Source organism: Agrobacterium larrymoorei, from assembly GCF_013322225.1.
Classification (GTDB): domain Bacteria; phylum Pseudomonadota; class Alphaproteobacteria; order Rhizobiales; family Rhizobiaceae; genus Agrobacterium; species Agrobacterium larrymoorei_A.
This window is the reverse complement of the sequence record NZ_JAAMFB010000006.1, coordinates 1-57,671: the sequence shown is the minus strand read 5'-3', so window position 1 is coordinate 57,671 and position 57,671 is coordinate 1. Positions and strand designations below refer to the sequence as shown.

Annotated in this window: 51 protein-coding genes and 1 pseudogene (1 of these 52 running past the window's edge); 22 read left to right on the top strand and 30 right to left on the bottom strand. The window is 57.5% G+C overall.

Annotated features, from left to right (window positions below; translation table 11 throughout):
• Nucleotides 1-131, bottom strand: the 5' portion of a protein-coding gene (locus G6L28_RS02790; protein WP_174062263.1) for a crotonase/enoyl-CoA hydratase family protein. Its footprint begins 628 nt before the window's first position; 131 of the gene's 759 nt are visible here — the first part of the coding sequence; its start codon is at nt 129-131; its stop codon lies off the left edge, out of view.
• Between the two features lie 10 nt (nt 132-141).
• Nucleotides 142-1,923 (bottom strand): acyl-CoA dehydrogenase, encoded by a 1,782-nt coding sequence (locus G6L28_RS02785; RefSeq protein WP_174062262.1) that lies wholly within the window; start codon nt 1,921-1,923, stop codon nt 142-144.
• Nucleotides 1,924-2,125: 202 nt separating this feature from the next.
• Between G6L28_RS02785 and G6L28_RS02780 the strand changes: the two genes are divergently transcribed.
• Nucleotides 2,126-3,121 (top strand): transporter, encoded by a 996-nt coding sequence (locus G6L28_RS02780; RefSeq protein WP_174062261.1) that lies wholly within the window; start codon nt 2,126-2,128, stop codon nt 3,119-3,121.
• Between the two features lie 60 nt (nt 3,122-3,181).
• On the opposite strand, the gene G6L28_RS02775 is transcribed toward G6L28_RS02780, so the two are convergent.
• The 4 genes from G6L28_RS02775 to G6L28_RS02760 form a co-directional block, all read right to left on the bottom strand.
• On the bottom strand, nt 3,182-3,670 hold the full coding sequence (locus tag G6L28_RS02775) for a BA14K family protein (protein WP_174062260.1): 489 nt from the start codon (nt 3,668-3,670) through the stop codon (nt 3,182-3,184).
• A 222-nt stretch (nt 3,671-3,892) separates the two neighbouring features.
• The gene (locus G6L28_RS02770) at nt 3,893-4,384 is read right to left on the bottom strand and encodes a BA14K family protein (protein ID WP_174062259.1); all 492 of its coding nucleotides are present in this window, start codon (nt 4,382-4,384) and stop codon (nt 3,893-3,895) included.
• 209 nt (nt 4,385-4,593) lie between these two features.
• Entirely contained in the window at nt 4,594-5,673 is a 1,080-nt protein-coding gene (locus G6L28_RS02765) for a hybrid-cluster NAD(P)-dependent oxidoreductase (RefSeq protein WP_174062258.1), read from the bottom strand.
• 5 nt (nt 5,674-5,678) lie between these two features.
• Complete coding sequence (locus tag G6L28_RS02760; protein WP_174062329.1) at nt 5,679-6,923, bottom strand: aromatic ring-hydroxylating oxygenase subunit alpha; 1,245 nt, start codon at nt 6,921-6,923, stop codon at nt 5,679-5,681.
• Between the two features lie 323 nt (nt 6,924-7,246).
• Between G6L28_RS02760 and G6L28_RS02755 the strand changes: the two genes are divergently transcribed.
• The 4 genes from G6L28_RS02755 (at nt 7,247) to G6L28_RS02740 (ending at nt 11,286) form a co-directional block, all read left to right on the top strand.
• The gene (locus G6L28_RS02755; protein ID WP_174062257.1) at nt 7,247-7,855 is read left to right on the top strand and encodes a DUF6656 family protein; all 609 of its coding nucleotides are present in this window, start codon (nt 7,247-7,249) and stop codon (nt 7,853-7,855) included.
• A gap of 63 nt (nt 7,856-7,918) precedes the next feature.
• Complete coding sequence (locus G6L28_RS02750) at nt 7,919-8,896, top strand: L-threonylcarbamoyladenylate synthase (RefSeq protein ID WP_174062256.1); 978 nt, start codon at nt 7,919-7,921, stop codon at nt 8,894-8,896.
• A 27-nt stretch (nt 8,897-8,923) separates the two neighbouring features.
• On the top strand, nt 8,924-10,351 hold the full coding sequence (locus G6L28_RS02745) for an FAD-binding oxidoreductase (protein ID WP_174062255.1): 1,428 nt from the start codon (nt 8,924-8,926) through the stop codon (nt 10,349-10,351).
• A gap of 368 nt (nt 10,352-10,719) precedes the next feature.
• On the top strand, nt 10,720-11,286 hold the full coding sequence (locus tag G6L28_RS02740; RefSeq protein ID WP_174062254.1) for a DUF6101 family protein: 567 nt from the start codon (nt 10,720-10,722) through the stop codon (nt 11,284-11,286).
• A 128-nt stretch (nt 11,287-11,414) separates the two neighbouring features.
• On the opposite strand, the gene ubiA is transcribed toward G6L28_RS02740, so the two are convergent.
• The 3 genes from ubiA to G6L28_RS02725 all read right to left on the bottom strand — a co-directional run bounded on the left by ubiA (nt 11,415) and on the right by G6L28_RS02725 (nt 16,614).
• Entirely contained in the window at nt 11,415-12,368 is a 954-nt protein-coding gene (gene ubiA / locus G6L28_RS02735) for a 4-hydroxybenzoate octaprenyltransferase (RefSeq protein WP_174062253.1), read from the bottom strand.
• A 296-nt stretch (nt 12,369-12,664) separates the two neighbouring features.
• Nucleotides 12,665-13,921 (bottom strand): SAM-dependent methyltransferase, encoded by a 1,257-nt coding sequence (locus tag G6L28_RS02730; RefSeq protein ID WP_174062252.1) that lies wholly within the window; start codon nt 13,919-13,921, stop codon nt 12,665-12,667.
• Nucleotides 13,922-14,301: 380 nt separating this feature from the next.
• Nucleotides 14,302-16,614 (bottom strand): Tex family protein, encoded by a 2,313-nt coding sequence (locus tag G6L28_RS02725; protein ID WP_174062251.1) that lies wholly within the window; start codon nt 16,612-16,614, stop codon nt 14,302-14,304.
• Between the two features lie 335 nt (nt 16,615-16,949).
• Between G6L28_RS02725 and purD the strand changes: the two genes are divergently transcribed.
• The 3 genes from purD to G6L28_RS02710 all read left to right on the top strand — a co-directional run bounded on the left by purD (nt 16,950) and on the right by G6L28_RS02710 (nt 20,900).
• On the top strand, nt 16,950-18,224 hold the full coding sequence (gene purD, locus G6L28_RS02720; RefSeq protein ID WP_174062250.1) for a phosphoribosylamine--glycine ligase: 1,275 nt from the start codon (nt 16,950-16,952) through the stop codon (nt 18,222-18,224).
• Nucleotides 18,225-18,338: 114 nt separating this feature from the next.
• Nucleotides 18,339-18,794, top strand: a complete 456-nt coding sequence (locus G6L28_RS02715) for a plant virulence effector HPE1-like domain-containing protein (protein ID WP_174062249.1) — start codon at nt 18,339-18,341, stop codon at nt 18,792-18,794.
• Between the two features lie 276 nt (nt 18,795-19,070).
• On the top strand, nt 19,071-20,900 hold the full coding sequence (locus tag G6L28_RS02710; RefSeq protein ID WP_174062248.1) for a methyl-accepting chemotaxis protein: 1,830 nt from the start codon (nt 19,071-19,073) through the stop codon (nt 20,898-20,900).
• A 64-nt stretch (nt 20,901-20,964) separates the two neighbouring features.
• Here the strand turns inward: G6L28_RS02710 and G6L28_RS02705 are convergent, their stop codons facing one another.
• From G6L28_RS02705 to glyS, 3 genes and pseudogenes are all read right to left on the bottom strand, one after another.
• Complete coding sequence (locus G6L28_RS02705; protein ID WP_174062247.1) at nt 20,965-21,279, bottom strand: transcriptional regulator; 315 nt, start codon at nt 21,277-21,279, stop codon at nt 20,965-20,967.
• Between the two features lies 1 nt (nt 21,280).
• Nucleotides 21,281-21,606: pseudogene (locus G6L28_RS02700) on the bottom strand (type II toxin-antitoxin system RelE/ParE family toxin).
• Nucleotides 21,607-21,649: 43 nt separating this feature from the next.
• Nucleotides 21,650-24,013, bottom strand: a complete 2,364-nt coding sequence (gene glyS, locus G6L28_RS02695) for a glycine--tRNA ligase subunit beta (RefSeq protein WP_174062246.1) — start codon at nt 24,011-24,013, stop codon at nt 21,650-21,652.
• 364 nt (nt 24,014-24,377) lie between these two features.
• Here glyS and G6L28_RS02690 point away from each other — a divergent pair, with 364 nt between their 5' ends.
• The 4 genes from G6L28_RS02690 to G6L28_RS02675 all read left to right on the top strand — a co-directional run bounded on the left by G6L28_RS02690 (nt 24,378) and on the right by G6L28_RS02675 (nt 29,479).
• Nucleotides 24,378-25,334 carry a glycine--tRNA ligase subunit alpha gene (locus G6L28_RS02690; RefSeq protein ID WP_174062245.1) on the top strand — a complete coding sequence of 319 codons (957 nt, stop codon included), beginning with the start codon at nt 24,378-24,380 and terminating at the stop codon, nt 25,332-25,334.
• Nucleotides 25,335-25,409: 75 nt separating this feature from the next.
• A complete protein-coding gene (locus tag G6L28_RS02685) occupies nt 25,410-25,961 on the top strand; it encodes a LemA family protein (protein WP_174062244.1) in 552 nt (183 codons plus the stop codon).
• Between the two features lie 42 nt (nt 25,962-26,003).
• Nucleotides 26,004-27,263 carry a 3-phosphoshikimate 1-carboxyvinyltransferase gene (locus G6L28_RS02680; protein ID WP_174062243.1) on the top strand — a complete coding sequence of 420 codons (1,260 nt, stop codon included), beginning with the start codon at nt 26,004-26,006 and terminating at the stop codon, nt 27,261-27,263.
• A 284-nt stretch (nt 27,264-27,547) separates the two neighbouring features.
• Entirely contained in the window at nt 27,548-29,479 is a 1,932-nt protein-coding gene (locus tag G6L28_RS02675; protein ID WP_174062242.1) for a DUF2207 family protein, read from the top strand.
• Between the two features lie 121 nt (nt 29,480-29,600).
• Here the strand turns inward: G6L28_RS02675 and G6L28_RS02670 are convergent, their stop codons facing one another.
• From G6L28_RS02670 to G6L28_RS02655, 4 genes are all read right to left on the bottom strand, one after another.
• Nucleotides 29,601-29,795: a hypothetical protein gene (locus G6L28_RS02670; protein ID WP_174062241.1), complete on the bottom strand. Its 195-nt coding sequence runs from the start codon at nt 29,793-29,795 to the stop codon at nt 29,601-29,603.
• A gap of 14 nt (nt 29,796-29,809) precedes the next feature.
• Nucleotides 29,810-30,667, bottom strand: a complete 858-nt coding sequence (locus G6L28_RS02665) for a S49 family peptidase (protein WP_174062240.1) — start codon at nt 30,665-30,667, stop codon at nt 29,810-29,812.
• An 85-nt stretch (nt 30,668-30,752) separates the two neighbouring features.
• The gene (locus G6L28_RS02660; protein ID WP_174062239.1) at nt 30,753-31,544 is read right to left on the bottom strand and encodes a tRNA1(Val) (adenine(37)-N6)-methyltransferase; all 792 of its coding nucleotides are present in this window, start codon (nt 31,542-31,544) and stop codon (nt 30,753-30,755) included.
• 6 nt (nt 31,545-31,550) lie between these two features.
• Nucleotides 31,551-31,781, bottom strand: coding sequence for a DUF2007 domain-containing protein (locus G6L28_RS02655; protein ID WP_174062238.1), 231 nt, complete (start codon nt 31,779-31,781; stop codon nt 31,551-31,553).
• A gap of 116 nt (nt 31,782-31,897) precedes the next feature.
• Between G6L28_RS02655 and G6L28_RS02650 the strand changes: the two genes are divergently transcribed.
• The 4 genes from G6L28_RS02650 to moaB all read left to right on the top strand — a co-directional run bounded on the left by G6L28_RS02650 (nt 31,898) and on the right by moaB (nt 36,481).
• Nucleotides 31,898-32,914 (top strand): polyprenyl synthetase family protein, encoded by a 1,017-nt coding sequence (locus G6L28_RS02650; protein WP_174062328.1) that lies wholly within the window; start codon nt 31,898-31,900, stop codon nt 32,912-32,914.
• Between the two features lie 265 nt (nt 32,915-33,179).
• Nucleotides 33,180-35,021: a tetratricopeptide repeat protein gene (locus G6L28_RS02645; RefSeq protein ID WP_174062237.1), complete on the top strand. Its 1,842-nt coding sequence runs from the start codon at nt 33,180-33,182 to the stop codon at nt 35,019-35,021.
• A gap of 6 nt (nt 35,022-35,027) precedes the next feature.
• A complete protein-coding gene (locus G6L28_RS02640) occupies nt 35,028-35,939 on the top strand; it encodes a 4-(cytidine 5'-diphospho)-2-C-methyl-D-erythritol kinase (RefSeq protein ID WP_174062236.1) in 912 nt (303 codons plus the stop codon).
• On the top strand, nt 35,936-36,481 hold the full coding sequence (gene moaB / locus G6L28_RS02635; RefSeq protein WP_174062235.1) for a molybdenum cofactor biosynthesis protein B: 546 nt from the start codon (nt 35,936-35,938) through the stop codon (nt 36,479-36,481). The genes G6L28_RS02640 and moaB overlap by 4 nt, the downstream gene beginning before the upstream one ends.
• A gap of 10 nt (nt 36,482-36,491) precedes the next feature.
• Here moaB and G6L28_RS02630 read toward each other — a convergent pair whose 3' ends face one another.
• Nucleotides 36,492-37,004 (bottom strand): glycosyl transferase, encoded by a 513-nt coding sequence (locus G6L28_RS02630; protein ID WP_174062234.1) that lies wholly within the window; start codon nt 37,002-37,004, stop codon nt 36,492-36,494.
• A 251-nt stretch (nt 37,005-37,255) separates the two neighbouring features.
• On the opposite strand from G6L28_RS02630, the gene G6L28_RS02625 reads away from it, so the two are divergent.
• Both G6L28_RS02625 and G6L28_RS02620 read left to right on the top strand, forming a co-directional pair.
• Nucleotides 37,256-38,413, top strand: coding sequence for a PA0069 family radical SAM protein (locus tag G6L28_RS02625; RefSeq protein ID WP_174062233.1), 1,158 nt, complete (start codon nt 37,256-37,258; stop codon nt 38,411-38,413).
• 430 nt (nt 38,414-38,843) lie between these two features.
• Nucleotides 38,844-39,503, top strand: coding sequence for a ribonuclease HII (locus tag G6L28_RS02620; RefSeq protein ID WP_174062232.1), 660 nt, complete (start codon nt 38,844-38,846; stop codon nt 39,501-39,503).
• Between the two features lie 465 nt (nt 39,504-39,968).
• On the opposite strand, the gene G6L28_RS02615 is transcribed toward G6L28_RS02620, so the two are convergent.
• The 13 genes from G6L28_RS02615 to G6L28_RS02555 form a co-directional block, all read right to left on the bottom strand.
• Nucleotides 39,969-41,792 (bottom strand): methyl-accepting chemotaxis protein, encoded by a 1,824-nt coding sequence (locus G6L28_RS02615; RefSeq protein WP_174062231.1) that lies wholly within the window; start codon nt 41,790-41,792, stop codon nt 39,969-39,971.
• A gap of 440 nt (nt 41,793-42,232) precedes the next feature.
• The gene (locus G6L28_RS02610; protein ID WP_174062230.1) at nt 42,233-42,718 is read right to left on the bottom strand and encodes a F0F1 ATP synthase subunit B; all 486 of its coding nucleotides are present in this window, start codon (nt 42,716-42,718) and stop codon (nt 42,233-42,235) included.
• Nucleotide 42,719: 1 nt separating this feature from the next.
• Nucleotides 42,720-43,358 carry a F0F1 ATP synthase subunit B gene (locus G6L28_RS02605; RefSeq protein ID WP_174062229.1) on the bottom strand — a complete coding sequence of 213 codons (639 nt, stop codon included), beginning with the start codon at nt 43,356-43,358 and terminating at the stop codon, nt 42,720-42,722.
• A 78-nt stretch (nt 43,359-43,436) separates the two neighbouring features.
• Nucleotides 43,437-43,664 (bottom strand): F0F1 ATP synthase subunit C, encoded by a 228-nt coding sequence (locus tag G6L28_RS02600; RefSeq protein WP_027673924.1) that lies wholly within the window; start codon nt 43,662-43,664, stop codon nt 43,437-43,439.
• Nucleotides 43,665-43,734: 70 nt separating this feature from the next.
• Entirely contained in the window at nt 43,735-44,484 is a 750-nt protein-coding gene (locus tag G6L28_RS02595) for a F0F1 ATP synthase subunit A (RefSeq protein WP_174062228.1), read from the bottom strand.
• Nucleotides 44,485-44,547: 63 nt separating this feature from the next.
• Nucleotides 44,548-44,913 carry an AtpZ/AtpI family protein gene (locus G6L28_RS02590; protein ID WP_174062227.1) on the bottom strand — a complete coding sequence of 122 codons (366 nt, stop codon included), beginning with the start codon at nt 44,911-44,913 and terminating at the stop codon, nt 44,548-44,550.
• A gap of 270 nt (nt 44,914-45,183) precedes the next feature.
• Nucleotides 45,184-46,353, bottom strand: coding sequence for a cell wall hydrolase (locus G6L28_RS02585; protein WP_174062226.1), 1,170 nt, complete (start codon nt 46,351-46,353; stop codon nt 45,184-45,186).
• 242 nt (nt 46,354-46,595) lie between these two features.
• Complete coding sequence (locus G6L28_RS02580) at nt 46,596-48,434, bottom strand: potassium transporter Kup (protein WP_234902452.1); 1,839 nt, start codon at nt 48,432-48,434, stop codon at nt 46,596-46,598.
• Nucleotides 48,435-48,530: 96 nt separating this feature from the next.
• The gene (gene corA, locus G6L28_RS02575) at nt 48,531-49,508 is read right to left on the bottom strand and encodes a magnesium/cobalt transporter CorA (RefSeq protein ID WP_174062224.1); all 978 of its coding nucleotides are present in this window, start codon (nt 49,506-49,508) and stop codon (nt 48,531-48,533) included.
• Nucleotides 49,509-49,831: 323 nt separating this feature from the next.
• Nucleotides 49,832-50,965, bottom strand: a complete 1,134-nt coding sequence (locus tag G6L28_RS02570) for an Mrp/NBP35 family ATP-binding protein (protein ID WP_174062223.1) — start codon at nt 50,963-50,965, stop codon at nt 49,832-49,834.
• A gap of 93 nt (nt 50,966-51,058) precedes the next feature.
• Nucleotides 51,059-52,282: an ABC transporter substrate-binding protein gene (locus tag G6L28_RS02565; protein WP_174062222.1), complete on the bottom strand. Its 1,224-nt coding sequence runs from the start codon at nt 52,280-52,282 to the stop codon at nt 51,059-51,061.
• A 76-nt stretch (nt 52,283-52,358) separates the two neighbouring features.
• Entirely contained in the window at nt 52,359-53,099 is a 741-nt protein-coding gene (locus tag G6L28_RS02560; RefSeq protein ID WP_174062221.1) for a helix-turn-helix transcriptional regulator, read from the bottom strand.
• A 171-nt stretch (nt 53,100-53,270) separates the two neighbouring features.
• A complete protein-coding gene (locus G6L28_RS02555; RefSeq protein WP_234902448.1) occupies nt 53,271-54,062 on the bottom strand; it encodes an IclR family transcriptional regulator in 792 nt (263 codons plus the stop codon).
• 87 nt (nt 54,063-54,149) lie between these two features.
• Between G6L28_RS02555 and G6L28_RS02550 the strand changes: the two genes are divergently transcribed.
• From G6L28_RS02550 to G6L28_RS02535, 4 genes are read left to right on the top strand one after another with little or no spacing between them, the layout of a single operon-like run.
• Nucleotides 54,150-54,947 carry an SDR family NAD(P)-dependent oxidoreductase gene (locus tag G6L28_RS02550; RefSeq protein ID WP_425292645.1) on the top strand — a complete coding sequence of 266 codons (798 nt, stop codon included), beginning with the start codon at nt 54,150-54,152 and terminating at the stop codon, nt 54,945-54,947.
• The gene (locus tag G6L28_RS02545) at nt 54,947-55,864 is read left to right on the top strand and encodes a 2-dehydro-3-deoxygalactonokinase (RefSeq protein WP_174062220.1); all 918 of its coding nucleotides are present in this window, start codon (nt 54,947-54,949) and stop codon (nt 55,862-55,864) included. Before G6L28_RS02550 ends, G6L28_RS02545 begins: the two co-directional genes overlap by 1 nt.
• A 15-nt stretch (nt 55,865-55,879) precedes the next feature.
• The gene (locus G6L28_RS02540; protein ID WP_174062219.1) at nt 55,880-56,509 is read left to right on the top strand and encodes a 2-dehydro-3-deoxy-6-phosphogalactonate aldolase; all 630 of its coding nucleotides are present in this window, start codon (nt 55,880-55,882) and stop codon (nt 56,507-56,509) included.
• 2 nt (nt 56,510-56,511) lie between these two features.
• Nucleotides 56,512-57,399 carry an SMP-30/gluconolactonase/LRE family protein gene (locus G6L28_RS02535; protein ID WP_174062218.1) on the top strand — a complete coding sequence of 296 codons (888 nt, stop codon included), beginning with the start codon at nt 56,512-56,514 and terminating at the stop codon, nt 57,397-57,399.
• Nucleotides 57,400-57,671: the final 272 nt, after the last annotated feature.

The following is a 57,671-nucleotide window of genomic DNA, read 5'->3' as shown; positions in this document are numbered from 1 at the left end:
TGCAAGGCCTCGATCATGGCGCGGTACATTGCGTCTGTGATCGCGTTTTTCTTGTCCGGGCGGTTGAAACGGATGACCTGAACGCCGGGGGCAGATTGGGGACGTTCAACGAGAATGTGGTCTGCGGACATCGATTGCTCCTCAATCCAGAACGCTACGGGCAGCCTGAAGGCTTGCCGCGCCGGTCATAACACGGTCTTTTAGCGCGATTGTTTCAGCCAGCAGATTTTCTGCCGCGAAACGGCAAAGCGCGTTCCGCTTTCCGCCCTTGCCATCATCGACGGCAGCCAGTGCGCCCTTTGCCAGATAAATGCCGGTCAGCGTCAGCCCGAAAAGGCGCTGGTAAGGCGTTGCGCCCGCAAGGGCAGCAGACGCATCGCTCTTTGCGGTCTCCAGCAGCCATTCGGTGGCGGCATCGAGATCGGCAATGCTCTGGTCGAGATAACGAGCGGCCTCGCCAAGCTCGAGCTTGTTGGAGTTGCGTACCGCATCTGCGACCTTCCTCAACTCGCCAATAAAGCCGCGAACATGCGCGCCGTCCGATTGCGGCAGCTTGCGCATGACGAGATCGATGGCCTGAATGCCGTTGGTACCTTCGTAGATCGGAGCTATGCGAGCATCGCGCAGATAGCGTGCTGCACCGGTTTCCTCGATAAAGCCCATACCGCCATGCACCTGAATCCCAAGCGAGGCGACATCCACCCCTGCATCGGTGGAGAAGGATTTCGCTATCGGTGTCAGAAGAGCGGCGCGTTCCTGCCAGAACTTTTTGTCAGCCGGATCGGTGCTGGCGTGGCTCATGTCGATGGCGTGGGCGCAGGCGAAGCTGATGGCGCGGGACCCTTGCGTCAGCGCCTTCATGGTCAACAGCGTGCGGGCGATATCGGGGTGTTCGATGATCGGGCTCATGCCCGTTGCTTGCGTGCCGGGGGCTTTGCCCTGTGTGCGATCCTTCGCGTATTCGATGGCCTTCTGGGTCGCTGCCTCACAGATGGCGACGCCCTGCATCCCGACGGCCAGACGCGCATTGTTCATCATGGTGAACATGCAGGCCAGCCCCTTGTTCTCTTCGCCGACCAGCCAGCCGATCGCGCCCTTCTCCACGCCGAACCGACCGTCACCAAAGATCATCGTGCAGGTGGGAGAGCCGTGAATGCCGAGCTTGTGTTCCAGCGCGTGGCAGAACAGGTCGTTGTGCTCTCCGGGATTTCCTTTGTCGTCGGGCAGGAATTTCGGCACGAGGAAGAGCGAAATGCCGCGCGTTCCCGCGGGCGCATCCGGCAGGCGGGCAAGAACGAGGTGGATGATGTTGTCCGCCGCATCATGCTCGCCCCAGGTGATGAAAATCTTCTGCCCGAAAATGCGGTAGGTGCCGTCGCTCGTACGTTCCGCACGCGTCTTCAGCGCCGCCAGATCGGAACCGGCCTGCGGCTCCGTGAGGTTCATCGTGCCGGTCCATTTGCCGGACACGAGATTTTCGAGATAGGTCTTCTTGAGGTGGTTGCTGCCGTGCGCGGTGATGGCCTCGACCGCCCCCATCGTCAGCGTCGGGCAAAGCGCGAAAGCCATGGAACCGGAGTTCCACATTTCAAGCGCCGCAACGTTTAGCATATGCGGCAGGCCCTGCCCGCCAAACTCTTCCGGTGCAGTCAGCCCGTTCCAGCCGCCTTCGGCCCAACGACGATAAAGGTCGGCCCAGCCATCCGGTGTCTGCACCTTGCCGTCGATCAGCTTCGAGCCTTGCCTGTCACCGACCTCTGCCAGCGGCGCGACCTGATCCGTGGCGAAACGTCCGGCTTCATGGAGGATGGCGTCAACAAGATCTTCGCCGAGATCGCCGAGTACACCGCTTTCGAGTGCTGGTCCAAGACCGGCCACATGTTTCAGCGTAAAAGCGATTTCGTCTACCGGTGCGGTATACATCCTGCCTCCTCCAAAGCGTCTGCCTACAATGCGATGCCTTCGGGGCTAAATGATTTTTACGTAAACGTCAATTTGAAAATTCCCGGCCTCGAGCTGCGTGATTGTTATGAAACTGTCATAAAACTCTGTTCAGCATGACGCGCCGGTTGTCGACTGCAAACTTCTTATGACAGTCCGGTATCCGCCTCCCAGGACCATGCTCATGGACATCCAGAATCCCCGCATTCCCGGCCTCGTATGGGCCTATCGTTTCCGCCCCGGCACGGAGCCATGCACCCGCCTGTCCTCGACCTGCGATCTCAATGAAATGCAGGTGGATGACGGTTTTTTCTGGCTGCACCTCAATCTGGCCGATACGCGGGTGGCCTCGTTCCTGGACACATTACCGGGTCTGGACGAAAACATGAGGGCAAGCCTCACCGCCCATGAAACCCATCCTTCCATTACCGTGGACGAAGGCGCGCTTTTTGGAACGCTGGTCGATTTCCAGCGGGAGTTCGATCAGGAGACGCGCGATCTTGGCTGGCTGCATTTTGCCGTAACCGACCGGTTCATCATTACCACGCGGCTGCAACCGTTACGCTCGGTAGACCGTCTTCGCGCCGCCATAGACAAGAACCCGAAGCGGTATGTCACGCCATCGCATATTTTCGAGGCGCTGGTGGCGGAGTTTCAGCGCAGTCTCATCAACCTGGTGATGGAGACCACGGAAGAACTCAACGCCATCGAGGATTTCGTTTATGACACCGCTCCTAGAGATGAGCGCCGAAGGCTTGCGCCGGTGCGGCGAACGGTGGTGCGCCTGCATCGGCACCTGCGCACTGTGCTGACGCTGATGCGCCGTGCCTCGGCGGCAGACGAAGACGAAATGCCCGCTGGTTTCGAGGAAATCGCCAGCAGGCTGACGAGCAGGCTGGAAGCCGTCGATTACGATGTCTATGCACTTCAGGAAAGGGCGAGACTGCTGCATGAGGAAATCGATTCCAAGCTTTCGTCCGAAACCAACCGTCACCTGTATATCCTGTCGATCATGACGGCGTTTCTTCTGCCGCCCACGCTGGTGACCGGTTTCTTCGGCATGAACACCAGCGCCCTTCCCTTTATGGAGGGAACGAGCGGAACGTTTTATGCGGCTGGCTTCATCATCGCGTCGATAGCCTTGGCCTGGGTGTTGCTGTGGCGTGTCGGGATCATCTGAAACTGAAAAGCCGCCCGGATTGCTCCGAGCGGCTTTCAGGTCATCGATGCCCCAGCATAATCAGCCGTAGGGTGAATAGCAGGTGCGGCGTGGCCCATTGTAGGGCTGGAACGTGTTGCTATAGGCATCGTATGAACGATAGCGGCCATAGCACCAGTTCACATGGCTCTGGCTGACACCACCACGAACGACCGGGCGATATTCGCGGTAGACCGGACGGGGACGGTAGACCTCACGCGGTTGCGAGAGCGCACCGCCAACGATGGCACCAGTCGCAAAGGCCGCGAGTGGGAACCAATAGCCGTTGTTGTGGCGGCGATAGCCTGGACGATAATCACGGTAGCCGCGATGACCTCTGTACCAGCCTCCGCCATAGTCGCGGCCGTAATAACCACGATCACGCCAGTATTGCACGTTCACAACGCCATTATCGGCCTGCGGAACAGCGGGCGCAACCGTGACCGGCATGGCCTGCGCCGGTAGGATGGCTCCAACGCCGATAATGGCAGAGAGACCGGCTGCCAGAATTGTTTTCATGTAGGTTTTCATCTGGTTTCCTCCATTCACACCCGGCAGCGCCGGACGGCGTGAATTACGACGATTATTCTCCATCACGTCCCGCTTTGGGCGGGTATTTTATATATTTGAAGGATATGAACTGGTGTCTGAACCCAGGATTAACAATGCAATCACAGATACTTGAACGGACGCATCATTTCGCAAACGAAAGAAAGCCCGATCAGAGACCGGGCTATCAAAGGCAATCCTACCTTATCGATAGGGCGAAACGCACTGCTGGCGCGGCCCGTTATAGGGCTGATAGCTGTTGTCGTAAGCGCGGTACGAGCGCCAGCGGTTTGCACACCATTGCGCGTGGCTGCTGCCATAGGATGGGCGAGCCTGCGAAGATGCAGCGCCGCTGATGATGGCACCGGCTGCGAATGCGGCGAGCGGGAACCAATAGCCGTTGTGATAACGGTATCCCGAACGGCGCTCACGGTAGCCGCGGTGGCCGTTGTACCAGCCATAACGATCGCCACGACGCCAGTCGCGGTCGCGTCGGAAATCCCGGCCACGGTCACGACGCCATTCCCTGCGCATTTCGCGGCGTTCCCAAGGACGGTACTGAACCTGTGTGGCCGTTTCAGAGGCAACGATAGGCTTAGGTGCTGGAACCGGTATCGGCATTGCCTGGGACGGCGTGAAGCTGGTCATAACCATGAGCACGGCGGTCGCCACACTCATTCTGCGCAAATTCAGCATGAATTTTCCTCCGTTTCTTTTGACACGTTTTTCGTGCCTTTTTATCCGGGGCGTTGATCATGCGGAGACCACCGCAATAGCACCAACCCATAGATGAATTAGAAACGGGGGAAATGAGAAGTTGTTCCATGTGCCATGTCGCGCTTCGATGAATTGAATCGAGCGCGACATGCTCAGTTAGAAACCGCATTCGCTATAAGCCGGGCGCATCAAACGTCGATCTTGACGTCCGTTAGAGGACGAGAGCAGCAGGCCAGAATGTAGCCCTCCGCAATATCTTCATCGAGAATACCGCCATTGTGGTTCATCTCGACCTCGCCGGAAAGCTTCATGACCTGGCATGTGCCACAGATACCGGACTCACAAGCAGCACCGATACGCACACCCGCTGCTCGGGCCGTCATGAGAATGGTCTGGCCCGGCTGGCAAGGCACTTCCTTACCGGACGCCGCAAAGTTGATCTTCGCCAGAACTTCGCCATCGGCAGGCTCGACACTTGGCCCCACGACAACGGGCGCCGCCGGGGCAAAGCTTTCCTGATGGTAACGCGACATATCGAAGCCGGAGGCTTCCAACATGGAACTGACCGCCGCCATGAACGGCTCCGGCCCGCAGCAGAATACCGTGCGGTCCATGAAGTCATGGGTGAGAAGCGCGATCTTCGCCTTGTCGATGAACCCCTTCAGACCTGACCACAGGTCAGTACGACCTGTCGATTCCACGATGAAACCGAGCGAGAGGTTCGGCATGTAGCGCGCCAGATATTCCAGTTCATGCCGGAAAACGATGTCTGCTGGCGTGCGCGAGCAGTTGATGAAGGAAATGTCGCTTTGCGGGGCGCGGTCGCACATGTCGCGCACCATCGACATCATCGGCGTCACGCCAGATCCAGCCGAGATGAAGAGATACTTATCGCCGGGATGCTTGACGTAGGAAAAATCGCCCAGCGGCCCAAGCGCACGAATTTTCATTCCCGGCTTGAGGTTGTCGAACATCCAGCGGGTGCCGATGCTGTTTTTCTGCGCCTTAACTGTCACGCCGACGGCATAGGGACGAGACGGCGTGGATGACAGGGTGTAGGTGCGGAACACGGGCTCCGGCCCCACGGGAAGCTCCAGCGTCACGAACTGGCCCGGCAGATAGCGAAACCAGTTCATGTCGTTCGAATGGAACAGGAATGTCATCACGTCGGGCGTTTCGGGGGTTACCGAAATGCACTCCAGCATGTGAAGCTTGTCGCTCCACGGCTTCATCTCATCGATATGCTTATAGGCCACAGTCATGTCCATCAATGTTACGCAACTGCCGACAGCTTCTTCTTGTCACCCGACAGGCGGTCGATCATGAAACTCGAATACCAGTTTACGAACTGCATGACGCCGCCTTCATCCTCCATGGAATAAGGGCCGGGCTCGTAAGCCGGGGAACGGATACCAAAGGCATTTTCCTCGACGATGCGGCGGTCCTGATCATTCGTCTCGTTCCAGACGTGGGTCAGATCTTCGAGATTATAATCGACACCCTCGACAGCGTCCTTGTTGACCAGCCATTTCGTCGTGACCGCCGTTTCCTGCGGGCCGAGCGGCATGACGCGGAAGGAAATCATATGGTCGCCGAGGAAGTGGTTCCACGTGGTCGGGTAGTGGAAGAACAGCAGCGCGCCGATATGGCTGATGGTCACGTCCCCGGAAAGCGGCAGACGAACGGCAGGCTTGCCGGACATGGTGTAGCTTTCAGCGTCGCCGATCAACGGCATGCGTGCAACGCGGAACTGTCCGTTCTCGTCGATCTTGAAGCGGCTCGGCAGACCGGCCGCTTCGCAACGCGCCCAGTGACCGCCGATCTCGGGATCGCTTGCGCCGCCATCCGTGCCCGTCACACTCGGGTTTTCAGGATAGGTGCGGCACAGTTCCGGGTGATTGGCTGCGCAGTGGTAGCATTCGCGGTTGTTTTCCCAGACGAGCTTCCAGTTGCCCTTTTCGATGATGGTGCTCTCATGCGCCACCTTGGCTTCCCATGCGCGGTGCGGAGCCATGTAGGCTTCGACTTCGGCGCGGACGGGCGAGAAGTCGGCGGGCTGATCCGCCAGACAGATGAAGATGTAACCGGCAACACTCTCGCAGGCGACAGGCTTCAGGCCGAAACTGGCCTTGTCGAAATCATCGCCCATGTGGCGTGCAAAAAGCAGCTTGCCATCAAGATCGTAGGTCCACTGGTGGTAAGGACATACAAGGCGCGCCGATTGCCCCTTGTGCGTGGTGCAGACGCGCGACCCGCGGTGACGGCAGGAGTTATGGAAGGCGCGGATGACATTGTCCTTGCCGCGCACGATGACCACGGAATAAGCGCCGACCTGCACGGTGACGTAGGAGCCTGGCTTGCTGACTTCGCAATCGTGCCCGACAAAAAGCCAGTCGCGATACCAGATGGTTTCCATATCCAGCTGGAAATAGTCCTGATCGGTATAGAAAGGCTGCTCAAGGCTAAAGCCTTCACGGCGGTTTTTCAGTTGGCGCAGTACGGTTTCACGCAGTTCCATGGCCATGTCCTCGATGGGTCTCGGCAGCGCATTTGCGTCTTGCCGTCTTTGCATGGAAATATCTAACCATCGGCGCTGGTTTACAGCACCACATTGAGCGACATTCGATCCCGCATTAACGACAAATTGCGACACTCCCTCTAAAAACGACCATACGATTTTTTTCTTTTCAAAACAGTCGGTTATTGCACCACAGCCCGCGGCCTTCGACACGATAAAACTTCGTCGCAAAAACACAAATCGTAAATACCCGCACCCTCCCGGAAAGGGAGTATTAACCGAGTGGGTTTAAAAAGATCATATCTTTCAATGGGGACGACATCGTGGAGAAGGGAACGCGGATACGCTATTTCGACGCGAAGGCACGGAGATTTCCGCCGGCACGCTCGAAAACGGCCCATTCGGAATTCCTCCGAACCGGCCGCATCGCGCGTTACGAAGAGGCCTGGCTACCGAGCGATCGCAGCTATTTCACCCATGAGCAGGTGGCCGAAATCACCGGACGTCGCCTGCAGGAAGCAGGTGAGATGACGCATTCGCGGCTGAACGCCTTTCACAGCACCATCCGCTTTCCCAAGATGATCTTCCACCGCGTGATCGACGAGAGCCCGCATCTGGGCTATTGCCACGTCACGGCATCGCGCACCAGCTTCGATACCCGCACGCCGGTTCTGTGGTCCTTCTACTTCGCCAATTTCTTTGCAGAGCTTTGCGGCGACGAACAGTTCTTCGAAAAGATCGACCAGACGCGCTCGCGTATGTACTTCGCCATTGCCATGCAGAAGACAGACGGTGAAACGGTGCGGATCGACAAGTCGATTCACCGCGACGGGCTGCTGTTCCAGACGCATGATCCGAAGGTGGCGTTGAAGAACGTGCTTATGCTCGGCACGCGCTCCGACGAAATGCGCAAGTTCATTCAAACCCTGTAAATACTTCCCATCGCTGCCGAAACATTCTAAGAGCCTTGTCCATTCGAAAGGTTGCTTGAGGATATGGCGCGTCACATCGATATCGAGGATCAGCCGGAAGAGGCATTGGTCCAGGCCGTTTCCATGCTGGAGGCAGGCTTTCCGGTCGCAATTCCTACCGAGACGGTCTACGGCCTTGCGGCGGATGCGACGAACCCCGCCGCCATTGCACGTATCTATGAGACCAAGGGCCGCCCGCAATTCAACCCGCTGATCTGCCATATGGCGAGTATCGAGATGGCGGAAGAGTATGCTGTCTTCGATCCTATATCGCGCAAGCTTGCACAGGCTTTCTGGCCGGGTCCGCTGACGCTCATCCTGTCGCTCAAGCCTGAAAGCCGCATTCATGCGCTTGCAACCGCCGGGCTCGATACGGTCGGCATCCGTATTCCCAAGGGTTTTGCAAGCCGGTTGATCACTGCGCTCGGCAAGCCGCTGGCCGCACCCAGCGCCAATAGTTCCGGCAAGATAAGCTCCACAAGTGCGGCCCATGTCGAGGCCGATCTCGGCCAGAAAGTCGGTCTCATCCTGGATGGCGGATCTGCGCCCGTGGGGGTCGAATCGACCATCGTAAAGGTCGAGGGCGACGGGACCGTGAGGTTGTTACGGCCCGGCGGCCTTATCGTGGAAGATATAGAACAGGTGGCAGGCGTGACGCTGATCCGCCCGGAAAAGGCTTCAGCTGCCATCGAAGCACCCGGAATGCTGGAATCGCATTACGCCCCCGGCGCGTCCGTCCGGTTGAACGCCACTTCCATCGAGGAAGGCGAAGCGCTGATCCGGTTCGGCAGTCAGCCAGTCGATGGCGAAGCCAAAGCGGCAATCGTGCTCGACCTCAGCGAAAGCGGAGACCTTGGCGAAGCCGCGACCAATCTTTTCGACCATCTGAAACGCGCCGATGCCAGCGGTGCGCGCAGCATAGCCATCACGCCCATTCCCAATAAGGGACTTGGTGAAGCCATCAACGACCGGCTAACGCGAGCCGCCGCGCCCCGCGCTTGAGTGCCATCACATTTGAGGAACGCATTTATGACGACCACATTGCCAGAAGATTTGCTCAAGCGGTTCGTGGATATCGTCGGTGAGAAAAATGCCTTGCGGGAGCTTGCCGATCTGGAGCCGCATCTGGTCGAAAATCGTGGCCTATATCGCGGCACGTCGCCAGTTTTACTGAAACCAGCCTCGACTGAAGAGGTTTCGGCCATCATGAAGCTGGCCAGCGAAACGAAAACGGCCATCGTTCCGCAAACGGGAAACACCGGGCTTGTCGGTGGGCAGACGCCTCGCAGCGGAGAAAGCGACGTCATTCTTTCGCTTGAGCGCATGAACCGCGTGCGCGACATCGACCCTGTTGCCAATGTTATCGTTGTCGATGGCGGCTGCATTCTGGACGACGTTCACAAGGCTGCCGAAAGGGTGGAGCGCATGTTTCCTCTTTCGCTCGGCTCGCAAGGCTCCTGCCGCATCGGTGGCAATCTCGCCACCAATGCGGGTGGCACAGCCGTTCTCGCCTATGGAAATATGCGCCAGCTCTGCATTGGCGTCGAAGTTGTTTTGCCGACCGGCGAAATCTGGAACGGCCTTCGCCGGCTGAAGAAGGACAATACCGGTTACGACCTGCGCGACATGTTCATCGGTTCGGAAGGTACGCTCGGCATCATTACCGGCGCAGTGCTGAAACTCTTTCCCAAGCCGCTCGGCCATCAGGTGGCATTTGCCGGTCTCGCCTCCCCGGCCGATGCACTGAAACTTTTCGAGCGGGCTTCGACCCTGTGCGGCACGGCACTGACAGGCTTTGAACTGATGCCGCGTATCGGCATCGAATTCACCACACGGCACATCCCGGGCGTTCGCGATCCACTGGAAGCGCCGCATGACTGGTATGCCCTGATCGACATTTCCACATCCGATTCGGCGGAAACAGCGCAGACGATGGTCGAGACCTTGCTGGAGCAAGGCTTTGAGGCAGGCGTGGTGCAGGATGCCGTCATCGCTTCATCCGAGGCTCAAAGGCAGGCGCTGTGGCATATGCGCGAAAGCATGTCGGATGCGCAGAAGCCCGAGGGCGGCTCGATCAAGCACGATGTTTCCGTACCGGTCTCGCACATTCCCGGATTCATGGACGCTGCGGAAAAAGGCGTTCTTGCCGCAATGCCCGGCGCGCGCATCTGCGCCTTCGGCCACCTTGGCGATGGTAATATTCACTACAATATTTCCCAGCCGGTGGGTGCCGACAAAGCCGAATTCATCGCACGCTGGCGGGAAATCAATGAGATCGTCCACGGCATAGTGCTGTCTTTCGGCGGTTCGATTTCTGCCGAACATGGCATCGGGCAGCTCAAACGCGACGAACTTGCAGCCATCCGCTCGCCCATCGAAATGGACCTGATGCGCCGGATAAAAAGCGCTTTCGACCCGGCGGGCATCATGAATCCGGGTAAGGTCGTTTCGGTCTGAGATCGACACTATCTCGCCAGTATCCGGCACGAAAACCAACGTATACCGGCTATTTCGACTAGCAGGCGGCTGTCATCACCCGTTTGGGGGGCGTGTGGGCGCCATTTCGCTCACCCTTTTTGATGTCTGGCAAACTACCCGGCATTTGATCCATTCTGTTCAAGCCTTGCAAACCACACACCGTCCCGGTTCAGGATTTCGAAACCCTATCGGGCTGCGTTTTGCTAACCATTTGGGAATGCAAAGTTTTCTTAACCTCGATTTTTAAGCTGTCTCGAAGGTGGCGCGGCTATCTTCACCCTATCAGAGGACGAAAAGTCCCGGACGAGAACCATGAAACGGCTCTCAGGTAAAACAAGGATAGCATGATGACAAACACCGTTCTGAAGCCCGAATGGGCAGGCGCAACTCTCCGGCTCGACCCGACGCGGTTCCCGCAGCAGCTGACCTATGGCAAGGAAAAGGGTTCAGCAGACGTGTCTATCACGCTCGACGAGCGCGGCGCAGTGCTTCGTAAAGTTCTCAATTCCAGCGGCCTTCCGCTTTCCTTCGCGCTTCCGGCCCGCGCCTTCAAGGGTGTCGCAGCCCGCGCCATCGATCATGGCAATGGCGAAGTTACCGTGACGCTCGAACTTCATCACGACGACCCTGATCTCTGCATCCCGCTTTTGGTGGCGCATGACCTTTGCGACATCGCGGCAGACTGGCGCAGCTGGTCGGAAAAGTACCGCATTCCCATGCTGATGGTAGAAGCAGATGGTGTTGCCCGTCCGCTGGAAGACCATCTCGGCAATGTGCGCACAAAGGCCACCCGCCCGCGCCGTCGCCATTCCTATTTCGCAGAGCGCCGCCCGCGCTTCCTCGTTCGTCGCAGCACCGGTTCGCTGGGCCTTGCGATGCGCATCGAGGGCAAGGAAATCATCGCCCGTAACTGATCCACGGAGCGCTGTGTTCGGCACGTTTCCAGATATGGACGATATGAAGCCCGGCGCCCCTGCTGCCGGGCTTTTCTTATGCGCATTGTCCGCACGCGAAGCCGCTGGGCACTTTTGCTGGAAATGCCTTATCCAAACACCAGCGGCAGCATCAGCCCGATGAAAACCAGCACGCCGACACGATTGTTGGATTTGAACAGTGCAAGGCACTGTGCGACATTATCGATATCGAGAACGACGATCTGCCGGATGAGCATCAGAGCTGCGATGGCAAGTCCTGAATAGGCCAGGATGTTAACACCCGCCGTTGCGAACGCCAGAACCAAGAACAGCAAAGCTGTGCCATAAAGACCAATCAGCCAGCCATGTGTCTTAGCCCCGAACAGAAGCGCTGTCGAACCGATGCCGACAGACACATCGTCCTCCTTGTCCTGATGAGCATAAATCGTGTCATATCCGATCGTCCAGGCAATCGCGCCCACATAAAGAAGCACCGGCGAAATGGATAGTGACCCAAACTGACCCGCCCAGCCCATCAGCGCTCCCCAGTTGAAGGCAAGCCCGAGGAAGAATTGCGGCCAGTGGGTGAAGCGTTTCGCAAAAGGGTAGATCGCCACGAAAATAAGCGACGCTATGCCGAGAGCAATCGAAAAAGCATTGAAGCAAAGCAGAACCGCAAGCCCGACCAGCGCCTGCAAGACAATGAAAGTCTTGGCCTGTGTTCGGCTGACCCTGCCAGATGGCAGCGGCCTCGATCGCGTTCGCGCCACCGCCATATCTATTCTGTGATCGACCAGATCATTATAGGTACAACCCGCACCCCGCATGGCGACCGAACCGGCAAAAAACAGGAACAGGTGGAACAGCAGCAGGCCCCACGAAAAGTCCCCTAGTGATTTCGCCGCATTCGCCGCCAGAGCCGCCGACCAGAAGCACGGCCACATCAAAAGCTGCCAGCCGATGGGGCGATCCCAGCGGGCCAGTTGCGCATAGGGCCATAGGCTCCTCGGCAATATCCGATACACCCAATTATTGGACGGCGCGTCCGAAACGCGGCCAGAAAGATCGCTGTTGTCAACCATGGCTGCGTTCTAGCCTATTGGTGGGGAAAGCGGAACGGGTTTTCGATGTGTGTTACCGAAAGCGAACCCCTCACCAAGAAAACCTATGACTTCGCTTTGCGAAGATCGAGGTTTTCTATCCTCTCCCACAGGGGGAGAGGAAAAGGCCGCACCGCTTCGATGCTCACCAAACCGTAAAATAGCCGTAAGGGCGCGGCTGGGTTTATCTCTCCCCTTGTGGGAGAGAAAGCAATTTCAACATCTTAGCTTTAGCTAAGTGTTAGAAATTGCAAGTGAGGGGTCGGCTTCCGCCCCAATCAAAACTCAACCTTCTCCAACGGCCTACGCACCTTATCGAACTCCGCCAACCGCGCTTCATTCCACGCGATATAATCCCGGTTGTCCGGCACCACATCCCCTCGTTTGGCCAGCTGGATCTGAAGAATGTGGAAGTTCTCGTGGGAAAAAGCCATTTCGGAACCGGCCAGATAAAATTCCCACATGCGGAAGAAGCGCTCGTCGTAAAGGGCGACCGCCTCCGCCTTGCGAGCCACAAATCGCTCCCGCCAGTGGCGAAGCGTGTAGGCATAGTGCATCGGCAGAATTTCGACATCCCGCACAAGCAGACCGGATTTTTCTATAGCTGGCGCCACCTCTGCCAGTGAGGGAATGTAGCCACCGGGGAAAATATATTTTTCGATGAAGGGATTGGTGGCTAGCGCCGGATAGGGCTGGCCGATGGAGTGCAGCAGCATCACGCCATGATCGTCCAGAACCTCAGCCGCCTTCTGGAAATATTCGCGATAATGCGTCGGCCCGACATGTTCGAACATGCCAACCGAGACGATGCGGTCGTATTTTTTGGAAGCTGGAAGATAGCGATAGTCCTGAAGTTCGAATCGCACCTTGTCCGTCAGGCCGCGCTTTGTTGCGCGATCACGGGAAACCCGCAATTGCTCTTCGCTGAGCGTGATACCGGTCACATCCACATCCGAGCTTTCGGCCAGATACATGGCCATGCCACCCCAGCCGGAACCGATTTCCAGCACGCGCTGGCCCGGTTCGGGCACCAGCTTGGCGACGATGTGACGTTTCTTGGCAACTTGAGCCTCGTCCAGCGAAATACCGGGCGGATTGAAATAAGCGCAGGAATACTGCCAGTCCTCGTCCAGAAACAGGTCGAACAGCTTGGCGCTGAGATCGTAGTGATGGGCAACGTTGCTCTTGTTGTGATTGACCGGCAGATGCATCTTGATCCGCGAGGCGATGATGCGGGCCATGCCGCGCCAGATCATGCCGAATGTCAGCGATTCGCTAAGGGTGTTGCTTTTGATGAGGGTCAGAAAATCATAGATGTCGCCTTCAACGACACTCATCCGTCCTTCCATATAGGTCTCGGCAAGCTTCAGCGCCGGATCGGTAGCGACTTCCTGCATGGCGGCTTCATCTGTAAAATTGAGAGCCACCCTTTTGCCAGTGCCATCGCCATAAGCCTGTAGCCCGGCAGGGCCGGTAACGATGAGATTTCCGGTTTTGACTATTTTCTCGAACAACGCATGCAGAGACGAGGCCATCTTACCCCCAATAAGCTAAGTCTCACTTATCAAGTCGATGTTACCGTATCGCTTTCCGGCGAAGTTTCAAGATGGGTGGTTTTCAAAAATATTGAATGATTTCAGCTGTGTTTTTCAGCGTTCGCTTTGAGTCGGAAGCCTGTCATGATGACAAGTTTCGGCTTAAGGTGAGTAGCCCAAACAAACCCCTCACTGGCAATTTCTAACACTTAGCTAGCGCTAAGATGTTGAAATTGCTTTCTCTCCCACAAGGGGGAGAGATAGGGTGGACGCCGCGCCGCTTGCGCCTTTTCCTCTACCCTTGTGGGAGAGGATAGAAAACCTTGATCTTAGCGAAAGCTAAGTCTTAGGTTTTCTTGGTGAGGGGTCATTCCCCTCCCTCACCGCCGCTTCATCGCCTCTGCCAAAGCCGCAGCCAACGCGCCACCAGATTGCGACCCTTCGTTGCGATCTTTAGGCTTGGCACTGGCGTGGCGCATGGCGCTGGCGTTACCCTTTTCCCGCATGGGCTGAGGAGCGGCCTCGCCGCCATCCTTGCGCATGGTGAGTGCGATGCGCTTGCGCTTTACATCCACTTCCACCACACGGACTTTTACCACGTCACCGGCCTTCACCACTTCATGCGGGTCTTTTATGAAGCGGTCAGCCAACTGGCTGACGTGGACCAGACCATCCTGATGGACGCCGATGTCCACGAATGCCCCGAAGGCCGCCACATTGGTCACGGTCCCTTCCAGCAACATGCCGGCCTTCAGGTCGGTGATTTCATCCACGCCGTCCGCAAAAGTCGCGGTCTTGAAGCTTGGACGAGGGTCGCGGCCCGGCTTTTCCAGTTCGGCGATGATGTCCTTTACGGTCGGCAAACCGAAGCGCTCATCGATGAATGTCTTCGGGTCCAGCGCTTTTAGCGTGGCGCTATCACCCATCAGGGTTCTCAAATCACGACCGCAGGCGGCAACGATCTTCTTGGCCACGACATAGGCTTCCGGGTGAACGGAGGATGCGTCGAGCGGCTCCTTGCCGTTTGGAATGCGCAGAAAGCCCGCGCACTGTTCGAATGCACGCGGCCCGAGGCGCGGCACTTTCAAGAGTTCCTTGCGGCTGGAGAATGGACCGACCTGATCACGATGCAGAACAATGGCATCGGCAATGGAGCTTCCGAGACCGGAAACCCGCGCCAGCAGTGGCGCAGAGGCAGTGTTGAGATCGACGCCCACGGCATTCACCGCATCTTCCACCACCGCGTCCAGCGAGCGAGAGAGTTTGCCCTGATCCACATCATGCTGATACTGCCCGACGCCAATGGATTTCGGCTTGATCTTCACCAGTTCCGCCAGCGGGTCTTGCAGGCGCCGCGCAATGGAGACGGCACCGCGCAGCGAGACGTCGAGATTTGGAAACTCCGCCGCCGCACGCTCGGATGCGGAGTAAACCGAAGCCCCGGCTTCCGACACGATAACCTTGGTCGGCTTCGGCCCTGTGATCTGTGTCAGCATATCGGCCACCAGCTTCTCCGTCTCGCGGCTGCCGGTGCCGTTACCGATGGCGATCAGCTCTACATTATGCTTGCGGATAAGCGAGGCAAGCTCTGCCTGCGTGCCGCGAATATCGTTCTTCGGGGGATAAGGATAAACAGTCGTCGTGTCCAAGAGCTTGCCGGTGCCATCGACGATAGCGACCTTGACGCCGGTGCGGATGCCCGGATCGAGGCCCATTGTTGCGCGCGAACCGGCGGGCGCTGCCAGAAGCAGATCTTTCAGATTGCGGGCGAAAACATGGATCGCTTCTTCCTCTGCCCGCTCTCGCAGTTCCCGCATCAGGTCGAGCGAGAGCGACATGGAAAGCTTCACGCGCCAGGTCCAGCCTGCAACATCCATCAGCCATTGATCGGCAGGACCAGAGTTGCGGATTTCGAAGGTGCTGGCGATGGTGCGCTGTGCGGGCTTGACCGGCGACGGGTCGTCCGCATCCACATCGATGGTCAGCGTCAGCACCTCTTCGTTCCAGCCGCGCAGCATGGCGAGCGCGCGGTGGCCGGGTGCGGTGGCCCATTTTTCCGTGTGGTCGAAATAGTCAGAGAATTTCTCACCTGCCGCCTCCTTACCATCCACCACCTTGGCGCGGAGCATGGCGTTCTGGCGCATATATTCGCGCAGCCGCTTCAGCAGGTCGGCATTTTCCGTCATGGTTTCGGCCACGATATCGCGCGCACCTTCCAGCGCAGCCTTCACATCGGCAACCTCACCCTGAACATAAGCCTCAGCCAGCTTGGCCGGATCGGCGGCGCGGTTTTCCCATATCGCATCCGCCAGCGGGCCGAGGCCGCGTTCGCGGGCAATCTCGGCACGGGTGCGGCGCTTGGGCTTATAGGGAAGATAAAGGTCTTCCAGTTCCGCCTTCGTCGCCGCCTGCATGATCTTCACCATCAGTTCGTCGGTCATCTTGCCTTGACCGTTGATGGTTTCAACGATGGAAGCGCGGCGGGCATTGAGTTCGCGCAGATAGGACAGCCGCTCGGCCAATGTGCGTAGCTGCGTGTCGTCGAGCCCGCCCGTTGCTTCCTTACGATAGCGCGCAATGAAGGGAACCGTTGCGCCCTCATCCAGCAACTGTATCGCCGCCTTCACCTGTTCGGCACGGGCATTGATTTCGGAAGCGATGGTCGGAGCAAGGCGGGCGTTATCTGCGGACATATGGTTCTCTGAACTGTTCTTGAATATCCGCCCGAACATAGAGGCTGGTTATGGCATGACAACACGGTGGCGCGGCGATTCCACAGAAAAGCATGGCTCCACCCTCCGTCACCCCGCACTTGATGCGGGGTCTAGTCAGACCAAGTCTTTGGTCTGAAAGGACTCCTTTCGCCGCGCAGACGCGCGTCGACTGGATGCCGGATCAAGTCCGGCATGACGGAGGGGAAATCGACTTCCTCTCGCCACACTTACACCCGGCAAATCTCCATATACGTCTTGACCTTTCGCCCCCCTGCCCTTAACGCCGCAAGGAATTCGAAACAGGGGTGTTGAGCATGAAAGTTCTGTTGATCGGTTCCGGTGGTCGCGAGCATGCGTTGGCATGGAAAATTGCCCAATCCCCAAAGCTGACCAAACTTTATGCCGCACCCGGCAACCCCGGTATTGCAGACCATGCGACGCTGGTGTCGCTCAATGTCGAAGACCATGCAGCCGTGATCGCTTTTGCAAAAGAAAACGGTATCGACTTCGTCGTCGTCGGCCCGGAAGCGCCTCTGGTTGCGGGTCTGGCGGATGATCTTCGCGCAGCAGGCATTGCCACATTCGGCCCCTCCAAGGCTGCCGCACAACTGGAAGGTTCCAAGGGTTTCACCAAGGATCTCTGCGCCCGCTACGATATTCCGACCGGCGCCTACCGGCGATTCAAGGCTGCCGAACCGGCGAAAGCCTATGTCCGCGAACAGGGCGCGCCAATCGTCATCAAGGCAGATGGTCTGGCGGCTGGCAAAGGCGTGACCGTTGCCATGGCGGAAGCCGAAGCGCTTGCCGCCATTGATGATTGCTTCGACGGTGCATTTGGCGCGGCAGGTGCTGAAGTGGTGGTCGAGGCCTTTCTCGATGGCGAAGAGGCGAGCTTCTTCTGCCTTTCCGACGGCAAGACGGCTCTGGCGCTGGCCACCGCGCAGGATCACAAGCGTGTTGGCGATGGCGATACCGGCCCGAACACGGGCGGCATGGGTGCTTACTCCCCTGCCCCGGTGATGACCGATGAAATGGTTCAGCGCACGATGAAGGAGATCATCGAGCCGACGATCACGGGCATGGCAAAGGATGGAAATCCTTTCTCCGGCGTCTTCTTTGCGGGCCTGATGATCACGAAGAAAGGCCCGGAACTGATCGAATACAACGTCCGCTTCGGCGATCCCGAATGTCAGGTTCTGATGATGCGGCTGAAGAGCGATCTCCTGCCGATCCTCTATGCGACCGCCACCGGCACGCTGGATCAGGTCACAGCGGAATGGCGCGATGAACCGGCTTTGACTGTCGTCCTTGCTTCCAAAGGTTATCCTGCCTCTTACGACAAGAACACGCCGATCTCCTTCCTTCCGCAGGAGAGCGCTGAGGCCAAGGTGTTCCATGCTGGCACAGCCTTAAAGGATGGGCAGCTTGTGGCGACCGGTGGGCGCGTGCTGAACGTGACTGCCTTCGGCAGCACCGTAAGCGAGGCGCAGGAGCGAGCCTATGCCCTCGTGGACAAGGTGAAATGGGACAACGGCTTCTGCCGCCGCGATATCGGCTGGCAGGCGGTGGCGCGCGAAAAGGCGAAATGACAATCCGCCTTTCGCTCAATTTTTACCAATAATCGTGACCCAATAAAAACGAACCTTGCGTAAGGTCGCTTTCATGTTCACGCGGCGACAAGACCGCAGGCTATGGAGCTTTCGATGCGCAAGGTTGTTTTGACACTCGCCCTGATGCTGGCAAGCGGTTCGGCCATGGCCGGCTCCATCGAACATATTCGCGGCGACAGAACCTCGAACGACAGCGTTATCTCGATCAGCTGCGCATTCTGCCCTGCACCCGCCGCGCCTGCCGTGGAGATCGCAGCACCAGCTATCGAGCCGGGTACGCAGAACATATCCGTGCGGGAAATCAGCGGACGCAAGGAAACTGTTCGCACCGAGGCCTGGCTCGGTGGATCGCCCGTAACCTACGTCAGCGCAAATCCCATGTGGCTTCCCGCCGCAACGACGGCGGCGGCAATGGCAACACAGCAATCGGCACCTGTCGATGCCGCAGTGACGACTTCCGCCGTGGAAGCCAAGCCGGAAACAGAACGACCAAGCGATCTCAGCCTGCTCGAAAATCTGACCGATACGCCTTTGCGCAGAGCTCAGTAAGGCAGGCTCGGTAACGTATATCCAGAGTCAGCACGCCCCGCGTCAGGACAACTGGAAATAGTTTCCTCGAAAACTATTTTGATAAAAATCAAATATTATACCTGTCAGGCAACGCAAGCGCCTGCTTATTTAAGCTTTTATTCAATATTCTGAAGCTTCCTCGGTGCTTGAATGTGCGATGCAGCACGAACGAAGCGCAGGATGCGCAAAGTCCCATTTTATATATTCCTGTTTCATCGCGTGGACCGCGCGGTGAACGCCATATCGCGAGCACCGATGAAGAACCTCCCTATTTCCCGCCAATTGATCCTGCTGGTGATTACGCTCATGGCGGCATTCACTCTGGCGACGTATTTCCAGATCAAATCTTCCGTCAACGCCATCTATGAAGAGCGTTACGGCATGTTGCGCACGCAGGTGCAGTCTTCGATCTCCATCCTTCAATCCTTTTACGACAAGGAAAAAGCAGGGACGCTGAGCCGCGAAGACGCGCAGAAACAGGCTTTCGCCATCGTTTCCTCCATGAAATATGTGCCGGACGGCTATATGTTCGGCTACGACTACGACGTCAACATGATGTTCCATCCGGACCCGAAGCGCGTGGGGCAGAACTTCAAGGGCAAGGCGGATAGCCAGGGCTTTGCCTATCGCGATGAACTGGTACGGCTGGCGCGCTCCGGCGGCGGTCAGGTCAACTTCCTCGGCCCCAAGCCCGGTGAGCAGGGCGACAGCTTCCTCAAAAGCTCCTATGCCATGGCGTTCGAACCCTGGCAGATTGTCGTCGTCACCGGTGTCTATGTCGATGACCTTCAGGCACAGGTCCGCTCCACGATCATCAACGCCCTGTCGGTTGGCTTGCTGGTATTCGGCCTTGGTCTCGCGCTCGCCTATTACGTTATTCGCGGCATCACCAGACCATTGAGCGATATTCACCGGGCGCTTGGCGAAGTTGCCAACGAAAATGTCGACTTGCCCATTCCGCACACGGAAAAGAAGAACGAAGTCGGCCTTATGGCAAAAGCCACCGCCTCGCTTCAGCAGAAGGTGCGCGAACGCCATGCCATGCAGGCGCGTCAGGAAGAGCAGCAATTGCAACTGGATGCGGAACGCCAGACCAACTCCGACATGCAGCGCGACGAGGCGGAAGTGCAGGCCCGCGTGGTATCCACCATCGGCGAAGCACTGGAAAAACTCGCCGCTGGCGACCTGACCGTGCGTTGCCGTGATCTTGGCACGCGCTACTCCGGCCTTCGCGACAACTTCAATGAAGCCCTCTCGCATCTCGACGCCGCCATGGCAAAGGTCAATGCAAAGAGCATCGACATCGGTGGCTCGAAGGACGAAATTCGCAAGGCTTCCAACGAACTGTCACAACGCACGGAACGTCAGGCTGCCAATCTGGAAGAGACCTCCGCTGCACTCGACGAGCTGACCGTGGCGGTACGCCAGACCTCGGAAGGGGCAAGCGAGGCCGCCAAGCGGGTCAATTCCATCAGCGGCGACGCGGGACGCAGCGACACCATCGTGGAAGAAGCGATCGGCGCGATGAGCGGCATCGAGCAGTCTGCGGATGAGATTTCCAAGATCATCGGCGTCATCGACGACATTGCGTTCCAGACCAACCTTCTTGCGCTCAACGCTGGCGTGGAAGCGGCGCGTGCCGGAGAGGCAGGCAAGGGCTTTGCGGTCGTTGCGCAGGAAGTGCGTGAACTGGCGCAGAAGTCTGCCGCGGCTGCAAAGGAGATCAAGGACCAGATCGCCCGCTCATCCACCCAGGTCGAAAACGGTGTGCGGCTGGTCGGGGAAGCGGGCGATGCGCTGAAGCGAATTTCCAACCAGATCAAATCGGCCAGCGAAATCGTTACCAAGATTGCTCATTCCGCAGCCGAGCAGGACACGACACTGCGCTCCATCTCTTCTTCGCTGAACCAGCTGGATGCGGCGACGCAGCACAATGCGGCAATGGCGGAGGAAACCACCGCATCGGCAGAAGCGCTGGCCGCGGACACGGAAGAACTGCTGAACCTGATCCGCACCTTCCGCGTCTCGCAGCATCAATCCGGCTCGCTGCACGGCATGGCGCAGCAGATGCGCATGGCAAGCTGATCACTTTCGGAAATCGATACAAACAAAAACGCCGGGGAGAATCTCCGGCGTTTTTATTGAATGACTACTCCGCCGCGACTGCGAGGTGGATGCCGGAATCTCTTTGAAGTGCATGAAGCACAGTGAACAGGTTGTCGGCGCGTGGATTGCCTTTCGGGCCGAACATCCGCATCAGGCTTTTTGGAGGCATATCAACTTCCACCGCTAGGGCCTCGAAGCCAATCGTTGCATTGATGAAATCGCGAAGCACGGCCTTGCCAGTTTCAACATCGCCCTCCAGTAACAATTCAACCGCATCGGAAAGCAAGGCGGCGCGAAAGGTCGGATCGCTCTCAACCCTCGCTCTCACCGTTTCCTTGAATTCTCGCGTCAGTGCCACATCAAGACCCTTTTCTGGATTTGTAACTCTGCCAGTAGCTATGAGCCGCTTCGATGTCATTCTGCTGTCTGGTCTTGGTACCACCTACCAACAAAATGACCAGCGCTTCACCATCCCTGCCGAAATAGATGCGGTAGCCCGGCCCATAATCGATCCTGTATTCCAGAACCCCCAGTCCTACTGTTTTGACGTTCGAGAAATTACCTTGTCCCATGCGCGGCGCGTCAAGGCAATCGTCACCTTTGAGGCTGCCCGTGCATCTAGCTTATTGAACCAGCGCTCAAAAGGGCTTGCACCACTTTGATCGAGATATTCAACGATCTTGATCATGCGCTATAGTACCATAAACGTTACCATGCAGAAGTCTTACTCAAGCGGTAATCTTCGAGAAGTCCGCTACGGTGCCGGTCGCTTCGCGGATCGCTTTCAGCAGAGCCAGACGGTTGGCGCGGATGGCGGCGTCTTCGTCGTTGACGAGGACATCTTCGAAGAAATTGTCGACTGGCGCGCGCAGCGTGGACAGTGCCTGCATGGCAGAACGGAAGTCCTCTGCTTCAACGGCTGTGGCCGCATCGGCGGATGCGTTCTTGATGGCCGCGTAGAGCGCCTTTTCCGCGTCGAGCTTCAGCAGGTCTTCTGACACTCCGTCCGCAACGACAGTGCCCTTCTTCTCTTCGGCGGCGAGCAGCTGCGTGGCGCGCTTGGTGCCTGCCAGCAGGTTCTTGCCGTCTTCACCAGTGATGAAGGCCGTCAGGGCTTCGACGCGGCGGGCGACCATGAGGAAGTCATCCGACTCGGGTGTCAGCACAGATTCGATGAGGTCGTAACGTGCGCCGAGGTCGCGCAGGTAGACCTTCAGGCGGTCGTGGAAGAAGGAGATGACCTCACTGCCAAAGCTCAATATGCCTTTGCGCTCGTCACCTAAACTAAGGTGGCAACCTTCTTCATGGATGAGGTTAATAGCAAACTCCTCATCCCTTCGATAGTTCGCATAATACGGTGCAAGAACGTATTCAGTTTCACCGTCATCGTTCTCGAAATCAGCCTCGTAAAACGCCTTATCGTTATTAAACAATTGAACAGCAGCCGCTCGGTTTGCCTGCGTTGTAGCTTCTATCAACGGCAAACGCACATTCCGCTCCAGAATAATCCGCATCACTCCCAACGCCGCACGACGCAGCGCGAACGGGTCTTTCGAACCTGTCGGCTTTTCATTGATGGCCCAGAAGCCGACGAGGGTGTCGAGCTTGTCGGCGAGCGCGACCGTCAGCGAAACCTTGTCGCGTGGAACGGCGTCGGTTGGGCCCTGCGGCTTCCAGTGTTCTTCGATGGCAGCGGCGACGCTTTCGTTTTCGCCTTGGAGAGCTGCGTATTTGCGGCCCATCAGGCCCTGAAGTTCGGGGAATTCGCCCACGGCTTCGGTGCGCAGGTCCGCCTTGGCCAGAACGACGGCACGGTCTACCAGAGCGGCATCGGCACCGACAATGGGGGCGAGTTGTTTCGCGAGTTCGCGAATGCGGGCGACGCGCTCACCCTGCGTGCCGAGCTTGGCGTGGAAGGTGACGTTCAGGGCGTCGAGCTTTGCCATGCGCTGGTCGAGAGGCTTGGCGAGGTCCAGGCCGAATTTAGCGGCGGATTCCTTCAGCGTTTCAAGGTCCGGCAGATCCCCCTGGTCGCGCGTCCAGAAATGCTTGGCATCGGACAGGCGGGCGCGCACGACCTTGCCGTTGCCGTGGATGATTTCCTTGCCGCCATCGGTCGCCTGAATGTTGGAGACCAGAATGAAGCGGTTCGACAGGCCTTCGCTCGCGCCCTGCGGACGGGTGACGAAGCACTTCTGGTTGGTCTTGATTGTCAGGCGAATGATTTCCGCCGGGATTTCGAGGTAATCCTCCTCGAAGGTGCCGATCAGAACCTGCGGCCATTCCACGAGGCCAGAGACCTCTTCCAGCAGGCCTTCATCTTCCACGAGGTCGAGGCCGTTCGCGAAAGCCAGATCCTTGGCGTCGTGCAGGATGATATCCTTGCGGCGCTCGGCATCCAGAATGACCTTTGCCTTTTCAAGGCTTGCCACATAGTCATCGAAGCGGCGCACGGTTATGGCTTCCGGTGCGTGGAAACGATGGCCATAGGTCACGTTGCCCGCCACGATGCCATCGATCTCGAAGGGGATGACCTGCGTCTCATCATGCTCTGGCCCGAACATGCAGACGATCGATTGCAGCGGGCGCACCCAGCGCAGGCTTTCCGAACCCTTGCCCTCGATACCGCCAAAGCTCGAACCCTTCGGCATGGAGGCGGAGCCGGAGCGCATGGACTTGGGCCATGGGAAGGAGCGGATGATGCCGGGCATGACCTCGGCAATGATCTCTTCGGCAGGGCGGCCCGGCTTGTTGACGATGGCGACGTAGAAATCACCCTTCTTCGGATCGGAAACGACCTGCGCCTGCGAAATATCGGAGAGGCCAGCACCGCGCAGAAAGCCCTCGATGGCCTTCTCGTTTGCGTCCGTGCGCGGGCCTTTCTTTTCTTCGCGCACATCGGCAGAGCGGGCGTTCAATCCACGAATATCCAGCGTCAGGCGGCGCGGCGTCCAGTATTCGCGCGCACCTTCGTAAGACAGCCCTCTTTCCACCAGCGCATCGGTGACAAGCTTCTTCAGATCACCCGCCGCCTTGCGCTGCATGCGGGCGGGGATTTCTTCGGAGCGAAGTTCGAGCAGAAGATCAGGCATTGGTCAATTTCCGGTGTGATGGATTTTCTTTGGCCTCTGCTAGCAAAATTTCCGGTGAATGCACAATGTTATGAATAAAAAAGGTTCGCTTAATTCCTCCACCACCACCGCCGAAGTCTCCTTGTTATTAACGTCTTGCCTTGTATCTGAGAGCAGAACAGGCCTCGTGCCCGCGGGATTGAAGAGCGTAAAACAAGCTAAAGGGAAATATTTTTGCGTTTTTTCTTAAAAATATTCTCAGCTATGCTCATACCTTTAATATTCACCTCCATACAGATGTCTTGACCTGTAACCCCTAGCCATGGCACCTGTCCGCAATTCAAGTAAGCAATTTGCTTACACTCTCTTGACCGTGAAGACCGCAATGACCGACGTTCCAGACCATATGAACCCGAAGCGTTCCTTTCAGGCGCTGATCCTGACGCTGCATAATTACTGGGCGGACAAGGGCTGCGCCGTTTTGCAGCCTTACGATATGGAAGTGGGTGCGGGCACGTTTCACCCGGCCACGACGCTGCGCGCGCTTGGACCCAAGCCGTGGAAGGCCGCCTATGTGCAGCCGTCGCGCCGTCCATCCGATGGTCGCTATGGTGAGAACCCGAACCGGTTGCAGCATTATTACCAGTATCAGGTCATTCTGAAGCCGAACCCTTCAAACTTGCAGGAGCTTTATCTCGGTTCGCTGAAGGCCATCGGTCTGGACCCGCTGCTGCATGATGTGCGCTTCGTGGAAGACGACTGGGAAAGCCCGACGCTGGGTGCCTGGGGTCTGGGTTGGGAATGCTGGTGCGATGGCATGGAAGTGTCGCAGTTCACGTACTTCCAGCAGGTTTGCGGCATCGAATGCTCGCCGGTTGCCGGTGAGTTGACCTATGGTCTCGAGCGTCTGGCCATGTATGTGCAGGGCGTGGACAATGTCTACGACCTGAACTTCAATGGCCGCGAAGGCGACGAGAAGATTTCCTATGGCGATGTCTTCCTGCAGGCAGAACAGGAATATTCGCGCCATAACTTCGAATATGCCGATACGGCCATGCTGCATCGCCACTTCATCGATGCCGAGAAGGAGTGTCAGGCGCTGCTCGCCGCTGGTGCTCCCGGTGATAACGCCAACCAGATGCTGCATAAATGCGTGTTTCCAGCTTACGACCAGTGCATCAAGGCATCCCACGTCTTCAACCTGCTGGATGCGCGCGGTGTGATTTCTGTGACGGAGCGCCAGAGTTACATTCTGCGCGTTCGCACGCTTTCCAAGGCTTGCGGCGAAGCGTTCCTGATGACGGATGCCGGTGGTGTGAATTGGAATAAAGACGCGGCCTGACGTTATAAGTAGTCAGGTGATGATGACGGGCCGAGGTATTCGGCTCGTTGGGGTTTTCATGAGGGGGAAGCTTGCATGTTCATCGCATTGGCCATCGTCGCGGCAATCGCGCTTTATGTCGTCTTCATCTATAACGGCCTCGTCAAAGCACGGCAGATGAAGGAAGAGGCCTGGTCGGGCATCGACGTTCAGTTGAAGCGTCGCGCCGACCTCATCCCCAACCTCATCGAAACCGTGAAGGGCTATGCGGCCCATGAAAAGACCACCTTCGAAGAGGTGGTCAATCTTCGCAACCGCGCGCAGGCCGTGCCGGCCGGTGATGTCGAGGGCCGTGCGCAGGCGGAAGGCTTACTCGGGCAGGCCATCGGCAAACTGTTCGCGCTGGCGGAAGCCTACCCGGACCTGAAGGCGAACCAAAACTTTCTGGAATTGCAGCGATCTCTGGAAACACTCGAAAGCGAGATACAGATGTCGCGCCGTTACTATAACGGTTCTGCGCGCGACCTGAATGTGAAGGTGGAGAGCTTCCCCTCCAACCTCGTTGCGGGCCAGTTCGGCTTTGCCAAAGCGCCCTATTTCGAGATCACCAATGAGGCGGATCGCGCCGTTCCTTCCGTTAAATTCTAATTGCAATGCCAGTGAAAAAGCTGGCGAGAAGACGATAAAGACATGATCGAACTGACCATCACCCCGCCAAACCACCCGCTTTCCGGCAAGGTCGAGCCTCCCGGCTCCAAGTCCATCACCAACCGTGTACTGCTGCTGGCGGGTCTGGCCAAGGGCAGAAGCGTTCTCACCGGCGCGCTGAAAAGCGACGACACGCTGTATATGGCCGAAGCCTTGCGCGCCATGGGCGTGAAGGTGACGGAGCCGGATGCGACAAGCTTCGTGGTGGAAAGTCAGGGCGTTCTGACCGCACCGGACAAACCGCTTTTCCTCGGCAATGCCGGCACGGCCACGCGCTTCCTCACCGCCGCCGTCGCATCCGTCGACGGCACCGTGGTTGTCGATGGTGACGAGCATATGCGCAAGCGCCCGATCAAGCCGCTGGTGGACGCGCTGACCGCGCTCGGCATCGACGCCGAAGCGCCGACCGGCTGCCCGCCGGTAACGGTGAAGGGAAACGGCAAGGGCTTTACGAAAGAGAGCGTCACCATCGATGGCAATCTCTCCAGCCAGTATGTATCGGCCCTGCTGATGGCGGCCCCCTGTGGCGCGCAGACTTTCGATATCATTCTGGCCGGTGAGGACATCGGCGCGAAGGGTTACATCGACCTCACTGTGTCTGCCATGGAAGCCTTCGGCGCGAAGGTAGAGCGTATCAGCAACGCCATCTGGCGCGTGCACCCCACCGGCTACAAGGCCACCGATTTCCACATCGAGCCGGATGCATCGGCTGCGACCTATCTCTGGGGCACGGAACTGCTGACCGGCGGCAAGATCGATATCGGCATGCCTGCGGACGCCTTCACCCAGCCGGATGCCAAGGCGCATGCGGTGATGGCGCAGTTTCCCGATCTGCCCGCCGAAATCGACGGCAGCCAGATGCAGGACGCCATTCCGACCATCGCCGTGCTGGCCGCCTACAACAACACGCCCGTCCGCTTCGTCGGTATCGCCAATCTGCGCGTGAAGGAGTGCGATCGCATCCGCGCGTTGTCGCTTGGCCTCAACCAGATCAGGGACGGTCTGGCGCATGAAGACGGTGATGATCTGATCGTGCATGCCGATCCTGCTCTCGCGGGGCAGACGGTAAAGGCATCTATCGACACGTTTCATGATCACCGCATTGCCATGAGCTTTGCGCTTGCCGGGCTGAAGACTAGGGGCATCGGCATTCAGAACCCGGCTTGTGTGGGCAAAACCTATCCGGGGTATTGGAAGGCATTGGGGTCTTTGGGTGTGAAGTATGATGAGGTGGATAAGTAAGTTGCGGAGACTAACCCCTCACCTGAAAAATCTATGACTTAGCTGAAGCTAAGACCATGATTTTTCTTCCTCTCCCACAAGGGTAGAGGTAACCTGCGGCATCGCTCTGGTTTCCACTACAGCTTGAGTAAGCCGAAAGGGTGCGACGTTTTTTCCTCTCCCCCTTGTGGGAGAGGATAGAAAACCTCGATCTTCGCAAAGCGAAGTCCTAGGTTTTCTTGGTGAGGGGTGCCGCTGCTTGCTGAGACGCGAATGAGGAAAAGGCCAAAGGGAGAACCGCACTCGTGAAGACCATCATCGCCCGAATTCTCGCGCTTTTCGTCTTCATCGCCACGACGCTTCCGGCCTTCGCCGAAGAGTTCATCCTGTCCTATCACTCCATCATCGACGTTGCGAAGAACGGCACATTGACGGTGACGGAAACCATCAATGCGCGGGCGGAAGGCAATCGCATCAAGCGCGGTATCTTCCGCGATTTTCCGCTCTATGCGCTGGACAAGAATGGCAACCGCACCAAAGTCGGGTTCGAAGTGGTTTCCGTGGAGCGCGACGGAGCGCCGGAGGACTGGCGTACGGAAACGATCGATGGCGGCATCCGCATCTACACGGGCAATGCAGACCGTTTTCTCTCCACTGGAGAGCACATTTTCCAGATCACCTACACCACCGACCGTCAGATTCGTTACTTCGACGCCTACGACGACTTGACCTGGAACGTGACCGGCACCGGCTGGCAGTTTCCGATGCGCGAAATATCCGCGACTGTTTCGTTGCCGCAAGGCGTGAGCCCGACAGAAACGGCAGTGTTTACAGGGGCTTTCGGTGGCAAGCGTCGAGATGCGCGCATCTTGACGGAAGGTAACGAGGTGTTTTTTGCCTCCACTCGCCCCTATCAGGAAGGCGAAAACATGACGATTGCCGTGAAGCTACCAAAAGGTGCCATCGACGTGCCTTCGGCGGAGCAGCAGCGGCGCTGGTGGCTGCGGGATAATCTGGGCTTAATCGTCGCAGGAATCGGGCTGCTGTTGGTCCTTGGCTATTATTTCAAGGCGTGGGCGGCTGTGGGGCGAAACCCGGCAGCGGGCATCATCGTGCCGCGATGGGATGCACCTGAGGGTGTTTCGCCCGCGCTGGTCAACTACATCGATAATCGGGGATTTTCCGGAGCGGGATGGAGCGCGATTTCAGCAACGGCACTCGACCTTGCCGTAAAGGGTTACGTCACGCTGGAAGATCTCAAGAAATCCATCATCATTCGCCGCACGACCAGGAAGATCGAAGACAGTCTTCCATCGGGGCAGCGTTCGCTGCTCGCGTCCATCGGAGGGCCGGGCGACAGCCTGCAAATCAGCGCAGCGAACGGCCTAAAGGTGGAGCATATCGGTGAACAGTTTCGCTCGGCCATCGAAAAGGAACATCGCGGCAAATATTACAAAAGCAACCTCGTCTATATCGTCTGCGGGGTTTTTCTGAGCATCATGATTGTTCTTGCCACGATGATTATTGGCGGGTTTGACGAAAATGATGTCGGCACGGTCGTCGCACTGAGTTTTGCCTCCGTGTTCTTCTCGGTAGGTGCGGCGATCTTCGGCAAGTCGCGAAAGCGGGGCGCACCCGTAGCCTCACGCATCGTCAGTATCGTGTTCATGGCCGTTTCTGGCTTCCTCTGTTTTGTATTTATCATAGGCTTGGCGGCAAAATTCTTCTTCGATCATGTCCATGACACAAATTCGCTGGCGGTGGTGGCGATTGGCCTGATTGTCCTCATCAACGTGCTTTTTATCTTCCTGATGGGCGCACCAACGCCGCTCGGCCGTAAATTGATGGACGGAATAGAGGGCTTACGCCTCTATCTGACTGTTGCTGAGAGGGATCGAATGAAAATGCAGGGCGCCCCGGAAATGTCACCACAGCATTTCGAGACGCTGCTTCCCTATGCGGTGGCGCTTGGCGTAGAAAAGCCCTGGAGCCGGACGTTCGAGACATGGCTGGCAAATGCCGCAGCGGGAGCCGCTGCCACCTATACGCCAGGCTGGTATGTCGGTGGCAGCGCAACCAATTTTGGAGACCGGATCGGCGGATTTTCGTCGTCCATGGCATCCACCATCGCTTCGACTATTCCGCAGCAGACGACAAGTTCGTCTTCGTCCAGCTTTTCCGGCGGTGGTGGGTTTTCCGGCTCTGGTGGCGGGGGTGGAGGCGGTGGGGGCTGGTGAGCCGCGCCACTCGTGTTCCTAGAGCATTTCCGCCCTTCTTTGAAAAACGAAAATGCTCTAGCTTGTTGTTTTAACGCATCGTCCGGTTACGAAACCGCTCCGCACTATCGCTGAAAAAGCCTTAGACCTCATCTTCCTTCTTGACCCGGTACTCACCGGTTTCAGGGTCCTTGATGAGCGTGCCGGCAGCACCGGTCTGGCGTTCCTTTTCCTGCCGTCTGGATTTCGCGGAAAGCTTTTCGGCGTCCTTGATGAAGCGCTTGTAAAGAATGATCGCCCCGAACACGAGCAGGGCGAGCGTAATAATCTGGGCCATCTATTTTCCGTCCATCACAATCCGTAACGGGCCCACAATGCCTTTTCTTCGGCGACATCCGCAAGTCCCGAAACTGCGGATGCGGCAATGGAATTCGCGGAAAGATCAACCCCTGGCACCTTCTTGCCGAAAAGGCTGCGACCGCCGCTGATCAGTTGCAGCTTGACCTTTTCGCCATAGCGTCGGCGAAGGACATCCTTCATGTCGCCCAACCCGTCGATCAGACCGAGGTCTAGTCCGCGCATCCCCGTCCAGAACAGGCCCGAAAACAGTGCCGGGTCGTCCTTGAGTTTCGAGCCACGGCGCATCTGCACCATCTCGATGAAAACCTTATGGATTTCGAGCTGGAGCGACTTCAGATATTCGATATCGCCTTCCTTCTCTGGCTGAAACGGATCGAGAATCGCCTTGTTCTCGCCAGCCGTGTAGACGCGACGTTCGACCCCGATCTTGCGCAGCATTTCCGGGAAACCGAAGCCGCCCGAAACCACGCCGATAGAGCCGACGATGGACGTGGGATCAGCGATGATCTCGTCGCCCGCCAATGCAATCATGTAGCCGCCGGAGGCCGCGACATCTTCCACGAAAATCAGAACCTTCTTGTTCTTCTCTTCTGCAAGCTGGCGGATGCGGTTGTAAATCATGCGCGACTGGACCGGCGAACCACCGGGAGAATTCAGCGAAATGGCGACCGCCGGAGCGTCCTTCATGCTGAACGCCTTGTCCAGCAGCGGCGCGTAAGATGCCAGATTGAGCGCTGGACGAAACTGGCTTCCGCCTGCCATGATCGCACCCTGCATGCGCACCACCGGCACGATCAATTCCTGCTTGCGAAACCGCTTGGGCACCAGACGCTTCAAAAACTCCGCCATTTCATCCTCTTGTCCGTTTAGCTCGAAGAGGGATGTATGTATCGCCGGGGCAAACACAATGGCGCACAAGGATAATTTACCAGGCTTAAGTTCCGGGCTTACTCTTCAGATCATTTCGCAAATATGCTGCCCGCCCGTTACTCAAATCATCCACCTCGGGCGCAAAGGCGTGGCTGTCGTGCTCGTGCATAATCAGAGGGGCGCGGAAGGTGAGGCGCGCGCGTGAGCCTTTGATGGCAGTCATCAGCATGCGGACGGCGTCTTCGCCGGGCCTTGGGTGAATGAGCGTAAATTCCAGTCCACCGAAGCGGCGACCGCAGGCGGACATGATGTCTGCAATCGACTGCGGCCTTGCGATGAGCGAAAGCTGACCGCCAGGCACCAGGATGGCGGCTGCGGTGCGGATCCAATGTTCGAAGAGATCGTCCGTCATCGCATGGGCGGCAGCTTTCAGCGCATCCGGCGTTTTACGATCTCCCGCATCATTATAGGGCGGGTTCATGATGACATGATCGAAATGCCCGTCCATGAGGCCTGCAGCGACCCTTGCATCCGCGCGCAGCGTGACATCGGCCTGCCTGACCGATACGCGACCCGCAAAGGCGGCATTTTCCGGTCGCTCGATGCTGCGTCTGGCAAAATCGGCCATCTCGTCTGAAAGCTCAAAGAGCGTCACTTCAGCCGTTTCCAGACGCGAAGCCACCGCCATTCCGGCAGCACCAGCGCCTGCGCCAAGATCTGCCACGCGGCACGCCTTTTCATCGGCGACGAGCGAGGCCAGCAGCATCGCGTCCATGCCCGCCCGGTGCCCCCTGCCCTTCGGCTGGACAAGGTGAAACCGGCCCCGGTGGAATGCATCGACAGTCTCCGACGTCATGGCGTTTCAGCCCTCTTCGTCGCGCAGTTCGTCGGCAAGGCCGGCATCGATCAGAATTCGGCGGGCCTCATCCGCCCTGTCCTCCTCAACCAGAAAACGACGCGGCAAAAGGCCGAGCGAGCCCTCCAGAATACTCATGCCCTGATCGGCGACAAGGCAATGGACGCCAGCGTCTTTCATAAGACTTTCCGCAAAAGAGAGCAGAACGGCGTCGTTTGTACGGATCAATTCACGCATAGGTAAGTTTCCATCAGAATTCCCACGTTTTTGAACGGCGCGTGGCAATTCGCCCCTTGCCGCCAACTCTGTCGCTTTCTATTGTCAAACCCAAATTCGAACAGGAGTCCGGTCCGTTGGGCGTCGTCATACCGCTTGAAGAAAGCAAAAACAAACTCGCATCCGTCAAGCCGCTTGTCGACCTGACCCGACCTGACATGGAACGCGTCAACCAGCTTATTCTTTCGAGAGCGGGTTCAGATGTGCAGATGATTCCGGAAGTGGCCAACCATCTCATCTCTTCCGGCGGCAAGCGCCTTCGCCCGATGCTGACGCTCGCCTCCGCCTCCATGTTCGGCTATAATGGTGACCATCACATCAAGCTCGCCACCAGCGTCGAATTCATGCACACGGCAACTCTTCTGCATGATGACGTGGTGGATGAAAGCGATCTTCGTCGCGGAAAATCCACCGCGCGCACCATCTGGGGCAATCAGGCGAGCGTCCTCGTCGGCGACTTTCTGCTGGGTCAGGCCTTCCGCATGATGGTGGATGTCGGCTCGCTCGATGCCCTCGACGTGCTGTCTACCGCTGCCTCGGTGATTGCCGAGGGTGAAGTGCTTCAGCTTTCCGTCGCCAAGAACATGGAAACGACGGAAGACGACTATCTTCAGGTGATCCGCGCCAAGACGGCAGCTCTCTTTGCCGCTGCAGCGGAAGTCGGCCCGATCGTTGCCAAGACGGACAAGGCGACCCGCAGCGCTTTGAAATCCTACGGCATGAACCTTGGTCTTGCCTTCCAGCTGGTGGACGACGTGCTGGATTATGGTGGCAAATCAGCCGATCTGGGCAAGAATACGGGTGATGACTTCCGCGAAGGAAAGATCACGCTTCCCGTCATTCTTTCCTATCGCCGCGGCACCGTTGAGGAGCGCGAATTCTGGAAGCGCGCCATCGAACAGGGTGAAAGTACGGATGACAACCTGGAAATAGCGCTCGGCCTGATCAAGAAATACAAGGGTCTGGCGGATACCATCACCCGCGCCAATCACTACGGCACCATTGCCCGCGATGCGCTGGCTCCCCTGCCGAAGAGCCCTTGGAAAGATGCGTTGATGGAAGTCATCGACTTCTGCATCGAGCGCGTCAATTGATGAAATCGTGTCGTTGCAGCAGGGACGCTTCTCTCTGCGGCGGCAGCGTCTTATAAATCCAAACTCAGGCGTGGATTTTCTTGCAGGGCTGCTTCAAAAAAGCCATTCTGTCATGACGTGATGCATGATTGCCTGAATTGATTCCGGTTCGGCGTTACAATTCGATTCAAGCGTTACAGCGTGCCGGTGCAGAGCTTTTTGCCCCGAACTGTAAGGCGGGAAACTGATTTTTTAGTGCAACAAGCACAAGAGCAAAGGTTCCTTCATGCGGCGCAAACCAGCATTTCGTCTTTTCTGCAGCGCAGCTTTCATTGCCGCCCTGACCGTGGGTGCGGGCATAGCCGCTGCACAGGCTGAGACGAAGCCTGCCGAGAAAAAGGCAGACGAGATCGTGACGTTCGATCCGTCCAAGGTCGACACATTCTCCGGAGCATTTCTCGCAGCGCGCACGGCCGATGTCGATCAGGATTATGCCACCGCGATAACGCTCTACAAGAAGGCGCTGGACTTCGATACGGCCAACAACGAGATCCGCCAGCGCCTGATGATCGCACAGCTGCTCAGCGGCGATTTCGATGCCGGTGCGAAAATTGCCGATTCGCTGAAGGACGATTCGACCGTCGAGCGCGTGACGACCATCGTTCGCGCCCTTGCCGCCATCAAGAACAAGGAATTTTCCTCCGCTGAAAAGATCCTGAAATATAGCGGCCCGAACGATCTCGACCGTATGGTCAACACGCTTTTGACCGCATGGGCACGCGCCGGATCTGGCAAAGGCAAGGAAGCGCTTGCCTTGGTCAACGGCATGAAAGGCCCGGGCTGGTTTTCCATTTTCCAGAAATACAATGCCGGTGCCATTGCGCTCGTGACCGGGAACACGGAAGCCGCGCGCAAGAGCCTCGGTGAGGCCGTGGCAGACCGCGAGGGCGGCGCGACCGCCACAGACACTTACATGCGCGCCGTCATGGCGCTCGCCCGTCTTGAGGCCAAGGCTGGCAACAAGCAGAAAGCACTGGACACGATAGCTGTCGGCGATGGTTTTGCGCCAAATTATGCCCCCCTGAAGGCGCTGCGTCAGAGCATCGAAAAGGGCGACAAGCCGGACCAGCAGGTTCAAACCGCTGTCGAAGGCGCTGCCTCCGTGATGTTCTCCATTGCTGGCGCGCTCAACCGCGAAGGCGCGGAAGAGATCGTCACGCTCTACCTCCAAACGTCTCGCGCACTGGACCCGCAAAGCGCCGATACGCTTATTCTACTTGGTGGTCTTGCCGAAGCGCAAAAGCAGCCGGAACGCGCCATTCAGTTCTATCGCGAAGTGCCTGCTGATTCGCCCATGCACCGAATTTCCGAATTGCAGCTGGGCTTGACCCTTGCACAGACCGAAAGGGTGGACGAGGCGCGCCAGCACCTGAAGGCGCTGCTGGAATCCGATCCTGCGGACCTGCGGTCCTATCTGGCCTATGGTTCTGTCCTTTCCGACGCCAAGGACTATGCCGCAATGGCGGCAAATTATGACAAGGCCGTCGAAGTGATCGGTGCCGTGCCGAACAAGGCCGATTGGACGATCTTCTTCCAGCGCGGCATTGCCTATGAGCGCCTGAAGCAGTGGGACAAGGCCGAACCGAGCTTCAAGCGGGCGCTGGAGCTGAACCCGGAACAACCACAGGTCTTGAATTATCTGGGCTACTCCTGGGTGGACAAGAACATCAACCTCGATGAGGGGATCGACATGATCCGCCGCGCCGTGGAGCTTCGTCCCAATGACGGCTACATCGTCGATTCACTGGGCTGGGCGCATTATCGCCTCGGCGCTTTCGATGAAGCGGTGACGGAACTGGAACGCGCCATCGAGCTTCGTGCCGGTGACCCCACCATCAATGACCATCTGGGCGATGCCTACTGGCGCGTCGGGCGCAAGCTTGAAGCCGTCTATCAGTGGAACCGCGCGCTGATCGGCGATAGCGATGATGTGGACAAGGCCAAGGTGAAGGAAAAGATTGCCAACGGCCTGCCACCGCTGGAGAAGGAAGCGGAAAACACTGCCAAGAAAGAGCAGACCCCGCCTCCACCGGCAACGCCTGCGCCCGTGCCGGACAAGAAATCCTGACGCTTTATGCCTGTGCATGATCAAAAGGAAGCGGTCGAGACAATCGAGGCCGCTTCGGCAAAGGTCAATCTCGCCCTGCATGTGATAGGTCAGCAGGCTGACGGTTATCATCTTCTCGAAATGCTGGTGACATTCACCGAAGCGGGAGATGTCATCCGTATTCAGGATGCGCCAGACGATCGGTTTTCTATCTCTGGCCCTTTTGCAGAGCTTCTTGAAGATGGAGATGCCGGCAACAACCTCGTCCTGAGAGCGCGTGATCTGTTGCGAATTTCGGTGGATGCCAGCGGCTTACCTATCGCCACGCCTGTCTCCATCCATCTGGAGAAAAATCTTCCAGTCGCATCCGGCATCGGTGGCGGTTCGGCGGATGCGGCAGCAACACTGCGCGGTCTTTCACGCCACTGGGGTCTTTCGCTGCCAACCAAAGAGCTCGATTCGCTTGCACTGAAACTCGGCGCCGATGTGCCCATGTGTCTGGCCAGTACACCGCTTATCGCACGCGGAATTGGGGAGAAGATCACCCCTCTCGCCAATCTTCCGAGTTTTTCGATGGTGCTGGTCAATCCGTTACAGGCCGTCTCGACGCCGCAGATCTTTGGATTGCTTGAAACCAAGAATAACGCACCCTTGCCGCAGATCGAAGACGATCCAGATACACACTGGCTTCCGCTTCTCGGTCAAATGCGAAACGATCTTCAGCCGCCTGCCGCTACACTGCTGCCAGTCATCAACGAGATTTTGCAGGCGCTGTCCGACCAAGGGGCCGAACTGGTGCGCATGTCTGGCTCCGGTGCGACATGTTTCGGACTGTTCGCTACACAGGAAAAGGCCGAAGAAGCGTCGGCGCGCATTCGCGAACGAAAGCCAGACTGGTACGTTGAAGCCACGACGACAAAAACGAAGGTGTTCCCATGAGCGAAGGCAAGCCATTCATTCCTGTTGGTTTCGCGGTTCTGACCGTGTCGGATACACGCACGCCTGCGGATGATAAATCCGGCGATACGCTGGCTCAGCGCATCACGGATGCCGGGCATGTTCTGGTAGATCGGGCAATCGTACCCGACGACAAGGCAGCCATTCGCGACACGGTCGAAGGGTGGACACACTCAAGCGAGATCGATGTCGTCATTACCACCGGCGGAACCGGTTTTACCGGCAGGGACGTCACCCCGGAAGCGCTCGAGCCGCTATTCGAGAAGCGCATGGACGGTTTTTCGGAAGTGTTTCATCGCATTTCTTACGACAAAATCGGCACCTCGACCATCCAGTCACGGGCGACAGCTGGCCTTGCCAACAGCACCTTCATTTTCGTGCTGCCGGGCTCTCCCGGAGCCTGCAAGGATGCATGGGACGGAATTTTGAAGGCTCAGTTCGATTATCGCCACACACCCTGTAATTTCGTGGAAATCATGCCGAGGCTGGATGAACATTTAAAGCGCGGGGCTGCGAAAGTCTGAACTGCCCGTTTCAGCGTCTCAGCGCCGATGCCGGGATGAGTTCAGCGCTGAGCCGTCGCGCCTTCATGGCTTTAGGAAATTCATCCAAGGCCATGCCATTCTGCGCCAATGCCACAGCTTCCTGCTTGCGCAGCAGCAATCCGAACTCCAGCGAATGGCTGCGTCGTTTCAGGCGTTGCAGGAATGATGGCCGGTAGTGACGTGAAGGCGCAAACCGCGCAGGCACCTTGTTCAGCGCCACATATTCAAGAATGTCGTCGATCCATCCCGTCTGCGGACGGCTGCCGGGCTCCATCAGTAAAATCCATTCACCCCGCGCCGAAGTGATGATCTCACCGGCGTTCCATTGGTCGTGAAAGCGGCATCCCGCCGCTTCTGCCACCCGCGCCGAACCGTCACTGGAGCCATGATCGAGAATAATGACGTCGCTGATCAAGCCTTCCACCGCACCGGACACCAGTGCAGATAACGTGTGGGCGAGTTCGGGCTCTTGATCCCGGCATTGCATGATGACTGTTAGCATAAACCCCGTTTCGCCCGCCTGATCCCTATTCCGTGTTCGTTCCGCATGACCCGAAGCCGCATTGTTTCGAACCGACGTGACGGATAAATATCGACCTATAAGTTTTCGTCCATAAGTATGACAAAACCTAACGCAATTCCTGAGCGATTGCCACCATCGGATGATAAATTTTGTTCTTGTAATGTTCTCATTTTCGCGTTAGAAATCTCCTCATCAAAGCCGCTGGCGTTTTGCCGGTCAGGAGCGTTCAGATGAGACAACATGTGCTTTCGGGGCAGGCTGCCTTTCAGCCGGGCCATACGTCGGATATTGCCAATGCGCTGGCGGACACATCTGGCATCAGGATCGAGATCGACCGGCGCCGTGGCCGCGCGGCTGGCATCAATCCGAGCGGGCGTTTTGAGACGCTTCAGCATGAAGCGTTCGATGATGGCTGGGATATTCCTGAAGAGCCGTCCGAGTTTCGCACGGAGGTGCAGGTTGAAAAGCCAAGAACCATCATAACCCGCAACGAATCGCCTGATATTCCTTTCGATCGCTCGATCAATCCCTATCGTGGCTGTGAACATGGCTGCATCTATTGCTTTGCCAGGCCGACACATAGCTACATGGGCCTGTCTGCAGGGCTGGATTTCGAATCGAAGCTGTTTGCCAAGCCGGATGCGGCGAAGCTTCTGGAGCGGGAACTGGCGAAGCCGGGCTACAAGGCACGGGTCATCGCCATCGGCACCAATACCGACCCTTATCAGCCCATCGAAAAGGAATGGCGCATCATGCGGCAGATCCTTGAGGTGCTGGCAAAAGCAGAGCACCCTGTCGCCATCGTCACCAAATCTGCGCTGATCACGCGTGATATCGGTATACTTGCGCCGATGGCGAAGAAGGGGCTGGTCAAGGTCGGTATTTCGGTGACGACGCTGGATCGGAAGCTCGCCCGCAATATGGAGCCCCGCGCATCTACGCCATCGAAGCGATTGGAAGCAATCAAGGAATTGACGGATGCAGGCATCCCCGTCGCGGTCATGATGGCGCCTGTCATTCCGGCGCTGAACGATCACGAGATCGAACGTATCCTCGATGCGGGGAAAGCTGCTGGCGCAACCGAAGCGTCTTATGTGCTGCTCCGTCTTCCGCTGGAAGTCAGTCCGCTGTTTCGTGACTGGCTGTTACGCAACTATCCGGATCGTTATCGCCACGTCATGTCACTGGTGCGCTCCATGCGGGACGGAAAGGACTACGATGCGGAGTTCGGAAAACGCATGAAGGGGGCAGGCCCTTATGCATGGCAGATCGGTCGACGTTTCGAAATGGCGACAAAGAGGCTTGGGCTTATTCGCCGTGGCATTCAGTTGCGAGACGATCTCTTCACCGCTCCCGGCGGTGCCGGTGTGCAGTTGTCTCTGCTCTAATAGATGCTTTGAGCGTTTTAAGAACGGTGCCAGAATCGTCGCAAGTACCGGATCAAAGGCAGAAAACGGCTCTAAATCCAGTGCGTTGGTTTAAGGCGTTAGAACGGCTTCTCGGTGCGAGAGCGCAAAACAAAACAGACGTAACGGACTTTGGAGATCATGAAGCGAAAGGCCAGCAGGCTTTATCTACGCCCTGCCCCGAAGACCGGCCTGATTGAAATTTAAGAATGTCCGCTGTCCCGTCCCTGATGCAGCGGCATTGCCCCCGGTACCCGCCGCCTCGCGTGCGATCACATCCTCTCTGCCTCATGGGGATGACTTGGCCATGATCGGCCAACAGCGGCAGCCCACGCCCCTACACCGGGCTACCGCTATTTCGCCGCAACCGGGGGCTTGCAGGAGATCGGGTGTCTGTGCGAGTTTCTGCCGCATGAAACGACGTACAGCATCCGATTCTCCTGTCCTGTTCGATCTGGTGCCTCCGGTGCCGGATTTCAGTCTCGAGATTGAGGCCCGCAAGCGTGGGCTCTGGCCTGTTGCCGGTACGGATGAGGCTGGACGCGGCCCTCTGGCAGGGCCAGTGGTTGCCGCTGCCGTTATTCTCGATCCCGACAATATCCCTGCGGGTCTGAATGATTCCAAGAAACTGACGAAGGCAAAGCGGGAAACGCTCTTCGCCCAGATTTTGCAGACATCCATCGTCTCCATCGCCTCTTCCGGGCCGTTGCTGATCGACAGGATGAACATCCTCCGCGCCAGCCTTGATGCCATGCGGCGGGCAGTCCTCGGCCTCGAAGTTTCCCCGGCCCTCGTCCTTGCCGATGGCCGTGATATTCCGCCCGGCCTTTCCTGTGAGGCAAAGGCCGTCATCAAGGGTGATGCACGCTCCGTATCTATTGCTGCCGCATCCATTGTCGCCAAGGTCACTCGCGACCGGATGATGGAACGCGCCGGTGCCATCCACACCGTCTACGGCTTCGAGATGCACGCGGGCTACGGAACGCCTGTTCACCTCCGCGCCATCGAAGCTCACGGTGCCTGCTCACTCCACCGTATGAGCTTTCGTCCACTCAAACAGGATGTTGCATAAGGCGACCGGCCCGCCGACGCTGCTGCGCGATGTTTGTGTGCCTACCGGCTGCGTTTTTAAGCCTCGCAAAACTGTAGGGACAGCCTCATCGCTACTGCCGTCATGCCATATTTGATGCATAGCCGTTCGGCGTAACTTTGCGAATATCGTGGCGATAAATCACTGCTCGCGTTACTGATTGGCGAAGAGCATACACAAAGGTACGGTCGAGCCGATCGCCTTTGAGCATGTTGGAAAGATGCCCGGCCACCGGTTGCGCTGATTCGCGATGCGAAGAGATGAGCGCACCCGGTAATCAAGGGTCTTGCAGATTTGCCAGCAAATCTGCGGAAGGGGTGGTTCAAACGGGACAGCCTGCTTGCGCGGGCGCCACGGTCGCACGGTGTGGCTACGGCACATCCCCGCCCGGACAAACGAGCGATCCGGCTTGAACCAGCAGAATTTTTCCCTTTAATGAGGAAAGGCCTAGCCCGCGCGCCGCATTTGATAGCCGTCCTGGCTGCCGCCATGTTCCGTAAGCCTGAACTGCTGGAGAAGCGTGCGCAGCTTGTCGCTTTCGCTGGCCAGAGCAGCGGTGGCGGAGGTGGTTTCTTCAACCATGGCGGCGTTTTGCTGGGTGGTCTGATCCATCTGGTTGACCGCCGTGTTGACTTCGGCCAAGCCCGTCGCCTGTTCCTGTGCGGAGGATGCGATTGCCCCCATGTGATCGTTCATCGCCTCGACGTGGTGGCTGATGGATTTGAGAGCATCGCCGGTCTGCTGCACCAGCTTGACGCCGCTTTCCACTTCGCTGGAGGACTTGCTGATGAGCTCTTTGATCTCCTTCGCGGCCTGGGCAGAGCGTTGCGCTAGTTCGCGCACCTCTTGAGCAACCACGGCAAAACCCTTGCCTGCCTCCCCGGCGCGTGCCGCTTCCACGCCCGCGTTAAGAGCGAGAAGATTGGTCTGGAAGGCAATTTCATCGATGACGACGATGATGTTGGATATCTGGCCGGACGATTGCTCTATGCGCTGCATGGCATCCACGGCGGTGGCAACGACGTCGCCGGAAACTTTCGCCGCACGCGTTGCTTCGCCTGCCGCGCCGCGGGCTTCCTGTGCGCGCTTGGTGGAGTTAGCGACGTTGACGGTGATCTCATCCAGAGCTGCAGCCGTTTCTTCCAGTGTTGCCGCCTGCTGTTCGGTGCGGCGGGAAAGATCGACCGAGCCTTCGGCGATTTCACGCGTACCGTTGTTCATGGCGTCGATGGAATGGGAAATTTCCGTCAGCGTTGCGCCCAGTTGCTTGATCGACTGGTTGAAGTCACGACGCAGGGGCTCGAAGTCCGGCGAGAAAGCGTCGTTGAGCTGGAAGGCGAGATCGCCGGATGCCAGGCGACGCAGGCCTGCGGCAAGACCTGATGTTGCTGCGCGCAACCGCTCTTCCGCATCCGCTTCGGCGCGACGCTGGGTCTCCATTCGCTCGGCTTCAGCCTGTCTGCGATTTTGCTCAGCCTCGGATTCGAGCCTCTGGTTTTCAATCGCGCTGCGGCGGAAGACCTCAACGGCATCAGCCATCGCACCGATTTCGTCCTTGCGATCGCGGCCCGGGATGTCGATTGCCGTGTCGCCAGACGACAGCTTGCGCATGACACCTGTCATCCGCACGAGCGGCTTCGCCAGATAGAGATTGCCGAACACTGCCGCGCCGAGGCCGATGACGATCGCAATTGCCAGCGATGCGTAGTTCAGCGTCATCACCAACGACGCCGTCGCATCAGTCGCATCGCCTTCATTACGCACGTCGGATTCCATGTCATCCACGGCACCCTGAAGTGCTGTCTTGGCGTCATTGTAGGCGGTCAGCGCATCGCCGACGAAAAGCGCTCTCGCCTCGTCCATCTTTCCGCCCTTAACGAGGCTTTCCACCTGCGACCAGCGGCTTTCGGCAGCCGCCCATTTGCTGGAGAAGCTTGCGAGATGCGTCTTATCCGCCTCATCGACGAGGTAGCTCTGATATTCCTTCAAATTATCGCTGAGGTCGCTCTTTGCTTGAGCGAGCTGCCGTTGAAACTCGTCCTGCGCGGCTCCGGTAGCGCTCACGATCGCGCTCTGCGCATTTCGCACGCTCCCGATTTCGGCATTGATTGCGCCGAGGGTGATAAAGGCGGGAACACGTTCCCCGACAATAACCTCGATACCGCCCTTGATCTTCGAGAGTGACATTAAGGAGAAACTGCCCTGCACGCCCGCAACCAGCAGCATGACCCCTGACAGGCCGGCCAAAACTACACCGATCGATAATTTCATGATCGTCACCCCAGATCAAAGATTATGGATAATTTGAAAATGCGCATGCTTCAGCATCATGGACAGCTTCACGGCAAGACCTGCTTGCCTCCGAAAACAGACAATCTGATACTGATAGTCCCACCCTTTAGACCGCTATATTACAAAACCTTTATTTATGTTTTATTAAATTCAAGTCCAGTTAATAGCACCATCAACACACCTACGGGTGATTACTTTGAATGGTGATGTTTATACTCTATTTATCGAAAGTGCTCCGCAGCACAGGGGACTGTGGCGCAACAAAAAACCCCTCGCGGAGGTTTTCCGGAGGGGTTTCGATGAGCTTAAGCAGTTCTGGAGCGTTTCGACTTTATTTCAAACCCGAGAATGCTCTAAGTTCTTGTTTTCACGCATAGTCCGAACGCGAAAACGCTTCGCACCTTGCGGGAAATGCTCTGTCAATTCAGGCGAGATTTGACTTCGCCGACAGCGGACTTGAACAGCTTCGTCTTTGCAGCTGCCGTTGTCTTTTCAGCAATCAGCTTCTCGGAAGCGGCGATAGCGATGTCGACGGCAGCGGAGCGGACGGCGCCGATGGCGTCGAGTTCGGCCTGCTTGATCTTCTGTTCCGACAGCGCGTTGCGACGGGCGACGAATTCCTCCGTCTTTGCCTTGGCTTCTGCCGTCAGAGCGGCAGCTTCACGTTCGGCAGCAGCGACGATGCCAGCGGCTTCGGCTTCAGCTTCCTTACGCTTGCGCTGATACTCGGCCAGCAGATGCTGGGCTTCTTCACGAAGGCGCTTTGCTTCCGCAAGCTCTTCACGAATATTACCAGCGCGCTCATCGAGCGAGCTTGCCAACATGCCTGGAACCTTGAGGTAGGCAATGAGGACGAAGAAAAGGATGAGGCCTACGAGTGCGAAAAACGTTGCGTCGAACGCCATATCAAGCCCCCTTCACATCTGATGCGGCAAGAACGGCTGCCTTGGCATCGGTGTCCTTGACCTTGGCGCCAATCAACTGATCGACGATCGCGGTCGCGGTTTCTTCGGCAATTGTGCCGACATCTGCAAAAGCCTGGCTCTTGATGGACTCGATGCGTGCTTCGGCAGCGGAAATCTTTTCAGCCAGTTCAGCTTCGATCGCCGCACGGTCGGCATCGGCTTTCACCTTTGCGGCTTCGCGGGCAGCAGAAGCGATCGAACCAGCCTTGGCGCGAGCCGCTGCGAGTTCTTTTTCATAGGTTTCGATTGCGGCATCCGCTTCGGCCTTCAGCCGAGATGCTTCATCGAGGTCCTGTGCGATGCGGCCATGACGGTCTTCGAGAATTCCGCCAACGCGCGGCACGATGACTTTTTTCATGAGCACGTAGAACAGGCCGAATGAAATCGCCAGCCACAGAAGCTGGGATGCATAGGTCGACTGGTCGAACGGCGGGAATACGCCCGAAGAACCATGGGCGTTGTCCGCCACACCGGTTTCCGTATGCGTTGCTTCCGGGGCCGTCTGGCCGACAGCCGGTATTTCCGTCGTCGTTTCAGGGGACGCCGGTGCTGACTGGGCAAGAGCCTCGGTCACGAACATGCTCACCTCCAGGGGTACTGCAAATGCGAAGGATCACGGCAAGCGGTCGCCAGCCGTGATCCAAACCTGATGCTGAAATTAAACAGCGAACAGGAGAAGGAGAGCAACGAGCAGCGAGAAGATGCCCAGAGCTTCCGTAACGGCGAAGCCGAATACCAGACGGCCGAACTGGCTGTCAGCGGCAGATGGGTTGCGCAGCGCGCCGGACAAGAAATCGCCGAAGATACGGCCGAGAGCGAGGGACGTACCAGCCATGCCGAGGCATGCGAGACCTGCGCCGATGTACTTTGCTGCTTCCGCTTCCATGTTAAGCTCCTTAGAATGGGTTGTTGCGGTGTTTTTTGACACCCGTTTCGGATGTCAGCGACTTTACTTCTCAGTGACCACCATGCACGGCGTCGTTCAGGTACATGCACGTCAGTACCGCGAAGACATATGCCTGAAGGAAGGCGACGAGAAATTCGAGACCGACGACAGCGACGGTCATGATGAGGGGCAGAATTGCGCCACCAACGCCGAGTGCACCGAGCGCACCCATGGAGGCGACGAAGCCTGCGAAAATCTTCAGCGTGATGTGACCGGCCAGCATGTTCGCGAAAAGACGAACGGAAAGGCTGATTGGACGCGAAAGGAAGGAAATCACTTCAATGGACGCCACCAGCGGCAGCAACACCTTGGGCACGCCCGATGGGGCGAAGATGCCGAGGAAGTGAAGGCCATGCTTGTAGAAACCGTAAACGACGACCGTTCCGATAACGAGGCACGACAGCGCAAAGGTAACGATGATCTGGCTGGTTACCGTGAAAAAGTACGGGAACATGCCGAGCAGGTTGGCCGTCAGAATGAACATGAAGAGCGAGAAGACAAAAGGAAAGAATACCATTCCCTTTTTGCCTGCGCCTTCACGCAACATCGAGGCGATGAACTCATAGGACATTTCTGCAACGGACTGCATGCGGGTCGGGATGAGACCGCGGTTCGACGTCGCGAAATAGAGGAAACCGGACGCTACGGCGACGGTTGCGACCATGAAGAGAGACGCGTTGGTGAACGAGAAATCGACGCCACCGATCTCAATCGGGATGATCGGCGTTACAATGAACTGATGGGTCGGATCGTTTGCCACCGGCTGCCCTCTTTACTGTCGCCGCACAAAGCGGCACCTCTCGTCATTATATGGAAAGGGACGTTACTCGCCCGGCTTCCCACCCTTATCTTTTCCGAGCCCCTCTTCGAGCAGCGGCGGCTTTGCCACCACACCCGCAGAGCGCAGAACATTCAGCACGCCTGCGCAGAAGCCGAGAAGCAGAAGAATGATCATCCCCCACGGCGACGTGCCGGCAAAATGGTCCAGAAGATAACCCAGCATCGCGCCCACGATGACGGCAGAAATGAATTCGGATGAGAGCTTCATCGCCATCCCAAAGCCCTTACGGCTTTCTTCGGCGTTGCGCTCGATCCTCTCTTCCGCCTCGTCCTCCGCTTGCACCTTTGCCAATCCCTCGGCAAGGCGTTTACGGCGCTCGTCCAGACTATCGTTACGGTTGCCGGTCATTTTTAAATCCTGCCCTTTTTCTCCGTTCCAGCGTTGCCAGAACCCTTTGGAGTTGTAAACGGCAGGGCTTCAAGCCTGTTCCAGCCCGCTCTGAAGTCGCGCGCAACATAGTTTTAGGGGCTTCTCTAGTCAAGGCACCGGCAACGCATGACCGAATACAATTTTTATGTTTTAAAACATGGCGTTAGCTGATTGCGACAGAATCTATCCAATGTTTGTGACGGGAATCAGCCGATTTGCCACGGGTTTTGCACCAAAAAGGGCGTGATCTCAGCTCCAGCCGCCGCCATATGTGCGGTAGAAGACATGCAACCCGATCCTGCCGACCTTTTTCATGCTTTTCCCCCAGGCGGGGCGTACATAGACGGCATGATAATGGGTTGCCGAGCCGACTTCCGTCAACCAGATCTTTCCGGCCGTGGTTGCCATGGCAACTTCGCGCGCCATCTTCCAGTGACGCTCGGAGTTCACGCGATCCTTGATGTTGTCGCAGGCAAAGGAGAACTGGCAGCGATTGCGCCAGTCCTTGTTCTGATAGACCACGCCGCAGATCGTTTTGGGATAAGCAGGATTGCGAACGCGGTTGAGGATGACCTGGGCAACAGCTGCCTGACCCTTGACCGATTCTCCGCGCGCTTCGAAATAGATGCCAGAGGCAAGGCATTGCTGTTCGGCAGCAGAGAAGGCGTCGGCGGGCAGAGGCGTTGCAGCCCAGGCGTGATCGTCCGCGGAAATCGGGGGAATGAAACGCCCCGCGTCAGGCTTTCTTAAAATAGCATCGAAAGGCGACTGCCGGGCAAAATCAGGTTCTGGTGGCGCATAGGCCGTGGCCAGTACATCCGCGCTGCGGTTGGTAATAAGGTCTGCCAGCATGGGCGAGACGGTCTTGTCGGCCTTCTTGTCATCGCGGCGGAAATAAAAGGAGGCGAGTTCGATTTCGCTGCTTTTCTTGCGTTTGACGAAAGCCGCCTGATCCTTACGTTTCAGGGGCTCGATATCGATCATGCTGGTGCGCTGCAGAACGGAGCCTGCGGTAAAGGCTTTTGGCGGCTGCATGACTTCGGTCGCCACCACCCTGCCTTTCTTCGCAGCGCGGTTGACGCGGGCGCTGTCCGGCGTGGTTTCCTTGCCGCCCTTGTTGCTGACGAAGGCAACCTTGCGTCCATCCGGCAATGTCATGCCCGAACCCTTGATCGCAGCAGTTTCCGTCGCGTCGTTGAAGGCAAGCGAGGCGCTGTGAACGGAACCGGCGGGTGAGTTGGTCAACACCATGCGCCACTGTTCCCCACCGGCATCGAGACCGGCAAGCAAAGAAGCCAGATCGGCGCGAGCGGCGAGGGAGGGAAAGGCAAGCCAGGCGGCGAGGCCGAAGACGATGGGCGAAGCCCATTTTTCAAACGGGATGGACGACCCTCGGCGCGACAGTTTGTCTTGTCGCATTTTCGAACGGAAAACCGGTGCCCACTTTTTCTGAAAATGCTCTGAATTGTTCGAACGCAAAACCAGTACTCCGGACACACGCAAACGCAATTGCTACTCAGCCGGATAATCTCTCATTAACCTTGATGCTTGGTTAACGGCACGCATCCATCTCTGCGCTCACATTAATGTGTCAGGATAAACTAAAATGCGCCGCCATCGATTTGCGATGACGGCGCATGACGCTGTTGTTGATGGAGCAGTTAGATGACGACGTGCGAACCCAGTTCCACCACGCGGTTGGCAGGCAGTCGGAAATAGTCCGATGGATCGGCAGCACTTTCCGCCATCGCGATGAACAGACGGTTCTGCCAGCCGGGCATGCCGGATTTCGGATCAGGCACCAGCTTTCTGCGTCCGAGATAGAAGGAAGTCGACATGATGTCGAACTTGTAGCCGGTGCGTCGCAGATAACCGAGCGCCTGCGTGACGTTCTGCGTTTCCATGAAGCCGAAATGCAGCTCTACCACCACGAAACGGTCGCTGATCTTCGTCATCGTATAACGCCTGTCCGGGTGAACGCGCGGCGTGTCCTCGGTGCGGATCGTCAGGATGACGTTCTTGTCGTGCAGGACATGATTGTGCTTGAGGTTATGCAGCAGTGCGGCGGGCGCAGTCTCCGGGTCGCCGGTCAGGAAGATTGCCGTGCCGGGAATACGCACCGGCGCATGGGCGCTCTCTTTTTCGACCGAAGCGACAAAGGCCTTCATCGGCACGTCTGTCCGGCGGGTCTTGGCGAAAAGGATCTTCGAGCCGCGCTGCCATGTCGTCATGATGACGACGAAGGCAACGGCCAGCAGCACCGGCACATAGCCGCCATCGTGAATTTTCAAAAGGTTTGCGCCAAGGAAGATCAATTCCAGCGTGATGAACGGGAGGATCACCAGCAGCGAAAGAGGAAGCGACCATTTCCAGTGCGACCGGGTAAACTGGAAGAACAGAAGGCTGGTGACAACCATCGCACCCGTAACCGAAATTCCGTAAGCGGTAGCCAGCGCATCGGAACTTTTGAAAGTCAGAACCAGCGCGACGACGCCGAACAGCAGCACCGTGTTGACCGATGGCAGATAAATCTGCCCGGTATTGGTTTCGGACGTGAAGAGGATTTCCATGCGCGGCAGATAGCCGAGGTGGATCGCCTGCCGGACCAGTGAGAATGCGCCGGTGATGACCGCCTGGCTGGCGATGATGGTCGCAGCCGTTGCGAGGATGACCGCAGGAAGCAGCGCCCATTCAGGAAACATGAGGTAAAACGGGTTGGACATGGCGGCCGGGTCTTTCAATACCAGAGCGCCCTGCCCGAGATAATTCAATGTCAGCGCCGGAAAGACCAGCGCGAACCATGCCCATTGAATGGGTCTGCGCCCGAAGTGGCCCAAATCCGCATAAAGAGCTTCCGCACCGGTGATTGTCAGGAAGACGGCGCCCAGAACCACGATGCCGTAAAAGCCTTCGCTCAGCAGGAATTCCGCAGCGTGCAGCGGATTGAAGGCAAAAAGAATGCTGTAATCGTCGGAAATGTGAAGCAGACCCGCCAACCCCATGACGATGAACCAGACTGCGGTGATCGGCCCGAAGAACTTGGCAACGACTTCGGTGCCGTGCGACTGGATGGCAAAAATACCAACAAGAATGACCAGCGAGATGGGAATGATGAATTCATCCATCGCGGGCGTGACGAGCTTCAGGCCTTCCACTGCAGACAGCACCGAAAGCGCCGGAGTAATCATCGCATCGCCAAGGAACAGCGCCGCACCGATGAGACCGAGCATGATGAGCAGCCCGCGACGTGCGCCGGCGTTCTTCATCAAAAGGGCGAGCAAGGACAATGTGCCGCCTTCGCCATCGTTATCGGCGCGCAGCAGAAAACAGATGTACTTGATCGTCACGATGATCGTGAGCGACCATATCATCAGCGAGATCAACCCGATGACCTCCGCTTCGGTCACGCCGTCATGAGAGATAGGCTTCAGAGCTTCGCGAAACGCATAAAGCGGGCTGGTGCCGATATCGCCGTAAACAACGCCGATAGAGCCGAGCATGGCGGGAAACAGACCTTGAACATGTCTGTGCTCCGCTTCCGGCTTATCGAGAGTTTCCTTATCCAAGGCATGAGACATATGTATCCTGGCCCCTTCTCAGAGCCAGCCCTTCCAACGGAAAACGATGAACGGAATGATTGCCGATATGAGCATGACGAAGATCGCCAGTGGATAACCATAGGGCCACTGCAACTCCGGCATGACGTTGAAGTTCATTCCGTAAATGGATGCCACCAGGGTCGGCGGCAGAAAAACCACGGACGCGATGGAGAATATCTTGATGATGGCGTTCTGCTCGACATTGATGATGCCGAGCGACGCATCCAGCAAAAAGGTCAGATTGCCGGAAATGAAGGACGCGTGTTCCGATAGCGACTGGATATCCCGCGCAATGGAACGGCCCATTTCCCGGGCTTCCTCATCCTGCTGCACGAGCGCCGTGGCATGGAGGAAGGACTGGACGCGCGATAGGGAGGCGAGGCTATCGCGGACCTTCGATATCAGCCGGTGGTAGGAAGCAATCTCCGCGATCTTTTCTTCGAGATAACGTGGAGCCTTGCGCTTGCTGCGGGCCTCACCACCAAATATGCCGCTGGCAACCGCGTCTATGCCGACAACGGAATTTTCGAGAATCTCGGCGGTGCGATCGACAATGGTTTCCAGAAGCTTCAGCAAAAGAGCAGCACCACTGCGCATCTCATGCGGCACCCGCGTGATCGCAGCGATGAAGAGATTGAAGGACTTCGGTTCGGCGTAACGGATGGTCACGAGACGATTACCAACCAGGATGAAAGCCACATCGGTCAGCTGTGGATTGGACGAGTCTGCATTCCAGACCAGCGAGCCTGTCATGAAGACATTGCCATCTTCCGTGTAGAGACGGCTGGAAGGTTCGATGTCCTTGAGATCTTCGCGCGTGGGCAGCTCGGTGCCGAGCAGTGCCTCGACACGTCTTTCCTCGTCGCGACCCGGGTTGATGAGGTCGATCCAGACAATATCGTCCGAAATCTGCGTAACCGCTTGGTCCGCCGACAGGCTGATTGCCTCGCAATTCGAGCGATAGGCTTTGATCAATCAGTTTCTCCGTCCGCGGCATCGTTCTGTGCCCGGGTGCTGGTCTAACACATCATGCGCGGCTCCCGCAAACGCATGAAAATGCCTGCGGTTCAAATGGCGTGGGCCTATGCTCCCAATATCAGGGAGAATCAAGCGATATTTTCCCAGGCCATCCTTCCACTATGGCCTTCTACCTCGCCAGCGAAAGAAAAAAACGAGATAAAACAGAATATTGAGCGGATTTTTACTACGCTTCCGCAATGTCAATCCACCGTAATGAACGATAGATATGCGGTGAGCGCATTGATTGATCGGCTTAATCTTCAGTATCGCCAGACGTGTTATTCGAATACGATTTTAGGTGCTGGCTTGAGGGTACCTGCGCCAACCTGGCTCCAGACCCTGTGAGCAATGTCTTTATATATAGCAGCCTGTGGGCCATCCGGTTCTGCAACGACGACCGGGGTACCGAGGTCCGAAAGCTCTCGGATGGACATTGTGAGCGGTACTTCGCCAAGGAATGGAACACCGATCCGCCCGGCCTCCGCCCGCGCACCGCCATGGCCGAATATATCGTATCGTTTTCCGGTATCGGGCGCGATGAAGTAGCTCATGTTTTCCACCACACCCAGAAGCGGTACTTCTACCTTGCGGAACATGGTGATGCCCTTGCGCGCATCGATCAGCGCCAGATCCTGCGGTGTGGAGACGATGACGGCACCGGCAAGCGGCACCTGCTGGGCGATGGTCAGCTGCGCGTCGCCCGTTCCCGGCGGCATATCCAACACCAGCACGTCGAGTTCACCCCAGGCGACCTCGCGCAGCATCTGCATCAGGGCCGATTGAACCATCGGACCGCGCCAGATCATGGCCGCTTCCTCATCGACGAGGAAACCCATGGACATGACCTTCAACCCATAATTTTCCATGGGCATGATGACGCGCCCCTCGCCCTGTTCGGGCCGACCGGAAAGCTTGAGCAGGCGTGGCAGGGACGGACCGTAGATATCCGCATCGAGGATGCCGACCTTAAGACCTAGTGACTGGAGACCAAGCGCGAGATTGACGGCCGTGGTCGACTTGCCGACCCCGCCCTTGCCGGATGCAACAGCGATAATGGCACCGATGCCAGGAACACCGGCCTTGGCGCGGGGCTGTCCCGCATGGCCTGCGGGTGCTGCCGCGGCTGGCTTCGGTGGGGGCGGCGCGGAAGCCGGACCCGGCTTTCGGTCCGCCGTCAGCGCTACCATCGCTGCGGTAATTCCGGGAACCCCGAGCGCTGCCTTTTCGGCAGCGAGCCGCAGCGGTTCCATCTCGTTGGCCTTTTCGGCTGGCACCGTGAGAGAGAAGAAAGCCTTGCCGTCGCTGATGAAAATCTCGGACACCATGCGCAGGCTGACGATGTCATTTTCGCTGCCGGGATAGATCACGCTTTTCAGCGCTTGCTCGACCTGCTTCTTATCCACCTGTGCCATGCTCATTCTACCCCGATGCGTGTCTTACATGAGGTTAGATAAAGAAGCCCGTGCGCTTCGCCAATCATAAAGAGCAAACTTCACGGGTCGCATTCAGCTTTCATCGTAATTTTCGAGCTTTTCGGGATCGAAAATCTTTCCATCGAAGAAAGCATCAGGCCCAAGAAGCAGGCTGGAGCGGGACGCGCCGACATGGACCGGCACATGCAGGGTTCCCTCGAGTTTCATATTGGCTGAAGGCACCGGCGCGAAAATGGGGCGCATGGCGGACCGGAATATATCCGGGCGGTAGGCCTGCGACGCTGCCTCATAGGCGCTCACATCAGTCAAATAGTCGGCGTGACAATCGCCCCAGCGGATCATCTGGTTGAAAAACCAGAGCGCCTGACTTTGCCAAGGGAAGTTGGCGGCACCTCCACTCGTCGCAAAAAAGCGTGGGCATTCAATCAGACGGCTGGGCGAGTGTGGGATGAAGCCGGTCAGCGCTGGAAGGACCAGATCACCCTCGGTCGCCAGATATTGCGGGGCGGCAAGCAGACCCGCCAGTTCTTCGATATTTCCCTGCGCGGCGCACCATTCGCCCGCGTGATAAAGCGCCCGCAGCAGTGCGTGCAACGTCGCTTCGTTGTCAGCGATCCAGCCGCGAGACACGGCAAGCACCTTTTCCGGCGCGTTTTGCCAGATGTGGGACTTGGTGGTGACGACGCGACCGCTATCTCTCAACGCCACGGCGCTTCCATAGGGTTCGGCGACATAGAAACCGTCGATCACACCTTCTGCCAGAAGACCGGGCATGTCGGCAGGCGCGGTTTCGATGATCGTGACATCCCGTGGAGACAGCAGGCGCGCGCTCGCCAGCAGATACCGAAGCTCATAAACGGAGGGCGAAAAGACATGCTCTATGGCGAATGTCAGAGGCGGTAGCTCTGCGGCATTGCGTGCCAGCGCAACGCGCGAAAGCGCCCGCGAAACCGATCCGGCATCGGGAATTTTCATGCCCTGTTCAAAAAGGTCGTCGTGGAGGATTTGCGAAACCGCCAGCACCGCGCCGCCGGTGGAAAGCACGAAGGGGCTGACCAAATCCCCTGGCTCTTCCAGCAAACCGAGCGCTGACGCAACCGGCAGCGACGCGGGCAGATGCGCACCATTCAACCCCTCATCTGCCCAGTCGGACATGATTTCCTGAGCGGAATTTTTTCTGATGAGTTCGAGACCAATGCCCTCGTCGGCAGCAAAACCTTTTTCAAGGGCGACAACGAGGATCGCACAATCAACCGTAGGAGAAAAAGCTGCCTTGAAGCGCCTCGAACCTATCAAATGCGTCTCCTGTGCCGTGAGCGTCTACAGAATCGCTCACACATCGCAAGATAACAACAGGAAAAAGAAAATATCCCTATTTTATGAGACCTATACGCAAAGCCTTTGCGACCGCCTGTGTCCTGTTGACCGTGTCGAGCTTTTTGGTCGCCCTGTTGAGATAATGATTTACCGTGTGTTCCGACAGGATCAGGATTTCCGCGATCTCGGCGCTGGTCTTGCCAGCCGAGGTCCAGTTGAGACAGTCGATCTCCCGGTCCGTCAGCGTTTCGGGAATCCGCGCATCCAGACTGCGGACATGGGCAAGCCTGCCATACACATTTGCCGAAATGTAAAAGAGCTCAGCCATTTCCATCGGTGAAAAATCGGATCTCGTGCCGGCGAAGGAGACTGCCCCACGCAAGCCGGTTGCGTCCTGCACCGGACACCAGATCGAGTTCAACATTTCGAACCGCCCGAAGAGATCGGTGATTTTTTCAGCGGTCTTGTCCGAATGCCCCTCGGTCAGAAATTCTTTATTGGCGATGAAGGGCGCGCAAGAGCGTTTCAACTCTCGCAGGACGTTGCTGCCAGCCAGCAGAGAATCATGATCGTATTGATGCAGCATTTCAGCCGGCCAGTTGGTGATGACCGTGTATTCCGAAAGTTCCAGCGCCATATGTGGCGGCAGGTTGACGACCATGAAGGCCTTCATGCCCCAGCTTTCGGTAACCCTCTTTAAAAAACGAAAGATGTCGAACTGTGTCAGCAGGGTGTTCAATTCCTGCACGCATTCCACGCCCAGCGGCGTGGAGTCGTTAATCTCGGGCTTTAGCATTGGGAGTTGTCTTTGCAGTTCAACATAAAAATTAATGAAGGTTTCAATAGGTAAATTCAGTGAGGCTATACTTACCTACTTGTAGCTTTTATGCAAACAGGTTGATGAAAATGGCAACCGCAATCAGTACCTGTATCCGTCCTATTTTAAATTCGCGTGATCACTTTTTCTTTACCCCGCGGAAGGCGGCAACCGAAGCTCAAGATCGCTCGAAATCGCTGCTGCCGTTTCCCGTAGCAATGGTGCCCAATTCTCCAAACGCTCGCGGGTCAGACGATAGGCTGGGCCGGTGACGGATATTGCTGCCGTGAAATCATGCCGGTCGAAAAATACTGGAACGGCGATGCACTGTATCCCGATCTCATGCTCCTCAAGATCGCATGCATAGCCGAGACGCCTGATCGTGCTGACCTCTCTCATCAGATGCTCACCGTCAGTAATAGTGTTGGCGGTGAAGGACTGAAATCCTATGGACTGGACAGTCGCAGCCAGTTTTTCATCCGAAAGCAGCGATAGTGCCGCCTTGCCAATTCCAGTACAGTACACAGGCGACATGCGTCCGATCTGGGAGTGCATTCTGACCGCATGTTTTCCATCGATCTTGTCGAGATAGATCACCTCTGCGCCTCGCAACACGCCAAGATGAACGGATTCCTCCGTCTGCGCGTGGAGATGTTTGAGATGGGGCGCGGCAACCGAACGCAAGTCGTTGCTGCTCCATGCTCGGGCCGCGAATGTCAGCAACCGGACGCCAGCAACATAGGTCTGGTCACCCTTCTGCTCCAGAAGCCCCTCTTCCACCAGATGCGACAACTGTCTGTGCAGAGAGCCGCGCGGCTGACCCGTCTTCTGTAGAATATCGGTGAAGCGCAGCGGTTCCGACGACATGACGACGATTTCAAGCAGCGCGACTGCTTTACCAACGGTGCCGGTGCTCCCGGCTGTTTCCTGGCTATGGCGCAAGAGTTTTCCTGTTCTGATGGTGTCGGCGCTTGACAGGAGCGCGACGTAAAAGCAATTATTCCATTAAATAAAACTTAGTTCCAAATAATGGAACTTGCAACCTTGATGTGGCGGATGATGGTCGACGGTCGACAGCCCAGTGAATTCGACGCGAAAGGCGTTTTGATAACAGGGGGCGGTTCGGGGATCGGTGCTTCGCTCGTCGAGGCTTTTTGCCTTCATGGCGCACATGTTGCCTTCATCGACATAGACGAAAAAGCGAGCGAACATCTCGTCGATCGACTTACAGCAGACGGTCTGCGCGCGCCCACCTTCGTCAAGGCCGACCTTCGGGATCAGCACCAACTTCAGTCAGCCGTGGAGGCAGCAGCTCAGGCAACGGGCGGGATAAAGGTTCTCGTCAACAACGCTGCCTGGGATGACAGGCATGACATCGGTGGCGTGACCAGCGAATACTGGGATGCCAACCATGCGGTCAACCTGAAGCAGGTTTTCTTCGTCACGCAGGCTGCACTGCCCTATTTACGGCAGGAGACGGCGGCTTCCATCGTCAATTTCTCGTCCATTGCCTATATGTTGAACATGGGCGATCTTCCTGCTTATGCAGCGGCAAAGGCAGGCATCATCGGCCTGACCAAAAGCCTCGCGGGCAAACTCGGGCCGGAAAAGATCCGCGTAAACGCGATTTTGCCTGGCATGATCGTCACCGAGCGCCAGAAACAACTTTGGCTGACGGAACAATCGATTGCCGATACGGTCAACAGACAATGCCTCAAACGCGCCTTGACCGGCGATGATCTGGTCGGCCCGTGCCTCTTTTTGGCGTCCAGCGCCTCAACCGCAATGACGGCACAAACAATGATCATCGATGGAGGTCTTTTATAATGTCGCAAGCCGCATTCGTCGCCGTGGACTGGGGAACGACCAGTTTCCGGCTCTGGCTGATCAGCAAATCCGGCGAGGTTCTCGGTGAACGTCGCAGTTCGGAAGGCATGACCACAGCCATGCGGACGGGCTTTGCCGAAGTGCTTGCCTCTCACCTGTCAGCGCTTTCCGCTCCCTCCGGTCTGCCCGTGGTCGTCTGCGGCATGGCCGGTGCGCGGCAGGGCTGGGTCGAGGCGGGTTACGTCGACGTTCCCGCCAATCTTTCTCGGGTGCTGGAAGCGGCGACCCGCGTTCCTCACCAGCAGGATGACGTTCGTATCCTGCCCGGTCTGGCACAGCGGACGGAGGATGCCCCGGATGTGATGCGCGGCGAAGAAACGCAATTGCTCGGCGCACTTTCGGACAACTATCGTTCCGGCCACCAGCTCGTCTGCATGCCAGGTACCCATTCCAAATGGGTGCGCGTACAGGACTTCAGCGTCACCGGATTTTCGACCTTCATGACGGGGGAGCTGTTCGAGGTAATCTCGAAGCACTCGATCCTTTCCCACGCCATTGCGGAGGCAGGAAACTTTGCGGGCGATCTACCTTCGTTCCGCAATGCCGTTGCCGATGCCTACCGCAATCCGCAGATGGCGACCAACCGCTTTTTCACCCTCCGTTCCGGGCAACTCCTCCACGGCCTTTCCGCGACAGATGCCAAGGCCAGGCTTTCCGGCACCTTGATCGGCCTGGAAATCGCAGGGGCGCATACCAGCGCGCCGAAGGAATCGGCGGTGATACTGATCGGCTCCGGTGGCCTTGGTGAACTCTACAAGGCTGCTTTCGACACGCTTTCCATTGAATTTACAACCATCGACGCCGATGATGCCGTTCGCCGGGGCTTGAGCGCCGCCGCAACGGCCATCTGGCCTTGAGGAGACTGAAAGACCATGCGCATTCCCTTCCCTCCCATGAAATACCCACTGGTCGCCATTCTGCGCGGCATCAAGCCTGAAGAGACGGAAGGTGTTGTCAGCGCCCTTCTGGAAAGCGGCCTTCGCGCCATCGAAATTCCGCTGAATTCGCCAGATCCGTTTCGCTCAATCGAAATCGCCGCCAAGTTCGCTCCTGCCGATGCCCTTATCGGCGCGGGTACGGTGCTTTCGGTGGAAGACGTTCAGAAACTCGATGACGTCGGCGGCAAGCTGATGGTCAGCCCGAACGTGGATGTCGAGGTCATCACGGCGGCGCGTGAAAAAGGCATGGTCACGCTGCCGGGCGTTCTGACGCCGACCGAGGGATTGCTCGCGCTGAAAGCCGGTGCGACTGGCCTGAAGTTCTTCCCCGCCAGCGTGCTTGGACCATCCGGCATAAGCGCCATCCGCGCCATCCTGCCGAAGGATACGATGGTCGCAGCCGTTGGCGGCGTTTCCGACAAAAACTTCGGGGACTATACAAGCGTCGGCATCACCGCATTCGGTCTCGGCACCAGCCTTTACAAGCCCGGCATGACCGCAAGCGAAGCAGGTGAACGCGCTGAAGTCACCATCAGGGCATATGACGCCGCTATTGGAGGATAAGCATGGTCAAGGTTCATGAATTTGCAGGCAGTGTTCTCGACAACACGCAGTTGATGCTGGGTGAAGGTCCGAGTTTCGATCCCATCACCGGTACGGCGTGGTGGCTCAACATTCTCGAAAAAGAGCTGCATGAACTCGACATTGTTTCGGGCAAGAAGACTGTGTTCGATCTGCCCTTCATGGCAAGCGTCGTTGCTCGCATCGATGACCGGCAGCAACTGATCGCCTCGGAAGACGGCCTCTTTATTCGCGACCGCTCTACCGGCGAACTGACGCTGCACGCGGATTTCGAGCCGGGCAAACCGGGCAATCGCTCTAACGACGGCCGGATGCATCAGAGCGGCGCATTGTGGATCGGCACCATGGGCAAGAAGGCGGAGGATGGCGCGGGCGCGATCTATCATGTTGCCAGAGGCGTGATCACAAAGCTGTTCGACAATATCAGCATCTCCAACTCCATCTGCTTTTCACCCGATGGTGCGACCGCCTACTATGTCGATACGCGCGTGAACTGGCTGATGAAGGTGGCCGTCGATCCGCAGACGGGCCTGCCCACTGGCGCGCCAGGCATTCTGGTCGATGCGCACGGCCAGGATGGCGGCATCGACGGTTCGGTCTGCGATGCGCAGGGCCACATCTGGAATGCCCGCTGGGGTCAGGGCGCGGTCGACCGCTACTCACCTGATGGCCAGCATATCGAGCGCTACAAACTGCCCGCAGGCCAGACCACCTGCCCCGCATTCGTTGGCCCTAACGCGAACCGGCTTCTCGTTACATCCGCCTGCGAAGGCCTTGATGCAGAGGAAATCGCATCCAATCCGCTCCATGGCGCCACGTTCGATCTTGGCATCACGGTCAGCGGCGTGTTGGATGCGGCTTATCGGGTGTGATGAGATTGGCGAGAAGGAAGCCGCCATATCAAATCGTGACGTAACAAAGCGATCAGAAATGTCACCATTTGTCGCGAAGTGACAAGCAATCCCTACCAACGTCATCCTAGGGCTTGTCCCTAGGATCTAATCACGCTTCTGCGGATGCAACGTAGCAGATCCTCGGGACAAGCCCGAGGATTGTTTGTTGTTCTGAGGTTATTGTCGGTGCGGGACTGCGGGCCCTTCACAGCCCGCAGTCCCGGCGACAGGCGACCGTCCGAGGATTGGGA

Excerpts from the sequence above, each read along its gene's own strand:
- ubiA (WP_174062253.1), bottom strand. The coding sequence starts at position 12,368 with ATGGTTGACAACAGCGATCTTTCTGGCCGCGTTTCGGACGCGCCGTCC.
- G6L28_RS02550 (WP_425292645.1), top strand. The coding sequence starts at position 54,150 with ATGGAACTTGCAACCTTGATGTGGCGGATGATGGTCGACGGTCGACAG.
- G6L28_RS02715 (WP_174062249.1), top strand. The coding sequence starts at position 18,339 with ATGCGCAAGGTTGTTTTGACACTCGCCCTGATGCTGGCAAGCGGTTCG.
- G6L28_RS02760 (WP_174062329.1), bottom strand. The coding sequence starts at position 6,923 with ATGGAACTGCGTGAAACCGTACTGCGCCAACTGAAAAACCGCCGTGAA.
- G6L28_RS02545 (WP_174062220.1), top strand. The coding sequence starts at position 54,947 with ATGTCGCAAGCCGCATTCGTCGCCGTGGACTGGGGAACGACCAGTTTC.
- G6L28_RS02590 (WP_174062227.1), bottom strand. The coding sequence starts at position 44,913 with ATGACCGGCAACCGTAACGATAGTCTGGACGAGCGCCGTAAACGCCTT.
- G6L28_RS02660 (WP_174062239.1), bottom strand. The coding sequence starts at position 31,544 with ATGACGTCGGAGACTGTCGATGCATTCCACCGGGGCCGGTTTCACCTT.
- G6L28_RS02645 (WP_174062237.1), top strand. The coding sequence starts at position 33,180 with ATGCGGCGCAAACCAGCATTTCGTCTTTTCTGCAGCGCAGCTTTCATT.
- glyS (WP_174062246.1), bottom strand. The coding sequence starts at position 24,013 with ATGCCTGATCTTCTGCTCGAACTTCGCTCCGAAGAAATCCCCGCCCGC.
- G6L28_RS02725 (WP_174062251.1), bottom strand. The coding sequence starts at position 16,614 with ATGTCCGCAGATAACGCCCGCCTTGCTCCGACCATCGCTTCCGAAATC.
- G6L28_RS02535 (WP_174062218.1), top strand. The coding sequence starts at position 56,512 with ATGGTCAAGGTTCATGAATTTGCAGGCAGTGTTCTCGACAACACGCAG.
- G6L28_RS02680 (WP_174062243.1), top strand. The coding sequence starts at position 26,004 with ATGATCGAACTGACCATCACCCCGCCAAACCACCCGCTTTCCGGCAAG.
- purD (WP_174062250.1), top strand. The coding sequence starts at position 16,950 with ATGAAAGTTCTGTTGATCGGTTCCGGTGGTCGCGAGCATGCGTTGGCA.
- G6L28_RS02745 (WP_174062255.1), top strand. The coding sequence starts at position 8,924 with ATGACGACCACATTGCCAGAAGATTTGCTCAAGCGGTTCGTGGATATC.
- G6L28_RS02655 (WP_174062238.1), bottom strand. The coding sequence starts at position 31,781 with ATGCGTGAATTGATCCGTACAAACGACGCCGTTCTGCTCTCTTTTGCG.
- G6L28_RS02540 (WP_174062219.1), top strand. The coding sequence starts at position 55,880 with ATGCGCATTCCCTTCCCTCCCATGAAATACCCACTGGTCGCCATTCTG.
- G6L28_RS02785 (WP_174062262.1), bottom strand. The coding sequence starts at position 1,923 with ATGTATACCGCACCGGTAGACGAAATCGCTTTTACGCTGAAACATGTG.
- G6L28_RS02690 (WP_174062245.1), top strand. The coding sequence starts at position 24,378 with ATGACCGACGTTCCAGACCATATGAACCCGAAGCGTTCCTTTCAGGCG.
- moaB (WP_174062235.1), top strand. The coding sequence starts at position 35,936 with ATGAGCGAAGGCAAGCCATTCATTCCTGTTGGTTTCGCGGTTCTGACC.
- G6L28_RS02685 (WP_174062244.1), top strand. The coding sequence starts at position 25,410 with ATGTTCATCGCATTGGCCATCGTCGCGGCAATCGCGCTTTATGTCGTC.
- G6L28_RS02730 (WP_174062252.1), bottom strand. The coding sequence starts at position 13,921 with ATGGCCTCGTCTCTGCATGCGTTGTTCGAGAAAATAGTCAAAACCGGA.
- G6L28_RS02670 (WP_174062241.1), bottom strand. The coding sequence starts at position 29,795 with ATGGCCCAGATTATTACGCTCGCCCTGCTCGTGTTCGGGGCGATCATT.
- G6L28_RS02620 (WP_174062232.1), top strand. The coding sequence starts at position 38,844 with ATGAAACGACGTACAGCATCCGATTCTCCTGTCCTGTTCGATCTGGTG.
- G6L28_RS02630 (WP_174062234.1), bottom strand. The coding sequence starts at position 37,004 with ATGCTAACAGTCATCATGCAATGCCGGGATCAAGAGCCCGAACTCGCC.
- G6L28_RS02780 (WP_174062261.1), top strand. The coding sequence starts at position 2,126 with ATGGACATCCAGAATCCCCGCATTCCCGGCCTCGTATGGGCCTATCGT.
- G6L28_RS02665 (WP_174062240.1), bottom strand. The coding sequence starts at position 30,667 with ATGGCGGAGTTTTTGAAGCGTCTGGTGCCCAAGCGGTTTCGCAAGCAG.
- G6L28_RS02585 (WP_174062226.1), bottom strand. The coding sequence starts at position 46,353 with ATGCGACAAGACAAACTGTCGCGCCGAGGGTCGTCCATCCCGTTTGAA.
- G6L28_RS02775 (WP_174062260.1), bottom strand. The coding sequence starts at position 3,670 with ATGAAAACCTACATGAAAACAATTCTGGCAGCCGGTCTCTCTGCCATT.
- G6L28_RS02560 (WP_174062221.1), bottom strand. The coding sequence starts at position 53,099 with ATGCTAAAGCCCGAGATTAACGACTCCACGCCGCTGGGCGTGGAATGC.
- G6L28_RS02750 (WP_174062256.1), top strand. The coding sequence starts at position 7,919 with ATGGCGCGTCACATCGATATCGAGGATCAGCCGGAAGAGGCATTGGTC.
- G6L28_RS02765 (WP_174062258.1), bottom strand. The coding sequence starts at position 5,673 with ATGGACATGACTGTGGCCTATAAGCATATCGATGAGATGAAGCCGTGG.
- G6L28_RS02610 (WP_174062230.1), bottom strand. The coding sequence starts at position 42,718 with ATGGCGTTCGACGCAACGTTTTTCGCACTCGTAGGCCTCATCCTTTTC.
- G6L28_RS02615 (WP_174062231.1), bottom strand. The coding sequence starts at position 41,792 with ATGAAATTATCGATCGGTGTAGTTTTGGCCGGCCTGTCAGGGGTCATG.
- G6L28_RS02570 (WP_174062223.1), bottom strand. The coding sequence starts at position 50,965 with ATGGCACAGGTGGATAAGAAGCAGGTCGAGCAAGCGCTGAAAAGCGTG.
- G6L28_RS02640 (WP_174062236.1), top strand. The coding sequence starts at position 35,028 with ATGCCTGTGCATGATCAAAAGGAAGCGGTCGAGACAATCGAGGCCGCT.
- G6L28_RS02740 (WP_174062254.1), top strand. The coding sequence starts at position 10,720 with ATGACAAACACCGTTCTGAAGCCCGAATGGGCAGGCGCAACTCTCCGG.
- G6L28_RS02625 (WP_174062233.1), top strand. The coding sequence starts at position 37,256 with ATGAGACAACATGTGCTTTCGGGGCAGGCTGCCTTTCAGCCGGGCCAT.
- G6L28_RS02580 (WP_234902452.1), bottom strand. The coding sequence starts at position 48,434 with ATGCTCGGCTCTATCGGCGTTGTTTACGGCGATATCGGCACCAGCCCG.
- G6L28_RS02770 (WP_174062259.1), bottom strand. The coding sequence starts at position 4,384 with ATGCTGAATTTGCGCAGAATGAGTGTGGCGACCGCCGTGCTCATGGTT.
- G6L28_RS02605 (WP_174062229.1), bottom strand. The coding sequence starts at position 43,358 with ATGTTCGTGACCGAGGCTCTTGCCCAGTCAGCACCGGCGTCCCCTGAA.
- G6L28_RS02600 (WP_027673924.1), bottom strand. The coding sequence starts at position 43,664 with ATGGAAGCGGAAGCAGCAAAGTACATCGGCGCAGGTCTCGCATGCCTC.
- G6L28_RS02710 (WP_174062248.1), top strand. The coding sequence starts at position 19,071 with ATGAAGAACCTCCCTATTTCCCGCCAATTGATCCTGCTGGTGATTACG.